The sequence below is a fragment of the Verrucomicrobium spinosum DSM 4136 = JCM 18804 genome (assembly GCF_000172155.1).
GTDB classification, from domain to species: Bacteria; Verrucomicrobiota; Verrucomicrobiia; order Verrucomicrobiales; family Verrucomicrobiaceae; genus Verrucomicrobium; species Verrucomicrobium spinosum.
On record NZ_ABIZ01000001.1, the window covers coordinates 7,892,136 to 7,949,806 of the forward strand.

49 protein-coding genes (2 of these 49 cut by a window edge) are annotated in these 57,671 nt (G+C 61.7%); 25 read left to right on the plus strand and 24 right to left on the minus strand.

The genetic code is table 11. The features are described from left to right. From sctV to VSP_RS31825, 12 genes are all read right to left on the minus strand, one after another. On the minus strand, nucleotides 1–7 hold the 5' portion of the coding sequence (gene sctV, locus VSP_RS31770; RefSeq protein ID WP_157211174.1) for a type III secretion system export apparatus subunit SctV. Its footprint begins 2,084 nt before the window's first position; the window shows 7 of its 2,091 coding nt (coding positions 1–7); the start codon lies at nucleotides 5–7; its stop codon lies beyond the left edge, outside the window. Nucleotides 8–33: 26 nt separating this feature from the next. Further along, on the minus strand, nucleotides 34–420 hold the full coding sequence (sctY, locus tag VSP_RS31775; protein WP_009965818.1) for a type III secretion apparatus assembly chaperone SctY: 387 nt from the start codon (nucleotides 418–420) through the stop codon (nucleotides 34–36). 117 nt (nucleotides 421–537) lie between these two features. Beyond that, complete coding sequence (sctX, locus tag VSP_RS31780) at nucleotides 538–936, minus strand: type III secretion apparatus assembly protein SctX (protein WP_009965820.1); 399 nt, start codon at nucleotides 934–936, stop codon at nucleotides 538–540. A 35-nt stretch (nucleotides 937–971) separates the two neighbouring features. Continuing rightward, nucleotides 972–1,367 (minus strand): CesT family type III secretion system chaperone, encoded by a 396-nt coding sequence (locus VSP_RS31785; RefSeq protein WP_009965821.1) that lies wholly within the window; start codon nucleotides 1,365–1,367, stop codon nucleotides 972–974. A gap of 6 nt (nucleotides 1,368–1,373) precedes the next feature. Next, nucleotides 1,374–1,646 (minus strand): TyeA family type III secretion system gatekeeper subunit, encoded by a 273-nt coding sequence (locus tag VSP_RS31790; RefSeq protein WP_009965822.1) that lies wholly within the window; start codon nucleotides 1,644–1,646, stop codon nucleotides 1,374–1,376. Further along, on the minus strand, nucleotides 1,636–2,526 hold the full coding sequence (gene sctW / locus VSP_RS31795; RefSeq protein WP_009965823.1) for a type III secretion system gatekeeper subunit SctW: 891 nt from the start codon (nucleotides 2,524–2,526) through the stop codon (nucleotides 1,636–1,638). Before sctW ends, VSP_RS31790 begins: the two co-directional genes overlap by 11 nt. 37 nt (nucleotides 2,527–2,563) lie before the next feature. Beyond that, nucleotides 2,564–3,547, minus strand: coding sequence for a hypothetical protein (locus VSP_RS40395; protein ID WP_009965824.1), 984 nt, complete (start codon nucleotides 3,545–3,547; stop codon nucleotides 2,564–2,566). A 32-nt stretch (nucleotides 3,548–3,579) separates the two neighbouring features. Continuing rightward, a complete protein-coding gene (gene sctE, locus VSP_RS31805) occupies nucleotides 3,580–4,941 on the minus strand; it encodes a type III secretion system translocon subunit SseC family protein (RefSeq protein ID WP_009965826.1) in 1,362 nt (453 codons plus the stop codon). Next, nucleotides 4,938–5,501, minus strand: coding sequence for a SycD/LcrH family type III secretion system chaperone (locus VSP_RS31810; protein WP_009965828.1), 564 nt, complete (start codon nucleotides 5,499–5,501; stop codon nucleotides 4,938–4,940). The genes sctE and VSP_RS31810 overlap by 4 nt, the downstream gene beginning before the upstream one ends. Before the next feature lie 69 nt (nucleotides 5,502–5,570). Continuing rightward, nucleotides 5,571–6,956 (minus strand): hypothetical protein, encoded by a 1,386-nt coding sequence (locus tag VSP_RS31815; protein ID WP_009965830.1) that lies wholly within the window; start codon nucleotides 6,954–6,956, stop codon nucleotides 5,571–5,573. 52 nt (nucleotides 6,957–7,008) lie between these two features. Continuing rightward, nucleotides 7,009–7,356: a hypothetical protein gene (locus tag VSP_RS31820; protein ID WP_009965832.1), complete on the minus strand. Its 348-nt coding sequence runs from the start codon at nucleotides 7,354–7,356 to the stop codon at nucleotides 7,009–7,011. 35 nt (nucleotides 7,357–7,391) lie between these two features. Then, entirely contained in the window at nucleotides 7,392–10,376 is a 2,985-nt protein-coding gene (locus VSP_RS31825; protein WP_009965833.1) for an EF-hand domain-containing protein, read from the minus strand. 76 nt (nucleotides 10,377–10,452) lie between these two features. On the opposite strand from VSP_RS31825, the gene VSP_RS31830 reads away from it, so the two are divergent. The 16 genes from VSP_RS31830 to pqiB all read left to right on the plus strand — a co-directional run bounded on the left by VSP_RS31830 (nucleotide 10,453) and on the right by pqiB (nucleotide 28,352). Continuing rightward, nucleotides 10,453–10,950 (plus strand): hypothetical protein, encoded by a 498-nt coding sequence (locus VSP_RS31830; RefSeq protein ID WP_157211175.1) that lies wholly within the window; start codon nucleotides 10,453–10,455, stop codon nucleotides 10,948–10,950. 224 nt (nucleotides 10,951–11,174) lie between these two features. Beyond that, entirely contained in the window at nucleotides 11,175–11,507 is a 333-nt protein-coding gene (locus VSP_RS31835; RefSeq protein ID WP_009965835.1) for a hypothetical protein, read from the plus strand. Nucleotides 11,508–11,618: 111 nt separating this feature from the next. Beyond that, nucleotides 11,619–12,362 (plus strand): RNA polymerase sigma factor, encoded by a 744-nt coding sequence (locus VSP_RS38435; RefSeq protein WP_009965836.1) that lies wholly within the window; start codon nucleotides 11,619–11,621, stop codon nucleotides 12,360–12,362. Nucleotides 12,363–12,414: 52 nt separating this feature from the next. After that, nucleotides 12,415–16,104 (plus strand): WD40 repeat domain-containing serine/threonine protein kinase, encoded by a 3,690-nt coding sequence (locus VSP_RS40400; RefSeq protein ID WP_009965837.1) that lies wholly within the window; start codon nucleotides 12,415–12,417, stop codon nucleotides 16,102–16,104. 103 nt (nucleotides 16,105–16,207) lie between these two features. Next, nucleotides 16,208–16,660 (plus strand): type III secretion system chaperone, encoded by a 453-nt coding sequence (locus tag VSP_RS42830; protein WP_009965838.1) that lies wholly within the window; start codon nucleotides 16,208–16,210, stop codon nucleotides 16,658–16,660. 42 nt (nucleotides 16,661–16,702) lie between these two features. Continuing rightward, nucleotides 16,703–19,015, plus strand: coding sequence for a protein kinase domain-containing protein (locus tag VSP_RS31855; protein ID WP_009965840.1), 2,313 nt, complete (start codon nucleotides 16,703–16,705; stop codon nucleotides 19,013–19,015). 95 nt (nucleotides 19,016–19,110) lie between these two features. Beyond that, entirely contained in the window at nucleotides 19,111–19,542 is a 432-nt protein-coding gene (locus VSP_RS31860; RefSeq protein ID WP_009965842.1) for a type III secretion system chaperone, read from the plus strand. Between the two features lie 19 nt (nucleotides 19,543–19,561). Then, nucleotides 19,562–20,023, plus strand: coding sequence for a type III secretion system chaperone (locus tag VSP_RS40405; protein ID WP_009965843.1), 462 nt, complete (start codon nucleotides 19,562–19,564; stop codon nucleotides 20,021–20,023). Between the two features lie 28 nt (nucleotides 20,024–20,051). Next, nucleotides 20,052–20,528 carry a type III secretion system chaperone gene (locus VSP_RS31870; RefSeq protein WP_009965845.1) on the plus strand — a complete coding sequence of 159 codons (477 nt, stop codon included), beginning with the start codon at nucleotides 20,052–20,054 and terminating at the stop codon, nucleotides 20,526–20,528. A gap of 68 nt (nucleotides 20,529–20,596) precedes the next feature. Then, nucleotides 20,597–22,396, plus strand: coding sequence for a hypothetical protein (locus VSP_RS31875; RefSeq protein WP_009965847.1), 1,800 nt, complete (start codon nucleotides 20,597–20,599; stop codon nucleotides 22,394–22,396). A gap of 41 nt (nucleotides 22,397–22,437) precedes the next feature. Next, complete coding sequence (locus tag VSP_RS31880) at nucleotides 22,438–23,049, plus strand: GNAT family N-acetyltransferase (RefSeq protein ID WP_009965849.1); 612 nt, start codon at nucleotides 22,438–22,440, stop codon at nucleotides 23,047–23,049. Nucleotides 23,050–23,091: 42 nt separating this feature from the next. After that, a complete protein-coding gene (locus tag VSP_RS31885; protein WP_009965850.1) occupies nucleotides 23,092–24,315 on the plus strand; it encodes an aspartate kinase in 1,224 nt (407 codons plus the stop codon). 100 nt (nucleotides 24,316–24,415) lie between these two features. Then, nucleotides 24,416–25,237 carry a tetratricopeptide repeat protein gene (locus tag VSP_RS31890; protein ID WP_009965851.1) on the plus strand — a complete coding sequence of 274 codons (822 nt, stop codon included), beginning with the start codon at nucleotides 24,416–24,418 and terminating at the stop codon, nucleotides 25,235–25,237. A gap of 151 nt (nucleotides 25,238–25,388) precedes the next feature. Beyond that, on the plus strand, nucleotides 25,389–26,057 hold the full coding sequence (locus tag VSP_RS31895) for a paraquat-inducible protein A (protein WP_009965852.1): 669 nt from the start codon (nucleotides 25,389–25,391) through the stop codon (nucleotides 26,055–26,057). After that, nucleotides 26,054–26,698 carry a paraquat-inducible protein A gene (locus VSP_RS31900; RefSeq protein WP_009965853.1) on the plus strand — a complete coding sequence of 215 codons (645 nt, stop codon included), beginning with the start codon at nucleotides 26,054–26,056 and terminating at the stop codon, nucleotides 26,696–26,698. Before VSP_RS31895 ends, VSP_RS31900 begins: the two co-directional genes overlap by 4 nt. Further along, nucleotides 26,691–28,352, plus strand: coding sequence for an intermembrane transport protein PqiB (gene pqiB, locus VSP_RS31905; RefSeq protein WP_009965855.1), 1,662 nt, complete (start codon nucleotides 26,691–26,693; stop codon nucleotides 28,350–28,352). Before VSP_RS31900 ends, pqiB begins: the two co-directional genes overlap by 8 nt. Before the next feature lie 1,416 nt (nucleotides 28,353–29,768). Here the strand turns inward: pqiB and VSP_RS40410 are convergent. The 8 genes from VSP_RS40410 to VSP_RS31945 are packed head-to-tail and all read right to left on the minus strand — an operon-like array spanning nucleotide 29,769 to nucleotide 46,455. Then, on the minus strand, nucleotides 29,769–33,362 hold the full coding sequence (locus VSP_RS40410; RefSeq protein ID WP_009965857.1) for a TlpA family protein disulfide reductase: 3,594 nt from the start codon (nucleotides 33,360–33,362) through the stop codon (nucleotides 29,769–29,771). Then, the gene (locus VSP_RS31915) at nucleotides 33,359–34,387 is read right to left on the minus strand and encodes a squalene--hopene cyclase (RefSeq protein ID WP_009965859.1); all 1,029 of its coding nucleotides are present in this window, start codon (nucleotides 34,385–34,387) and stop codon (nucleotides 33,359–33,361) included. Before VSP_RS31915 ends, VSP_RS40410 begins: the two co-directional genes overlap by 4 nt. An 8-nt stretch (nucleotides 34,388–34,395) precedes the next feature. Further along, a complete protein-coding gene (locus VSP_RS31920; protein WP_029190918.1) occupies nucleotides 34,396–36,810 on the minus strand; it encodes a hypothetical protein in 2,415 nt (804 codons plus the stop codon). After that, a complete protein-coding gene (locus VSP_RS31925; protein WP_009965861.1) occupies nucleotides 36,807–40,151 on the minus strand; it encodes a hypothetical protein in 3,345 nt (1,114 codons plus the stop codon). The genes VSP_RS31920 and VSP_RS31925 overlap by 4 nt, the downstream gene beginning before the upstream one ends. A 50-nt stretch (nucleotides 40,152–40,201) precedes the next feature. Beyond that, on the minus strand, nucleotides 40,202–42,406 hold the full coding sequence (locus tag VSP_RS31930; protein WP_009965862.1) for a vWA domain-containing protein: 2,205 nt from the start codon (nucleotides 42,404–42,406) through the stop codon (nucleotides 40,202–40,204). Continuing rightward, nucleotides 42,403–44,490 carry a BatA domain-containing protein gene (locus tag VSP_RS31935; protein WP_009965863.1) on the minus strand — a complete coding sequence of 696 codons (2,088 nt, stop codon included), beginning with the start codon at nucleotides 44,488–44,490 and terminating at the stop codon, nucleotides 42,403–42,405. Before VSP_RS31935 ends, VSP_RS31930 begins: the two co-directional genes overlap by 4 nt. Beyond that, nucleotides 44,487–45,389: a DUF58 domain-containing protein gene (locus VSP_RS31940; protein ID WP_009965864.1), complete on the minus strand. Its 903-nt coding sequence runs from the start codon at nucleotides 45,387–45,389 to the stop codon at nucleotides 44,487–44,489. The genes VSP_RS31935 and VSP_RS31940 overlap by 4 nt, the downstream gene beginning before the upstream one ends. Nucleotides 45,390–45,438: 49 nt before the next feature. After that, a complete protein-coding gene (locus VSP_RS31945) occupies nucleotides 45,439–46,455 on the minus strand; it encodes an AAA family ATPase (protein WP_009965865.1) in 1,017 nt (338 codons plus the stop codon). Nucleotides 46,456–46,806: 351 nt separating this feature from the next. On the opposite strand from VSP_RS31945, the gene VSP_RS38455 reads away from it, so the two are divergent. From VSP_RS38455 to mazG, 7 genes are read left to right on the plus strand one after another with little or no spacing between them, the layout of a single operon-like run. Next, entirely contained in the window at nucleotides 46,807–47,451 is a 645-nt protein-coding gene (locus tag VSP_RS38455) for a hypothetical protein (RefSeq protein WP_009965866.1), read from the plus strand. Beyond that, on the plus strand, nucleotides 47,448–48,287 hold the full coding sequence (locus VSP_RS31955; RefSeq protein ID WP_156345549.1) for a transporter permease: 840 nt from the start codon (nucleotides 47,448–47,450) through the stop codon (nucleotides 48,285–48,287). The genes VSP_RS38455 and VSP_RS31955 overlap by 4 nt, the downstream gene beginning before the upstream one ends. Continuing rightward, the gene (locus VSP_RS31960) at nucleotides 48,284–49,069 is read left to right on the plus strand and encodes a hypothetical protein (protein WP_009965869.1); all 786 of its coding nucleotides are present in this window, start codon (nucleotides 48,284–48,286) and stop codon (nucleotides 49,067–49,069) included. Before VSP_RS31955 ends, VSP_RS31960 begins: the two co-directional genes overlap by 4 nt. Beyond that, entirely contained in the window at nucleotides 49,066–49,836 is a 771-nt protein-coding gene (locus VSP_RS31965) for a hypothetical protein (RefSeq protein ID WP_009965870.1), read from the plus strand. Before VSP_RS31960 ends, VSP_RS31965 begins: the two co-directional genes overlap by 4 nt. A gap of 24 nt (nucleotides 49,837–49,860) precedes the next feature. After that, nucleotides 49,861–50,643, plus strand: a complete 783-nt coding sequence (locus VSP_RS31970; RefSeq protein ID WP_009965871.1) for a hypothetical protein — start codon at nucleotides 49,861–49,863, stop codon at nucleotides 50,641–50,643. A gap of 7 nt (nucleotides 50,644–50,650) precedes the next feature. Continuing rightward, on the plus strand, nucleotides 50,651–51,442 hold the full coding sequence (locus tag VSP_RS31975) for a hypothetical protein (RefSeq protein ID WP_009965872.1): 792 nt from the start codon (nucleotides 50,651–50,653) through the stop codon (nucleotides 51,440–51,442). A 53-nt stretch (nucleotides 51,443–51,495) separates the two neighbouring features. Then, complete coding sequence (gene mazG, locus VSP_RS31980; protein WP_009965873.1) at nucleotides 51,496–52,326, plus strand: nucleoside triphosphate pyrophosphohydrolase; 831 nt, start codon at nucleotides 51,496–51,498, stop codon at nucleotides 52,324–52,326. A gap of 2 nt (nucleotides 52,327–52,328) precedes the next feature. Here the strand turns inward: mazG and VSP_RS31985 are convergent, their stop codons facing one another. The 3 genes from VSP_RS31985 to VSP_RS31995 form a co-directional block, all read right to left on the minus strand. Further along, nucleotides 52,329–53,204 (minus strand): glycine-rich domain-containing protein, encoded by an 876-nt coding sequence (locus VSP_RS31985; RefSeq protein ID WP_009965874.1) that lies wholly within the window; start codon nucleotides 53,202–53,204, stop codon nucleotides 52,329–52,331. Nucleotides 53,205–53,728: 524 nt separating this feature from the next. Continuing rightward, nucleotides 53,729–55,393, minus strand: a complete 1,665-nt coding sequence (locus VSP_RS31990; RefSeq protein WP_009965876.1) for a TIGR03790 family protein — start codon at nucleotides 55,391–55,393, stop codon at nucleotides 53,729–53,731. A gap of 15 nt (nucleotides 55,394–55,408) precedes the next feature. Further along, nucleotides 55,409–56,194, minus strand: coding sequence for an MBL fold metallo-hydrolase (locus tag VSP_RS31995; RefSeq protein ID WP_009965877.1), 786 nt, complete (start codon nucleotides 56,192–56,194; stop codon nucleotides 55,409–55,411). A 63-nt stretch (nucleotides 56,195–56,257) separates the two neighbouring features. On the opposite strand from VSP_RS31995, the gene VSP_RS32000 reads away from it, so the two are divergent. Beyond that, on the plus strand, nucleotides 56,258–56,698 hold the full coding sequence (locus VSP_RS32000; protein WP_157211177.1) for a hypothetical protein: 441 nt from the start codon (nucleotides 56,258–56,260) through the stop codon (nucleotides 56,696–56,698). Nucleotides 56,699–56,756: 58 nt separating this feature from the next. Here the strand turns inward: VSP_RS32000 and VSP_RS32005 are convergent, their stop codons facing one another. Further along, nucleotides 56,757–57,239: a c-type cytochrome gene (locus VSP_RS32005; RefSeq protein WP_009965880.1), complete on the minus strand. Its 483-nt coding sequence runs from the start codon at nucleotides 57,237–57,239 to the stop codon at nucleotides 56,757–56,759. A gap of 254 nt (nucleotides 57,240–57,493) precedes the next feature. Between VSP_RS32005 and acs the strand changes: the two genes are divergently transcribed. Continuing rightward, nucleotides 57,494–57,671, plus strand: partial view of an acetate--CoA ligase gene (acs, locus tag VSP_RS32010; protein ID WP_009965881.1) — the start only. Its footprint extends 1,778 nt past the window's final position; the window shows 178 of its 1,956 coding nt (coding positions 1–178); the start codon lies at nucleotides 57,494–57,496; its stop codon lies beyond the right edge, outside the window.

The following is a 57,671-nucleotide window of genomic DNA, read 5'->3' on the forward strand; positions in this document are numbered from 1 at the left end:
GAAGCATTTTTCCGGCCATGCGATCGTGTCAGGTCAGTCTGTTGTCGTAGTGAGAAGGCTGGTGAGAAACTCGCGCGCGGCTTCGTGCTTGCCCTGCTCCCAGAGGGCTTTGGCGAACACCAGACCCACCGGCATGCGGAGGTCGTTGGAGCTTTTTTGCAGGGCGCGGGTGGCCACCCTGGCGGCATCCACCGGCCGGCCATCCATCAACTCTCCCAAGGCAAGACAGCGCTGGACTTCCACATCGTCCGGGAACAGACGAAACAGGAGCCGCAACATGGCGCAGGCCGCCGCCGGCTTGTGTTGCTCCAGATGCAGGTAAGCCTGCAACATCATCCAGTCACGCTGGGCAGGCGTCAGGGTCCAATGACCCACCCGCGCAGACTTCCCCCCCGGAGTGCCCGGAGGCTCTCCGCTCATTCGGTTGAGGGTCTGGATGGTGTTGGGAGTCAACGAAATTAAGGGTCGGGTTCCATCTGCCTGAAAGAACGGGTCTGTTACAGGAAAATCCCGCTAACTTTCCAAAGGGGGACAGATTCACCCTTTCAGCAAGGCATAGCGATACTGCTCCCCCAGCTCATGGTCTGCGCCGAGGCCATTCAAGAGGCCGATGACCCCTTGAATCTCCTCCTTTTGCTGGGGATCTGTGGTGTCTTGAAGAGCCGCTACCAGCACTTTCAATATCTCCTCCCTCATGAGGTGAAACACACCAGGGCGCAGCATGGACTGATCCTCCACCCGGGGGCGGATTGCATCAAGCATGACCCGCTCGAACGTGTTGGCCTGAAGGATGGCCTCCATCCTCGCCTCCACCGAGGCATCAATGGGTTGCAACCGGGAATCCTCCGGAAGCATGGGGGCCACCTCATGATCTCCGATCTCGATCGAGGCGAGACCGAGCTTGGACTGAAAAGACTCTGGAATGAGGCGGGGCATGATGGCGAAGGTCAGTCAGACCGTGATGGCGAAAATCAAGCGGGCCGCACCACCGTGGACAGAGCGTCTTGCAGGGCCTCCAGTTGTGCGATGGCCTCGTGCAACGCAGGAAGGTTGAATTCGTAAGTCTCCATTCTCGCGGAGAAGACCAGAACCCCACGTCCCCCGGCGAGTGCGGCACGCACCGGCCAGCTTCCCGGTTGTCTGGGATGGGTCATTTCCAAAGCCATCTGGCAGGCGGCGGCGTCAGGCGGCTCGATCCTGCGGGAGAGGCTGACCGCTACAATCTCCTGGCGATCACCCACCAGCTCGATCGACAAGGTGCCAATGCCGCTGATGTCCAGAATCACCGCCCCCTGCTCATTGGGCTGCAGGTGCGCCATGCCCATGCTCTGGCCGAACTCGGACACGGTTTGATCAATGGGAGTCATCTTCAGTTAAGACGCCTCCTCCTTGGCGATTTCGGCATCCAGAGCCTGTTGCATCGCATCGAGCATTTTCTCCCGAATATCCGGGGTTGGGAATAGTTTCAAGGGAATCTGTCTGACTTTCTCTCGCAACTGGGTGACGAAAAAGATCCGGGTTTCGGGTTTCTTAAGCCCCACCCGGGTGGCGATCAGGCTGATGCGAGCGGGATCCACCCATCTCTGGGTGGTCATCTCCAAGATCTCCCGCATCAAGTCATGCGCCGTATAGGTCTCATCGGGCATATCCAAATCGGAAAGGCATGGGGTTGCGGACTCGTTCCAGCAGGTCAGAGAGGGTCCGGTAGAGATTGCCGAGGTATTGCACGTGATTGACGTTGTTGACGGCCGTTTCGAGGTGTGCCCGCTCCATCGAAGGCCCCAGACCATGAGAATCCAAATCACTGGCGGCGGCCCGGATCAGGAACTCCAGCGCTTGATCAAACCGCTTCTCGCCATAGCGCTGCATGATGGACTGGTACATGGACGACGCGGTGTCGCGTCCCAGGACGGCGTACCGGTAGAGGTCGCGCAACCGCTCCACCTGCTCCAGCCCCTGCTTGGCGAAGGACATCACATCCGCAGCGATGTTGAGCCCGGCCCGGATGGCTGGACCCGCCTCCTTCATGAGCGCGGCTTTGACGTTGCCAATCTTGGCCCGCAGTTCTTCTTCCACGCCCTCGGCCTCAAGCGCCTCCTCGGCAAAGGAAAGCGCAGCATACTGTTCGCTGACATCGCCAAAGTGTTCCTTGGCCATCTGACGGATCTGCTCCTCCGTGGCCCGCCCACCCATCTTTTTCAGGGAGTCCAGAAACTCGTGGAGCTTGTGGGATGAGCCGGACTGGCTCATCATGTTGACGTACTTGTCTGCCAGGTCCGTCGTCGTGAGCTTCATCGCCTCTTTCGAGCCGGCTTTACGCTCAGACAATTTTTTCTCCACCTTTTCAGCGGCGGCGAAACTCATCTCCTCAGCCGCGTCGGCCAAGGCAGAAGTGGCATCTTGCTGCACCACCTCCTGCCCCCGGAACAAGCCTTCCTGCCGCATGCCTTCGGAGACGGACTCGGAAGCCCCCTGTTTGGAGGAGAAAGCTCCCACGAGCCCCCGGATGTCGGCATTGAAGTTCATGGTGCGAAGCCAGGATGTTGGTCAGATGATCCGCAACTCAGATGTTGGAATGCTGCAACACCTGCATTTGGGCACTCATGAAGTCCTGGTAGAGCTTCAATACCATGTCTTGAAGCGACTTGGCAATGTCTCTCAGTTCTTCGGCGATGGACTGCTGGTTCTGCAGCTTTTTGCACTCGCCATCGAGCGCCTTGTTCGCCGCTTCCAGAAGCTCGGCCTGCTTCTTCAGCAAGGCACCGTCCAGCTTGAGCTGCTCTGTGTGGATGTTGCCGGCCCCTTCCAGGATCTGGCTGAGGCTGCTGCCCGCCTGGCTGGCCGCGGGTCCACCCCAAATGCTGCCGAAGGCCCCGATGAAGCTGAGGCAGCCGCCAACGATGCTGAAGATCGCCTGCTGCTTCTCCGCTTCGATCTGTTTCAAAGCAGCGTCGTAGTTCTTCTGAGCGACATCACGCAAGTTGTTGGCCTGCGTCATCATCAGATCATACTCCCCGTTGAGGGCGTTCGTTTTTGCTTCGGAAGCAAATTGCCTCAACTCCATCGCCGTCTGAAGCATCAGCTTCAAGAAGTCGGTGAAGTCGGGATAATTGCCGCCTTCGATGATCGCATAGAGGCTCTTTGCTGCCGTGTCCGCCGCTTCCTCCACATGATTGAAGAGATTGTACACGCCCCCGATGTGGGCCTCCGCTCCTTCCACGCCCAACCGGGAGACGAGATCCCCCACTTGGCTCGCCATTTTTCCCGCCTGGAACAACCCACCAAGCGCGGCGTAGAGTTCCAGGGGTGTCATGCCCAGATCCTTGCAGGCCTGCTCCAGCTCGTTGATCGGGATTTCCCCGGTCAGAGGCAGTTCCAAGGTGATGCGGAAACCCTCTCCCAATGCCCCGTTTTGCTTGCCGACAGTGAAGCTTACGGTCAGCGACTCGTCACCCTTTTCGGTGGGCGACGGATCGTTGATATCAAGCTGCGGATTGAACGAGGTGCTGGAGACGTGGGAGGTGGTGCTGGAAATGCTGACACTCATAATCTGGGCAGGTTAGGGTCTTGGCGTCCGACTCAGGCCGCCTGGGTCTGGTGGAGTTGAGTCATCGTCTGAGCACTGTCATCGATGGCCTGGAAAAGGATGGACATGGTCTCCATTGCGGAGTTGAGCATCTCTTCCAGCTGGGCTTGCAGATCTTCGATCGTCTTCTTGAGCAGGGTGATCATGGCTTCCAACGCCTTGGCTGCCGCTTCGGCCAGCTCCGCTTCTTTCATGGCATCGGCCGCCTGCTTCATCAGGTCCTGAATCTCCAGCTTCACGACCCCTTCGGTGATCTTGCTGATGCCCTTGACCAGCCCCTGCGTCGCGGCCATCTGAATGCCCCAAATCGCGGTGGCCTTGAAAGCGGACACACAGGCCTTGTAAGTGGCCTTGAGAGCCTCCTTGACCACCACTTCCGTCAGGCTGTCGATGCCCTGTTTGGTGAGCTCCTTCATGGTGCTCTTCACCATCTCCTTCATGCTGTTTTCCAGCATCTGCTTGCCCAGGGCACCTCCCAGTTTGCTGATGAGCGGGTTGGCCAGATTTTGCATCGCCGTCATCATCGCCTGCTTGGCCATGATGGAGGCGGCTTTCAGGGTTTGCCCGATGCTCTGATGAACGCCGGCCTTGCCGATTTCTTTGAGCGCGGCTTTCATGCCTTCCTTCAGCCCCATGGTGATGCCCCCCAAGCCGCCAATGAGGCCGCCAATGCCTGCCACCACGGCGCATCCAATCATAACACCGTTGATGGCCTGTTTTTGGGCTTCACTCAGGACGCCATCTCCACCCATGGCCTTGTCCGTGGCATCAATGGCTAAGGCGATATTACACCCGGCAGAACAGAGCTGCGCCCCTGCGGCCGCAATCATCCCCACCGTGCCCGCCCAGTTGCCCGCGACAAAGTTGGCGGCGGCAGCGACGATGCTGAAAACGGCAGAGACAATGTCCACCGCTGCCATCACCCAGCTCGCGATGGCCTGGAAGACGTTGCCCTTCTTGTTGGCCTCCTGCTGCTTTTCCACCGCTTCCTTCATCTCCTTGAGCTGTGTCTCAAGGTTCTGGAGTTGTTCCTTGTGGGCCTGGTCCACCTCCTTCATCCGACCGTCGATGACCGTCTTTGAAACCTGCGTCTGAAGTTCGTCCAGAGCTTGCTGAAGCAGGGCAATCCGCAGCGTCAGGTCCGTGACCTTCTGCATGAGGGTCGCCTTGGGTGCCTCGAGCCCTGGTGCTCCATCCTTGGCACCGGCATTGGCCCCAGCAATGATGGTGCCGAGCATCTCCAGCGCCTTCAGAACCGACTCCTTGGCAGCCTTCTTGATGTCGTTGAGATCTGCTCCTCCCAGAAGTTCCTGGGGGTTGATGAACGGAATGTTGGGATTGTTGGAAATATTCATGACTCGGAAGTGGCGGTGGTGATTTCTTTCTGGCCCTGCTGGAGCAGTTCGAGCGTGTGCTCCGCCTGCTGTTTGAGCTCGGCGTGCTCCGCCTTGCCTTCCGCATTGGCGATGGTGGCGCGCAGCGCCGCCTCCGCCTCCTTGATCTTGCCGGTGGCGATGAATGACCGGGCACAGTGGAAGGAAGGAACTGGGTCGGAAACGTCAAGGAACCCCAGGTATCCAAAGGCCTTGATGGCGTCTTTGTGATTTCCTTCCATCGCCCGGCTGGAGCCCAGGCCCATCCAGTAGCGCTTGTCGAAGTGATCCAGAGACGCCAGCAACTGGAACACCTTGGAGGATTCCTCGTACTGCCCGGCGTTGTACTGATTGTAGGCCACCATGTAGAAGACCTCCATGCTCTCCGGAGTGAGATTCGTGAAATCCCTCATGGTCCGGCCGTTGGCACCGAAATTCGTGAGCATCTCCGCCCATTCATCCGCGGTCTCGTATGGCAGGCCCGTCGGCATGGGTGCGTCTGGAAGTTCGATGTCGTCAAATTCGGTGGTCGTGTCGCTCATTTGGCTTGCTCGGTTGAAAGGATTGGGTCTTCTAAAAAACAGTCTGGCCTTCGCGCCAAACGGGTTACATTACAAATTGCGAAGTTGTGACTTGAGCAGGCCGTCCAGTTTCTCCTGGAGCTTGCTGAGCACCTCCAGAGCGCTGTTGTAGCGGTTCAACACCTGCTGGTAGTCCAGCATCATGTCCTGGGACTGGGCGGACTTGCGGTCGATGTAGTTTTTGAGGTTGATTCGGTTTTCCTGCCACTCCCCCCAGTTGTGGAGGTAGTCGTTGCCCGAGCGGTCGAACAGAGAATCCCCGCGGTTGCTGGCCCGGGCATTGAACAGCATCATTTGGATGGACTCATAGCTGCTGTCGCCTGTGTAGTTTCCGTCCTTGTCCAGGTTGCGGATGTTCGCCACCTTCTCCAGTTCGGCCAGTGCGGCGTTGGCCTGGCGCAAATCTTCCTGCACCTCTTCCACCAAGGCCTGCTTGTAGGCGAGTTTGGCCTTGAGGACCTGGATGCGGGCCTCGTTCCAGTAATAAAGGTATTCCGTGGGAGACAGGGCTTTGAAGTTGTTGATCTGTTTGACGTCGCCTTCTTGATAATAGTAATACTTTGCGCCGTCAGTCCCGATGCCAGTGATGATCTGAACCTCTTGCAAGGTCGGGTTCGTCACCCCGCCAGATCCGTCAAAGATGACCCCTTCCTTGAAAATAAATTCGAAGTCGGTCACGATCCCTGCCTGGTTCTTGATCTCCTTTTTCTGTACCACCGAAAGATCAATCCCCTCGGGGACCAGATATGTTTTGTAGATGTTTTCCCCGTTGGAATTTTTGCCGACGATTTCAGTAGTGATCCGGTCATAAACCACGTTGTTCGTCGGGGAGGTGTACGGCGAAATCGTCACCACCGTCCAGACATTGTCCGGATTGGCCCTGGTCTTGAGAGCGTCCCCCTTTGCGAAGGTCTGGGTGATCAGATCGTAGTAGAACTTGAGGATGACCTGTTCCGGGTTGGAGGTGGATTGTCCCGTGAACCCCGTGTCATTGTCGGCAAAAATCCCCTGAAGGGCGAAGGTTGGGGTGTGGTTGACATCCGGATCCGGCACCGTGTTGGTGTACTTGTTGTTCTCGTGGTAGGGATCCGCGGTGGTCCCAGCCCCCCTCACGGCATTACGGCAGTAGAGAATAACGGAATAGACCTCTTCGAGAAACTCCCGAATCAGGGCATTGCGATCATAGGGCTTGTTCGGATCAGTGGTAGCGGGCTGGTCCTCTACAATTGTCTTCTCAAACTTGGCGATGCGGGCATCAATGGCTTCCAGCATGTCCTCCGGACTGGGCAAGCCTGCCGCCGTGAACTTCGCCACGGCATTAGACAGTTCCGTGCGCAGGGCCGTCACGTCGGAATTGGCATTGATGTAGAAATTGTGCAGCGTGAGATCCGTGAAGGCGGAGGTACTGTAGGCCATGATCTTGGGGGACTGGGGTGGAATGTTGGAAGTTGAGTGGCAACGCGTACGGTCAGATGCGGTAGCGGCTGCCCACGGCCCGGGGGCCAGCGGCTTGAGTCACCGGAGCGTTGACTCGTTTTTCGAAGTTGCGGACGGTGTCCTCGATGTTCTCGAACTCCGTCAAAAGCGTGCTGTAAATATACTGGTCGTCAGGAGGAATGCCGTTACCAAGCAGCACGCGCTTCCCAATGCCAGCCCGGACGCCGAGATCTTCGTAGAGCTCATCCGCAACAGCGTTGGCCATAGCTCCGGCCGCCAGAAGCACGTCCATCTGTTCCACCAGCGCGGCGGTCTGCTCTCTCAGCCTTGCCAGGTCGGCGAGATCTTCTGCGGTGGCAGGTGGGGCGTCGGGCGTCATAAGACTTGGAGGGAGGCCGGGTTGTTTCCTTAGGGTCAGATCATCATGCCGGACTGGGCCATGCGGGTTACCAGCTTGCCTTCCTCCGTTGGAGTGCTGGCATCGGAACCCCAATCCATGCCCCACTTCTGGTGCAGGTCACGCATTTTGTCGGCGAAACCTTCCTGCTGCTCGTCGGAAAGGCGGTCGTCCTGAACGATCTCCTTCAGCGAATCATCCTCAGCGACAATCTTCACAAACTCCTGAACATTCTCCTGCGCCTCAACAAAGAGGCCGCGGGCACGATTGAGGTGTTCGGTGTAGGTCTTGATCGACTTGCTGACATTCTCCTTGAGCGTCTCCAGCAGTTTGGGATCCGTCTCGAAGTTGCCCGCGATGGTCTTGAGCAGATCCAGATTCTGAAGAAAGGGATTGCCGCCGATAGAAGGCGAAGAGGAAGACGGCGTCGGCACCCCGTCAGGATCCTCACCTCGCAGCTTGAACATCAACTCTTCAAACAACTGGATGTCGGCACGGGAGAGAACCCGACCGCCAAACTCTCCGCCTCCCGCAGCCGGGCTGGATTCCGTCTGCAGTTCATTCGAAAGAAGCCGCTGAAGCGTCTCGATCCGGCGCAGATCATCGGGTGAAAGCCCGAGTTGACGGTTTTGCAGGCGGTCAAGAATTGCAGCGAGACGCCGCGCATCCGCCACGGTGAGCTTCCGCACATCCGTCGAGAGTCCGGTTCCGGCGGAACTGTTCTCGGCAATCTCCGGCCCGCTCCTCAGGCGGCCCAGCAGTTCCTCCAGCTCGAACGTATCTGCCAGCCCAATGTTCAGGCCCCGGAGCTGCGCGGTCAGATCGCTGAGGAACTGGGAATTCTCCTCGGTCAGTCCGATCAGGCCGACCTCTGCCAGACCGGCCTTCACCGACTCCAGCAACTGCAGGCCTTCCCCGTTGAGCGTGGCGAGACCGCCGGCCGCAAGCTCGGCCTTCAGTTTGCCCACGAGGGTGAGCAACGCCTCGGCATCCACCCCGCTGATGGGCAGGCCCAGCGACGCCAACGTGGCCAGCAGGTCAACGTCCTCCGCATTCAAGACGGGGAGGGAGGCCGGCGCAGAGGGAAAGAGGCTTTCATCAATCTTGAATCCGCCAATGAGCAGGCTCGCCCGGCGCATCGCCTGGGTGACGGGATCGACCGCAGGAGTTGTTTCCTCAGTTTGAGTGCTGGAGGACGGCGGCGTTGCCAGCTGGGGCAGGACGCTGGTGCCCGTTGTTTCATAGCTTTGCCCGAGAGCAGCCTTGCCCAGGTTCGTCAGGAGTTGCTGGGCATCGTTGAACCCCACCCCGCCGGACCCTCCACCCTGTAGGGCCTGCAGGTTCGTGAGGGCAGATTCCAGACGTTTCTGAATCGAGGCCAGCACATCTTTTTCCGCTGCTGAAGCCTCGGATTTGTCAGACTGCTCATCCGACCCTTGTTTCTGAATTTGCTCAAGGAACTGGTTCAGCTCCATGAGCGCTTCACTGGCCTTGGCCGTCTCCACCAGCACCTGCTGGAATGAGGTCTGCATCTCCGTGACAAGCGTGTTCAGAATGCTCGCCACCTGGAAGAATTCCTCCTCGTTCAACTTGCCGTCCCCGTCGGAATCGTAAAGGCTGACATCGAATCCGATCTCATCCAGAAAGGCTTTCAGATCGGCCGGGATCTCCACGTCTGAAGCATCCAGAACAAACTTGTTGTTGGAGGCCGTGGCCGCCACCTGCTCACGGCTGGCCGCGTCCCCCAGCGTGTTCGCCCCCAGCGTCCAGTTCGCTGTGGTGGCCCCCATGTTGATCCGATACCCGTCATTGGTCGTGGCATCGTACTTGCGCCCGTCCTGGGTGATGACGCCAGACGGCGTGGCCCCGGACTTGATGTTCGTGAGTTCGAGGTGATTGCGCCCTTTCGTCGCCGAAATGATCGCGCCCGCCGCATTGGGCGTGATGGTGATCTTGGTCTCGTTGGGCAGCACGAAGGTGCTGGTGTTGGAAAACTTCCAGCCGTTGCCTGCGCCATCCAGGGGATCCACCGACCCATCAGGCTGGATGAGGATGCCTTTGCCGTCGGAACCTGTGAGGGTCATGTAGCCAGTACTGCCCCATGACGTGAGGGTGTAGCCGTCTCCCAAGTCATAGGACTTCTGGGCGGTGGTCAGCTTGATCTGGCAGATCGGCTCTGCCTTGAAATCCACGACGCCTTGCGCCGCCGTCACCACTGCCGCAGCGGCGGTCACAACGGCAGTCGCCGCGGTGACGCGGGCGTTCGCCGCCGTCAGCGCGGTCTGGGCATTGGTCACCGCGGTCTGCGCCGCCGTCACGGCCGCTTGCGCCGCAGCGATCGTGGCGGGCACTTGGGGATTGGCCGCCTGCGCCGCTGTCAGCGCTGCTTGGGCGGAGGTCAGGTTGGTTTGGGCGGTTGTGAGATTGGTCTGGGCCGTGGTCTTGGCGGCATTGGCGTTGACCAGTGCGGCATCGGCTTTGGTCTTGGCCGCCTTGGCATCCGTCAGCGCCTGCTCCGCATCGGCAAACCCTCCCGTGGCATTGCCCGCCTGGATTTTGTCCACGGCGGCTCTCGCCTTGTCCGCAGCAGCTTTGGCTTCCTCTGCCGCGGTCCTCTCCGGCGTTCCAGCCGTCGTGCCATTCAGTGCAGTGGTGATGCTGGTCACCGCGTTGCTTGTGGTGGTGGAATACGGAGCCCCCTGCGTGTTCAGGCCACTGTTGACCGCCGTCACGGTCGAGGCGTTGGCGGTTGTGCCCGTGGTGGAAAAGGGATTCAGCAGGGCCTTCTGCCTTGCGGCCTCAATCGATTCCATGCTGGCCTGCAGGCTTTCCACGGTCTTCGAGTAGGCGGAAAGTTGATCCAGGGAATTGACCAAGCCCTTGAACCCGGATGAGACCGACTGGGAAACAAGGAGGCGGTGCTCTTCAAACACCACGGAAAAAGCCAGGGCTGAATCCAGTGCGGCGGCCTTGGTGGTATCGTTGACGGAGAGTGAAATCATGAATGGATGGTATTCAAAGTTTGCCTCAAAAAGGCCCCGTGCGGATACTGGAGCAGCCAAGCCCAAGTGTCACATCATGCCGCTCTTCCCCAAAGACGATTTTACCCTGTGGCTGGAGGCCCAAGGCACCCAGCCGGCCTTGTACCAGCCAGCGGCCCGGTACGGCGGCGCGCCCGTCGGTTGGAAGATCTTTATCGGCCAGTCCTCCTTTGTGTACCGCCTGCCGGAGGACAAGCCCGGAGTGTTGCTTATTGTCCTCTTCGAGCGACTGGGCGACCGCAAGGGGCTGCGCAGCCCGTTTGCCGATTTTGTCCGCTTCATCTCCTCCGTGAAACGCAGCGGGGTGCCCGTCCACACCATCGAGGGACATGTGGAGGCGCTCAAGGGACGCCCTGAGGACAGTCTGGCTGACGAACAGATCGTGACCTTTTACAAAAGGTACCTCGCCGCGAATCAACTCCGCGTGGAAAACGGCATCGAATGGGTCGCGGGTAACCTCCTCTCTTACGTCGCCCCGCTGTCGGACATCCGCAAGCAAGACCGCGCCACCCCCCCTGGTCCGGAAGTGTCGTAGAAAACTAGCGTGGTTTGGGTCAGCGAGCATGTCCACCGCAAACAAGGGAGGGAGAGGGGTTTCCATCATGCATCTGCCCGCTTTGCTGGTCCGGTTACGAAAATAGCCAGTTTTTCGGGAGAAGGTGCCTTCCCGCAAAACGTTGGAGCATTCCATCGCCTTTCTGTCACAACCGGTTCACCTGAGCACTTGCTTTTTCAGGGATTTCTCCTTTTGGTGGGATCGTGAAGACCGCCTCGATCGCCCAACTCCTGGGCGTCCTCCTGTGTGCCACAGCAGTCACCTTGGTGTTCGTGCTGGCTCCACCCAGCGCGGGATGGTGGCAAAAGGGCATCGGTATCATTTTTTCCGTGGGATTTGCCATGAGAGTGACAGCTCTTCTTAGCGGCGGCGGTCCGCTTGCGACCGGAAAACCTGCCTGGCTGGCATGGTCCAGCGCCCTGCCCTTCGCTTTCCTGGCTTTTGCCGGACTCTGGCTGCCTCAGTTGTGGGCATGGATCACGATGACGGTCAGCTGGATCTGGGTCTTCAACACCCGGAAAATGTGGCAACCTTGATACACATTCAGCGTGGCAATATTTTGGCGCAGTCCTTGCGCCCTTTAGTGCCAACTGGCATTATAGCCCACCCCCTAAAAACCTGGACTTGGACCTGCACCCAGCCGCCATATGACCGATTCTGCAAACGTCCATACGGGAGGTCAGGTCTTCCCCGCCACTCGGTGGTCCCTCGTAGCAAATGCCCGGGAGGATGGTGATCTGGATGCTTCAGCCGCTCTTGAAGAGCTTTGCCGGACTTATTGGCCCCCACTCTATGCCTACCTGAGGCGCACCGGCCATTCCACGCACGATGCTGAGGACTACACCCAGGGGTTCCTCCTTTCTCTCATTCAGGATGAAAGCCTCGTACGGGCCGACCCCCAGCGCGGCCGGCTGCGCTCCTTTCTCTTGGGCGGGTTAAAGCGCTATGTCGGCAGAGTTTTGCGGGACGGCAACCGACTGAAACGCGGTGGCGGCGTGGAGCGATTCTCCCTGGATGCTGCCGAGGCTGAGCAGCGGTACGAAGCCATGCTCGTGGATGAGCTGACACCGGAGCATCTCTATGACCGCATGTGGGTCTCCACGCTGGTCACCTCCGTAATCAAACGACTGCAGGACGAAATGCAGGCCAGTGGGAAAGAGAAGACGTTTCTTGCGCTCCAGCCCTACCTGTTGAGCGGTGCCACCGAAACGGGCGGCTACACCAAGGTGGCCGCAGAATTGGGCATCAGCGAAGGGGCGGTGAAAGTGGCTGTGCACCGACTCCGGGGCCGCTACCGGGAACTGCTGCTGAAGCATATCACCGACACGCTTTCCAACTCCGACTCACTCAACGATGAGGTAGAGTACCTCTTGGGTCTTGCTGGCCGATAGGCGGCAGGGTCTGGTGCCGTGGGACAGGGGTGATTTCCAGAAACCGGATTCAATGGTGGAGTCAACAACCCCAGCAGCAGCCTGTGCCAATTGTGGTCGCCCCCTTGGTCCGACCGCTGCCGGGGCGTTTTGCCTGAGTTGCCTCCTTTCCCCTGCCCAGCACTGGCTGGACCAGAGTGAGGAAAGTTCCCGCTCCCTGTCCTCCCTGGAGGAATGGGAGCCAGGGGACAAGATCGACCGCTACCAACTGGAGGAATTGCTGGGGGAAGGCGGGTTCGGCATCGTTTACCGGGCCATCCAGCGGGAGCCCATCCACCGGGAGGTCGCGCTCAAGGTATTGAAACCCCGGATGGCATCGCGCGATGTCGTCGCCCGCTTTGAAGGGGAACGGCAGGCGCTGGCGATGATGGACCACCCCAACATTGCCCGGGTTTACGATGCGGGGGCGACCTTTTCCGGTTGCCCCTACTTCGTCATGGAGCTGGTCAAGGGCAAGCCCATCACGGAATTCTGCCGCCATCTGCCGCTGGAGCAGAGAATTCGCCTTTTCATTCAAGCGTGCCGCGGTGTGCAGCACGCTCACCAGAAGGGGGTGATCCACCGGGACATCAAACCCTCCAACGTGCTGGTGATGGGGGAGGGCATTATCTCCGTGGCCAAGGTGATCGACTTTGGCATCGCCAAGGCACTGGAGCAGCCCCTGGCCGATAAAACGATCTACACAGCCCAAGGGCAGGTCATGGGTACCCTGCAGTACATGAGCCCCGAACAGGCGCTCTCTGCCGGGATGGATGTGGACACGCGGAGTGACGTGTACTCCCTGGGGGTGCTGCTCTACGAGATGTTGACCGGAGTCACCCCGCTCCCCGCTGAGCGGGCCAACGGCAATGACCTGGCGGAGATTCTCAAGGCGGTGCGCGACGACACTCCCGTGCGCCCGAGCCAGGAGCTCGACAAGGCTTGCAAAACCGCCCGATCACAGAACTCCACCCCACCTCTCAGTACAGAGTGGGAGGAAGAAGGTGTCACCCCGGCAACTCTGCGGGGTGATCTGGACTGGATTGTGATGAAGGCGCTGGAGAAGGAAAGGGCACGCCGTTATCCCTCCGTCTCCGCGCTGATGGAGGATCTGGAGCGTTTCCTCAAACAGGAACCCGTCCAGGCCAAGGCCCCGACCGCCCGGTATCGGGTGGCACGGTTTGCCCGGCGCAACACCATCCTGCTCCGGTTTGTGGGTGCCCTGGCTCTGGTTCTAGGTGTCTCCACGGCCATCCTGGTGTGGCTGACGCTGAGAGCCAAGCGGGCGGAGTCGGTCGCCCGGGAGGCACTGGCTGCCGAGGCCGCAGCCCGCCAGGAAACCGCCCGCCAGGAGGCAGAGACCCGCCGACAGCTCGTGCAACTGGATGTGGTGACCGGGGATGAAATGGTGGAGGATGGTGACGCCTTTGGGGCGCTGTTGTGGTATCTGGAAGCCCTCCGGCTGGACAGGGACGATGCCGCCAAAGAAACCCTGCACCGGCAGCGGCTCCGCTGTGCCATGCAGAGCGGGCCCCAGTTGCTGACCCTGTGGCCTGGAACGGTGGCGGGAGAATTCAGTCCAGATGGGAGCCGGGTGGCCATCATTACGAGCGATGGGACGGCGCAACTCTGGTCCTGCGAAACCCTCCAGCCCGCCAGCCCGCCCCTGACAGCGCCGGGCGGCATCCGCTGGATCCGGTTCACGGATGACCCGGGGGTGTTGCTGGGCCTCTCCCGAGAGGGGCTTTTCTGTGAATGGGACCTGCCATCGGGCGTCCTGACTTCCACTCCCATCATCCCTGGCCCGGCCCCCACGAGTTCGGCATGGGATCTCACTCCCGATGGGAAATGGCTGGCGGTGACCGTCGCTGGCGGTCCCCGAGTGTTCCGCACCGTGCCACGGGCGGCAGTTGGCCCTGTCTTGGAGGGGGCTCCTGCCCCGACCCTGCTCCGGCTGAGCAGTGATGGCTGCCGCCTGGCAGGGGCTGATGGCTCCAGTCTGAAGGTTTGGGATGCCCGATCCGGCAAACTGATCCTGAGTTCCCATGATCTGGAAGGCCCCGTATCCCATATCGAGATGAGTCCGGATGGCACACGCTTGGCCACTGTCTCGGGCAGGACGGGCGGCACCCTGGATGTTTGGGATGTGGACTTGGGCTCGAGGATGCGCCCCTCTTTCCGCCCCGGAGGCAAGCTGCTTGACTGTTCCTTCAGCCCCGAGGGCCGTCGTCTGGCCATTGCCAGCCACGATTCGTACGCACGAGTCTTTGACGTGGCTTCTGGACTGCCCTTGACGGAGTCCATGCGTCACTCTGGAGCGGTCATGGAAGTGCACTTCAGTGGTGATGGCCGAAGGGTCGCCACCTCTGCGGTGGGGGAGTTGAATGCCCGAATCTGGGACGGCTACACCGGGCTCCCGGCCTGGCCATGGATCTGCCACCCCTCCAGCAACCCCTGCGCTCGTATCAGTGCCAACGGCAGATTCGTCCTGACGGGGGGTGAAGACAGGGCTCTTCGGCTTTGGAGTACACCGGTGGAGGGCGCAGCGAAGGTGACGGCCAACCACGGTGCCAAGGTGGTCTCTGTTTCCCAGGGCACCGCCGGACGGCTGATCCTCTCAGCAGGTGCCGATGGCCTCGTCCGACTGTGGAACCGTACCACCGGAGACCTGACCGCCTTGATTCAGCCCTCCTCACCTCCGACGGCCGTGGAGCTGAGTCGGAATGAAAACTGGATCGTGACGGGTGGAGAGAACGGGATGGTTCAGGTCTGGAACAGCCGGACGGGAGAGCCTGTGCTCCCGGAGCTGCACCATGGCGGTCAACGGGTTATCCAGCTTCAATTTTCCGCCTCGGGTGAGGAATTCTTCAGCCTGGGAGGAGAAGGTTCGCTCAAACTTTGGAACCGGCGCACGGGCAAGCCTCTGGCCCGGCAGCTGGAGCAGACAGGGACGCTGATCCGTGCCACCTATGACGCAACGGGTGAGCGACTGCTCGCGGCGGATACGGAGCACAACGTGGGGTGCTGGGATGTCAGAAGCGGCAGGCCTTCTGGTAGGAAAATCCGGCTGCCCCGCCGTGTCGATCACCTGGCCTTTTCCGCAGACGGCAAACGCTGGCTCACCGCCTCTCTGGGGAATGGCAGCTTTGCCCAGGTTTGGGATGCCACCACCTTCCTCCCTGTAGGGCCCATGCTGGCTCCGGGTCGCACCTTCTGCGCGGCCCTCAGCCGGGACGGAGCGAGTGTGGTGACTTGCGGAGCCGACAACACCGCACGGATCTGGAATGCCTCCTCCGGCGGACGGATCGGGCGGAACATGACCCATAGCGGCCCCATCTTCCGTTCCATATTCAGTCCAGACGGCCGCATGGTGGCCACCTGCAGTGATGATGGCACCGCCCGCGTGTGGGATGCCCTGAGCGGGGCACCGATCTCCCCACCTTTGCCACAGGGCGCGGGATTTGTTTACTGGAACCACACTTCCACCGAGCTTCTCACCGCCTCAGCCTCCGGAGTGCTCTCACTCTGGGACGTCTCTCCCATCACGGATGCGCTGGATGACCTGCAAGGGCAGGCCGAGCTGCTCTCCGGTCGCAAATTGGATGCCCTGCTGGGCACGACTGTGCTCACCGGTGAAGAGGTGGCCGTGCGTTGGCAGCAGCGCATACGCCGCCTCCCCCAGCCTCCGGACCGGGCTGCCACACCCACCGTTTCACGTCGGTGAGACCGGGTTTCCTGAATTGCCCTGTAACCGTAATCCGCAGACCATCAGAGTACTGACCAATCCGCCCACCCTGATTGCGACTCCTTTCCCAATCGCGCCCTCCATGACCCTCGAAGAACTCGTCCTTTCTGCCGCCGCCGCTCTCGGAAATCCCGGCTTCCAGTACACCCGTGACAAAACCTGCGACATGGTGCTGGCGAATGGTCTGCACCTCGTGATCGAGCCCTCCCGCACTGAAGAGGCCGTCCACCTCTATGCAGTAGTGGGCACCCTGCCCTCTTTTGACCGGGGGCTCTTTGCCGAGACACTGCTCCGGGCCCAGTTGTTTCATCGTGAAGTGGGGGAGGGTTGTTGCTTTGGGCTGGATGATGACACCGACGAAATTCTGCTGAACCGCAAGCTGTCCATCCAAAATCAGGGTGAAGAAAGCTTCCTCTCGGCGCTCAATGAATTCGCCAACTGGGCCAGCTACTGGCGGGACAAACTTCTGACACCTCCCGCCGCCGCACCTCCCGGCTCAGCCTCCCTCAATGACTTCCAGATGCTACGCGCCTGAGGCTCCCTCTGCCCCACCTTCAACGTATTTGCCCGTCCCATCATGAATCTCACCGGCCTTTCCGCCTCCCAGACCACACAAGGCACCCAGGGTTTGGCACCCACACCCGCAAAGCAGGAGGAGCCCATCATCCACCTGCGCACCTCTGAAAAATCCCGTGCGGCACAGAAGGAGATCGCAAAATCCTTCAACGGCATCGACTCGGGCAGCGTGCTGAGTTCGGCGGGAATGAGAATGGTGCTGGGAGAACCCACCAAGTATGCCAATCTGAAAGACGGAGTGGTGCACCTGATGCACAAGATTTCCGACAAACTCGCACCAGACTCGGTGGGCAGCCACTACAAGGAGGCCCTCCGCCTGGCCGACGAGTACCAGGCCATCAAAAACGGCGGCGGCAGCCTGACGGAACAACTGGCGGCGGTGAAAAACCTGCAGGCCCAGCTTGAAGCACACTCACCTGGTGGTGCCAAAGGTGAGAGCGTGGCCCAGTTGGTGAAGTTCGCCGACCTTGAGATCGAGGCCCTGGAGGCCGGCATCAAACAGGAGGGACAAGACGCTCAGGCCAAACTGGATCACGACAGCCACCGGGTGGATGTGATCGTTGGCGAGCTGGTGGAAGACAGGGCCTTGTCAGGAGGCAGCCTCCGTGGCGAGATCCAGTCCTTTGACCGCAGTTCCTTGAAACACGTCACCCCGCCAAAGGACCAAGACGTGCCTGGGTGGGCCAAAATGGAGTTCCGCTACAACAGCGCCAAGAGCGACATCATTGATGCCTCCCCCCAGGGCACTGTGATGCAAGAGCCGCTTATGCTTCAGGAGCCCGGCATCTCCTCTCTCTCCCCGACATTCAAGACCTCCCCTGAGTTCATCGGCATGGGTGCCAAGGTGGAGGCGGCCCTGGTCTCTGGTGACAGCACGGCCATGAAGGCCCTGACGGATGACATGGCAGGCCAGCTCATGAAGGACATCTCCTCCCAGGGTCCGCTCAGCGAAAGAGCCTTCGCCATCAGCGACGGGGCCAAGTTCAAGGAAGAACTCTACAAGGCCCTGGTCAACTCCAATCCGGGTGGTGTGCAGCTTGCTGGAAGCCACCGGGACGCGTCTCCCGAGGCACTTGCGTTTCTGGACGGAGTTTACGACGCGATGCTCAACCAGCTCTCTGACCGGCAGACCGCCCCGGACAAAATCGTCGTCGGTGGCAAGGAATACACCAAGGGAGCCAAGCTGGGTGAGGGCGGCTTCGGCGATGTCCATGTGTACGAGCACCAGCAGGAGGTGACGGATCCCACGACCGGCGAAAAGTCCACCGTGGTGGATCGCATCGCCGTGAAATCCTTCAAGTCAGGCAATCTGGAAGAAGCGGCCCAAGAGGTGCGCGCCCACCAGTCGGCCATGGGCCCCCAAGGCCATGAGAACATCACCGCCATGAAGGGGGTCGTCCGCACCCCGGATGGCGGCGTCCTCATCGCCATGGAACTCGCGAAAACCGATGGGTACGCGATGATGGCGAATCTGGACAAAGCCGTGGCGGAAGGCCGTCTCACTCCAGTGGCCGCCAACGCCGTCCGTCTGACCATCCTCAAAGACATGCTACAGGGCCTGCAGCATTTCCAGGAAACCCGCGGGATGACGCACCTGGATGTGAAGGAGCCCAACTTCTTCGTGGGGCATAACGGCAGGATGTTGCTGGGTGACTTCGGCTTCGCCAGAACCGGAGATCGCCAAGTCCTGGAACAAACCATCGTGGACAACCCCACTTGGAAGGCTCCAGAGATCATCATCCAGGAAGAGGCTCGCAGCAGTGTGACCTCCGCCGCCAAGGCCCAGAAAAATGCTACCAGGGAGTTCATCCAGTCACAGCGGGACCAGGTGCCCGTCGAGGAACGCCAGGCATGGTACGATCAGGCGATCAAGGACATCGACATCAATACCCAGCTCCGCCTGGATATGATGGGTGGCACGGTGGTGACCAACAAGGCCGACACCTGGTCCATCGGCATCTCTGCCTACCGTCTCTTCCATGGCGAATCTCCGTTCCACCAGGACTTCTTGTCAGAAGAGCAGCGGTTGATCGTTGAGCATGGCAGTGATCCTGAAAACAACATCAGAGAACTGGGCACGGATCAGGCCGGCAACTCCACGGGCAAGGCGGTGACCGCCATGGACCGGCTGTTCAACCAGATGCTCAACCCCGACCCGACCAAACGACCCTCGATCACCGACCTGCTTCGCAACCCGGTCTTCCAGGAACCCTTCGTGGGTGGCGATGAGGCTTATGCCATCATTCAGGAGCTCTCCGAGGAAAACCCTGACCCCGCCAAGTTGAAGGCCCTGTCGGACAAGATCGGGGACTGAGTGCAGCAGCTAGGTCGATTCCCTTGAGACAGCCTTGGAGCGGGTTGACTTCGCGCCCGTCTTCGGCTTGGTCCCCTACATACCGTTATCAACTGATGAACATTCCCGACGCTATCGCAGAACTGGGCCATTTGCTGGGATTGGGCCTGGTGACGCTGAACGATGACGGCGCGGCCCGGATCATTTTTGATGACAGCCTGGAGGTGGACTTCCTGGCCGATGAAAACGAAGAGGGCTGGCTCCACCTCACCGGCCGGGTGTGTGAAGTGGGTCCGGATGTGGCTTCAGCCTTCCTGAAACAGTTGCTCCATGCCCATTTTCTAGGGCAGGGCACGGGGGGAGCGACATTTTCCCTGGCAGCAGACGACACTGAGATTCACATGGGCCGGAGACTTCACGTCACCCCCATGGAGTTCTCGGATTTCAGCAATCATGTGGAAACCTTTGTGAACTATCTGGAAGCCTGGCGGCGAATGGTACAGTCTGGAGAAATCGATCGTGCTGGCACGCTGCTGGGTACGAGGTAAATTGCGACGGAACGCCCCCATGAAGCTCGAAGAACTGCTCAAACAACTTGGTACCGCCATTGGCCTCCCCCAGCTGCGTCTGGAGGAGGGCAGCTGCCGGTTGGTCTTTGACGGGGCTCTTCCCGTCGATGTAGAGGAGGGCGAGGGCGATGACGAAGCCCACCTGCTCAGTCAACTGGGGCCACTGCCGCCCGAAGGAGAGCAGGAAGGCGCCTACTTCCGACGCATGCTCCAGGCCAACCACTTCGGCCGCGAAACGGGTGGCATGACTCTGGCGCTCGTTCCCAGCGAAGGTCAGTTTTTCCTCTGCGGAATCGTCCCTCTGGCAGGGGTAACCGTTGACAACTTCTCACGCCTCCTCGCCCGCTTCGCCAGGGAATCGCATCGCTGGATTGTGGAACTGGAGACCCTGGGCCAGAATGCACTGACCACTGCCAAGGGTGATGACCCCATGGACGCGTCCGGATTCATCCGGGTCTGACAACACCCCCCCTCTTTCCTTCCCCCTCATGGACCTGCATGCTCATGTGAACCAGATGCTCGCCACGGTTTCGACTGCGCTGGGCCTGACAGGCGGAGCAGCCTTTAATCTGGATGCAGGCAACGAGTGCATCATCGCTCTGGAGCAGAACCTGATGTTCATGTTCTATCTGGAGGAGTCCACGCAGAGCCTCATCATCAACCTGCCCATCGCTCCTCTGCCCTCGGGATCTGAGCGCGAAGAAGTGCTCACGGAGCTCATGGCGGGCAACTACTGCTGGAACCGAACGGAGGGCGGCACCTTTGGGTTGGATGAAAGCACAGGATTCCTGTGTCTGAACTACCTGGTGGCCCTGCCGCTCGATCCTCCGGACCAGATAAAGGGCATCGTGGAAAAACTGGCAGACGTGGTAACCCACTGGCGCCGGGAACTGCCCACGCTGGCAGAGCCCTGGGAGGAAACCTCGACTCCGGATTCCGCGAGCTTTCCCATGCTGCGGGTGTAACTCCGTCGCGATTTTGGGCGGATGTATGCGGTAGTCAGTCCGCCTGTTTTCGTTCTCTCCCCACCGCCATGGATCACACCTCCACTGTCAGGACGAGCCCGTCCATCGACATCTCCCGCGTCCCACCACAGGGGCCAGAGATCTCCATCACCACGCAGGACCGCCCGCCGGGCCTGGTGCGGCGGGATGATCCTGATCGTGGCACCTTGCCGACCGGCCCAGGCACCGCCAGAACCCAGGGCTCCCAGGAGATCAGCCGCCCCACCCAGCTGGAGACCCAGAAGAAGCCACACATCCTGCTGCGCATCCTGGCAGCCATCCCGGAGATCTGCGCCAACATCGTGCTCCTCGGGGCTCCCGCCCTGCAGAAGTACATGGAGTCCCGCGGCATGGCACGGGAGCCCTACACCTTCACCCTCCCCGGCACTCACGGGCGCAAGGTGGAGGTGGACGGCCACATCGGGCCCAAGAAGATCCCCAAAGGCATGACCCATGATGAGGTGCAGGCCCAGCTCCAAGAGAAGATCAATGCGGGACACAAGGTCTATGAGTCGGTCATGAATGGCAGCCGCACGGACGGCTGCACCGTGGACGACGTCACCAACCTGATGTTCTTCCTCCAGGTGCGGGGTGAGGACCAGCAGGGCAGCTGCTTCAAGGATGGGACCTTCAATCTGCCCGACCCCGATGGGAAGCTTCGTAAGTTCCTCGACTCCTGCCCGGAGGCGTATCAGCGCAGCTCCTCTTTTGCCCCGGACGAAGGGCACCGCGGCATCGATGCCTACGGCAGTGGCAAGGAGAAGGACAAGCTCCTGCCCCATCACATGAAGACGCTGCACTACTTCAGCGTTCCTCAGAGTGAGACCATGCCGGAAGGGCGGATCATCCTGAAAATGGAGCAGAACGGCAAGTTCTACTCCCGGCCCAAAGTATCTGATCCCGATGGCCCTCACCGGAAGGGCAGCCTCCACGACCTGGGTGCGACCATGAAGCATGTCTTCAAGGGCACCATCAAACCAGGGGAACAGTCCTTCACGGAACACCTGCCTCCGGCCGTGAAGCACGAGTACCGCGAAATCATGCGCTATCTGCCTCCTGAAGCCCGTGCGGAGATGGAACGCAACGGCCCCTTCACCCGGGAAGGCGGCATCCGTGTGATGCATGAAAACGCCAACCGCGTGCTGGCCGGTGCCTATGATGACGCACCAGAGCTCACGGAAGAGGTGATGGACAAACTCAAGGGCTTCATCAACAAACTGCATGAAAACTATCCTGATCCGCAAGTGCGGTTCGGCAACGAAGTGGTGTTCAACTCAGACGATCTGATCTCAGAGCCGGCCCCTGAAGTCGAACCGGAGCCGGAAATTGAAGTGCAGCGGGACGAGCCCCCCACGCTGAGCAGCGTGGGCCGTCAAAGCCTGCCGCCGGGACCGATGCTGACGAGCCTACCAGAGAGGGTCCCTCTCAGTCAGTTCGATCTGACGTACCACCCTCACGCGATTGAGGATGATGACCTCTCTGGCCGACTTGGCAAACTCGGAGAGGACCTCCAGACCTGGGGTGAAACCACCTTCACGGACGAACCCGCCCCCAGAGAGCACACCCGCCTGACCGCCGCGCTCGCCCGCTACAACGAACTGATGGAACAGTCTGTTGAGCCTCAGCTCGACCTCTTCGGCGATGACCCGGACCCGGAGGCCGTTCTAGAAAGCCACGAACAGCGCAAGGAGGACCTGGAAGCCAGCGCCAAAGAACTGAGGGAAGCCCTGAATGGATTCATGGGGAGAATCCGCAGCGATGACGAACCTGGGTTGGATGTGATCATGGCGGAGGTGGAAAAACTTCACCAGGAAATCTCCACCCTGTAAGCTTGCCCCATCCCTCCCGTTTTTGATCGCGGCTGCCACCCATGGAATATTTCCCCTATCCTCACCCTCTGGAGACGGAGCGTCTGATCCTGCGGCCCATGACGGAGCAGGACGCTCCCAGGTTTCACGAGATCTTCGATGGCGAGCCCAAGGTGTGGGAATTTGATCCCGGACTGCCCTGCAAGCCGGAAGAGCGGCGGATGTGGACGCTGCGCCACGCCATGGAGCCGGACATGGCCTCCGGCCGGTCTGGCCTGTTTGGCCGCTCGGTCGTGCGCAAGGAAGACGGGCTGGTCATAGGAGCTGCGGGCATCTGCCCGCTCACCGTGCCAGGAGGCTGGGAACAGGGCAAGCCCCAGGCCGGAGCGACACTGGAGCCGACCCTGTTTTACCAGATGGGCCTGGAGTATTGGGGGAAGGGTTACATGACGGAGGCCTGCCGAAGGCTGCTCGAGTTCGCGCTTATTGAACTGCGGCTGCCCCGGGTGTTGTGCGGCACACAGCGCAAGAATGTCCACGCGGTGCGGTTGATGGAACGGCTGGGATTCCACCCCACCTGGTTTCCCGCCCCCTCCAACTTCTGGGGCCGGGAGCCGGTCTGTGGCGTCATCACTGCGGAGGTTTGGAAAAATCAAAGCACATCTGTCACGTGATGGTGCTTTACCGCGCGCCTGAGCCGGGCGTATCTTTTCCCCATGGCGATCGTCGTGCAGAAATATGGCGGCAGCAGTGTGGCGGATCCTGAAAAGATCCGGAAGGTGGCGGAGCGGATCATGGCCACCCAGCGGGAGGGCCATCAGGTCGCGGTGGTTGTTTCCGCGATGGGGGACACCACCGACCATCTCCTGGAGCTGGCCCGGAAGGTGTCGCACAATCCCGAGCGCCGGGAACTGGACATGCTGCTCTCCGTCGGGGAGCGCATCTCCATGTCCCTGCTCTGCATGGCGATCAGGGAGCTGGGGGGCGATGCCATCAGCTTCACCGGCAGCCAGGCCGGCATCATTACCAACGACCGCCACATTGACGCGCGCATCATCGAGGTGCGCCCCTTCCGCGTGCAGGACGAGCTTGCACGCGGACGCATCGTCATCATCGCGGGATACCAGGGGGTCTCCTACCGAAAAGAAGTGACCACCCTGGGACGTGGTGGGAGCGACACCACGGCGGTGGCCCTGGCCGCAGCGCTGGAAGCCGAGTGGTGCGAGATCTGCTCTGACGTGAAAGGTGTGTACTCGACCGACCCGCGGGTGGTCCCGCAGGCACGCCTCATTCCAGAGGTGTCGTACGAGGAGATGCAGGAGATGGCCGAAGCCGGGGCCAAGGTGCTCAACGCCCAGGCTGTGGAATTCGCCAAGGAAAAGGGCATTGCCATCTACGCCCGCGCCACTGCGCAATCTCCGCCTGGCCACGACGTTCCCACCGACAGCACGGTGGTGCGCAAGTTCGGACCACAGGTACCCGGTCGAGTCGTGGGAGTGGCCAGTGAAAAGGACCTCCTCATTCTACAGGCCTCCGGCAATGTGGATGCCGTGCTGGAGTTCCTGGACTCCTGGTCGGTTCAAGGAAAGCAACTGCATGTCGCTTCACGGAACCGCGCCGGGGCGGACAGCCTGAGCCTGGTCATCTCCCGGGAAAACTTCCACGACGAAACGCGGGTGCGGGCACTCCTGGAGCAGCGCTTCGGTGGTGCCGCCACACTCACCGACGGCGTGGGGGCCGTGAGTGTGATTGGCACTGGCATCAATGAGACCTACAAGAACCTGCGGGCCGGCTCCGCCGCGCTGGAGGGGCATGCCATCCTCGGCATGGCCACCTCCCGGTTTCGCATCACCTGGCTGGTGCCGGTGGCCGTGGTGGATGAAGCCGTGCGCCGCCTCCACCGGACCTTCATGGAATCCGAGCCGGAGCCCGTGCCGTGAAACCCTGCGCGGACTTCACCGCCGCGTACACCACGCCAGACCAGCGAGCAGGATTGCATTCCCCACCCGGTTCCGGTAGGGTGGTCCAGCCATCCCTTCCATGACGCTCCCCCGCCCCATAGCCCTCCTGTGTGCGTTTCTGCTTTCCGTGCTCCCGTCCCCCGGTGAGCTCATGGCGGCTGAGGAAAAGCAGCTCTCTGATCTGGACAAGCAGCTAAATTCGCTCCGGGAGAAGGTGGAGAAGAACCCCGAATCCCGCCTGGCACATGTGGAACTGGGAAAGGTGCTCTACGAAAATGGTCGCAATGTCGAGGCCATGACCGTGCTCAAGGGGGCTCTGGACCTGAAGACCGACAAACCGGATGCGCCGCTCTCGCTGGTGATGATCAACCTGGGCCAGGTCCTGGAAACCGAGCGCCAGCTTCGGCTCGCCATCAACGTGTATGAGACCGCACTCAAGGAGGAGCAGAAAGAACGCGGCACGCCCGGCTCCTTTGGCCCCGGCTACCGGGAGGCGATCGAAGAGTACCTCCACCGGGCAAAAGCCAGCAAGGACAAGGCGATCAAGCACTTTGAGACCGCCCACAAGTTGAAGGACAAGGGCGACCGTCTGGGCGCGGCGGCCGAGCTCCAGGAGTGCCTGAACATCGCCGTGGACTTCGGCGACGTGTGGCGCATGCAGGGCGAATTGCTCGCGGAAGCTGGTCGGCACGAGCCAGCCGTGATGTCCTTCCAAAAGACGCTCGACATGTTTCCCCGGGACGGTGATACCCTGACCCTGATGGGACGCAGCCTGTTGCGTCTGAACCGGCTGAACGAGGCCGCCGATGCCCTCAAAAAGGCAATCGCCATCGATCCGACCAACGTCCTTGCGATCGAGGGCCTTGAGAAGATCAAAGCGACTCAGAGTGCGCAGAACTGAAGAAATTTAACGGGCGGCAATTAATGCCCCGGCTGGGGCCACGGCGTCCGTACCAGAACGGACGTGCACGGGGTGATTCCCGAGCACTAGGACCTTGAATCCTCGGCGGGATCAGGGACCTTTGTCCACCTTCCCTCAAATTTGCCCCTTCATGAAGCGTCACCATCCCTGGTTGTCCTGGCCGCAGCTCCGGGAAGGCCCAATGCAACTGGCGTGCCACTTGTGCGATACGCTCCAGGCCGCTCCACGCTTGCGCGAGGGCGACGGTGCCTACTGCTGTGTGTGTGGGGAGAAGCTCTACCGCAACCGGCCCCACTCCCTGGCGCACGCCACGGGATTCTCCTCGGCAGCCCTCATCTTCATGGTGCTGGCGCACCTGTTTCCCTTCCTGACGATGACCTCCGGAAGCATGACCACCCGTCTGACGCTGATGGAGGCCGCCCACGTCCTGATCCGTGACGGCGATCCCCTGGTGGCAGCAGGCATCGTCTTCTTCACCATGGTGGCCCCGTTCGTCCTGGTGGCCGGGATGCTGTATGTGGCAGCGCCCCTGCGTCACGGGGTGGCGTTGCCCGGGGCCATGCGAGTGACGCGCTGGCTGCAATGGATGGAGCCCTGGAGCATGCTGGAGGTGTTTTTACTTGGGCTCATCGTAAGCCTCCTGAAACTGGGCAAGATGGCTGAGCTGGACTTTGGCCTGGGTCTGTGGGCACTGGGCGGACTGGTTTTGTGCACCGCGGCTGCCCTGGGTGGCATTGACAAGCTGGAACTCTGGGACCGGCTGGAAGTCACTCAGAAAGGAGAGGCCAACCCGGCATGAATCTCCCCCCACCTGCCGCCGCTCAAGAGCTCGCCAGTTGCCACGTCTGCCAGAAGGTGAGCCCCATCCACATGGAGTACTGCCCCCGCTGCGGAGCCCATCTGCACCTGCGCAAACCTCATAGTCTGGAGCGCACCTGGGCGTTGCTGCTCTCCGCCTGTGCCCTCTATGTCCCTGCCAACCTCATGCCGATCATGACCGTGAGCGGGCTGGGCGGGGGGGAGGCCAACACCATCCTGACCGGTGTGGTGGCCTTCTGGCAGATGAAGGCCTATCCGGTGGCCATCGTCATCTTTACGGCCAGCGTGCTCATTCCCATCCTGAAAGTGGCAGCGCTCGTGTGGCTCTGCCTTGCGGCCTCCGGGCGGGTCTGGGCATCTCCGCAGGCCCTCTCGCGCGTTTACTACATCACCGAGTTGCTCGGACGCTGGTCGATGGTGGACGTGTTTGTGGTGGCCATCCTGGTGTGCCTCGTTCGCTTCGGTGCCCTGATGACCATCACCCCAGGCCCCGCGGCCCTGTGTTTTTCCGGCGTCGTCATTCTTACCATGTTCGCCGCCATGAGCTTTGATCCCAGACTCATCTGGGACCGGCATCGTGCTGACCTCGCGGACGCGCCCCATCCTGCCCCCCATGAGTGAAACCGCCCCCAACGAAGAAAAAGGAAACTCCACCCCTCCGCCAGAGCCAAAGGCCGTGGTGCGCCGCAACCGGCGCTGGAGCACCGTCTGGGTGGTGCCGCTCGTAGCGCTGGTGCTGGCTGGCTGGCTGGTGTGGCAGCATTATTCGGAAAAGGGCGTGCTCGTGCACGTCCGCTTCGAGACGGCGGAGAGCATTGTGAGCGGCAAGACGGAGATCCGCTGCCGCTCGGTGCGCATCGGCGTGGTGGAATCTGTGGATCTCTCACCCGACCTCCAGTCCGTAGTGGTGGACATCCGGGTAAATCCGGAAAATGAGCAACTGCTTCGAGATGGAGCACGCTTCTGGGTGGTGCGGCCCCGTGTCTCCCCCTCGGATGTGTCCGGACTGGGCACCTTGATCACTGGTTCTTACATCGAACTGGACCCGGGGGATGGCACCCGCATGGTGCACCATTTCACCGGTCTGGAGCAGCCCCCGGTCACCAAGAGCAGCGTGCCCGGGTTGCGCCTCACCCTCGTGGCGGACAATCCCGGATCCCTGGTGGCAGGCTCCCCCATCTATTTCCGCGGCTTCGAAGTGGGGCGCATCGAGCGGCGGAGTTTTGACATCAATGTGCGCCGGACCATTCTGGATGTCTTCATCCGTGAGCAGTACGCCAGCCTGGTCCATGAGAACACCGCCTTTTGGAACACCAGCGGCATCGATGTGAGCGCTGGTGCCGAGGGGTTCCGTGTCCGCACCCCTTCCCTCCAGGCCATGATGGCGGGCGGAGCCAGTTTTGCCGTGCCTGAGGGCAAGTCCCCCGGCAAGCAGGCTACCAACGGCACGAGCTACCGGCTCTACCCGGACGAGGAGTCCACACGACAGCAGGACTTCAACCCCGACCGCAAATGCCTGGTCTTCTTTGACCAGTCCATCCGCGGTCTCAAGAAGGGCGCACCGGTCGAGTTTCGCGGCATCCCATTTGGCCGGGTGGTCGAGATCTCCCTCAGACACGGCACCGCCGATGACAAGCGCATTCCCGTGGTGATCGAAGTGGATCCCGGCATCCTCCTCCAGAACGAATCGGATGCGCGGGCTGACCGCGATGCCCTGTTCGCCAAGGCGGTGCGAGAGGGCCTGCGCGCCCGCCTTGGCACCGGCTCCCTGCTCACTGGCGCCCTGTTTGTGGATGTGGACTTCATCCCTGATGCGCCTCCGGCAGAACTCACGCGCATGGGTGAATATCAGGTGCTGCCCAGCCATTCCTCCGGGCTCGTGCAGCTCGAAGAAAAGGTCAATGCCATCCTCGCCAAGATCAACGCCCTGCCCATCGAGGACACGCTGCAGAAGTTCGGCACCACAGCGGATGAAGTCACCAAGACCGTGGCCGAAACCCGGGCCGTGGTGGATGAGGCCAAAAAACTGCTCGCAGCCCACGCAACCCAGAACATGACCGCCGAGGTGAATGCCACGCTGAAGGAACTGCGGTCCTCCGTGGAAAGCCTCGGCCCCGCCGGCAATGTCCAGGGTGACCTCCGCCGCACGCTGGACGAATTGCGAGCCGCGTTGAGAGCCTTCAAGACCCTTTCCGACACGGTCGAGGAAAAACCGAATTCGTTGATCTTTGGCCGGGAGAAGGGTGCGGATCCGGTGCCGCGGGCGAGGAAGTGAGGGGGAAAGGGAAGTTAGAAGTTATGAGTTGGACGTTAAGGGTTATGGGGAGTTGAGCGTGGCAATCTGCTGGCGGTGAAGTTGGTGATTGCACGCAGAGTCCTTTTTGTTGTGCCCATGAACCCACGTCAAACGGCATGAGTTGCAGGGCGACCGCCTCGGTTGCCTCAGCCAGGGGCAGCACGAGGCAAGCGGAGCGCTTGCCCTACAGGGCGTCAGGGGAGGCGCGGAAAAAGGACGATTTCCGTTGTATCCATGAACCCATAACCAACCACCCTGGGTTGTAGGGCGACCGCCTCGGTTGCCTCAGTCAGGGGCAGCACGAGGCAAGCGGAGCGCTTGCCCTACAGGGCGTCAGGGGAGGTGCGGAAAAAGGACGGTTTCCGTTGTATCCATGAACCCACAACCAACCACCCTGGGTTGTAGGGCGACCGCCTCGGTTGCCTCACCAGGGGACGCTCGCGGCAAGCGGAGCGCTTGCCCTACAGGGCATCAGGGGGTGGGATCACGGGAGAGGGACGATTCCCGTTGTATCCGTGAACCCACAACCAACCACCCTGGGTTGTAGGGCGACCGCCTCGGTTGCCACACCAGGGGACGCTCGCGGCAAGCGGAGCGTTTGCCCTGCAATGCCCTCGAACCTTCCGGGTTCATGAAAATCTGTTCTTCATCCTCGGAGTGCCCGTCATTCCGATGGAGCTCCTTCTGTGTACATTCATCAGCGACACCACGAGTTATCCTGGCCGCATGATGTCGCCAAAATGAGACAACGATCGACTTTGCGATCACAGCGTCCATCGTCGTGATCGTCCTCCCGGCATCGAACCCGGAGGGGTCACCGCGAATAGCCAGGGGTCGACCGAGTATAGCGAGGGCTACCCCTGGATAAGCGTCGCTCACCTGCTACTGCGGAGCGGTAGGCCCATCGCATGGCGCTCCCCAGACGACGATACCGTACTCCACACCATACGTCATTTGGCCCCCATTGGCCTGCCGCTCCGCGGTAGAATCCTTCTCATCACCTTCCATGGGTAGTCCTCGCTCCGCTCGGCCGACCCTCCGGGTTCATGACATAACTCGCAAAATGACGCACCGACGCACCGACGCACCGACGCACCGACGCACCGACGCACCGACGCACCGACGCACCGACGCACCGACGCACCGACGCACCGACGCACCGACGCACCGACGCACCGACGCACCGACGCACCGACGCACCGACGCACCGACGCACCGACGCACCGACGCACCGACGCACCGACGCACCGACGCACCGACGCACCGACGCACCGACGCACCGACGCACCGACGCACCGACGCACCGACGCACCGACGCACCGACGCACCGACGCACCGACGCACCGACGCACCGACGCACCGACGCACCGACGCACCGACGCACCGACGCACCGACTACCGCATCAGCTTCTTCACCGCCTCGACAATTTCCTTTTCATTCTCCGGGCTGAAGCCGGTTTTTACGAGGGCGATTTTCCCATTGGGACCGACGACGACGGTATGGGGGATGCCGCTGACACCGTAGAGCCGCCCGACGGACTGGGAGGTGTCAAGAGCCACCTTGAGGTTCCAGTTCCTTGTTTCAATGAACCGTTTCACCTGCTCGGCTGGTTCCCCCTGGTTCACGCCGAGAAGCAGCACCTTGTCAGAAGGCAATGACCCAAGGGCTTCCATAAGGCCCGGCAGGGACTTGATGCAGGGGCCGCACCACGTGGCCCAGAAGTCCAGCACCACCACTTTGCCCGTGTGCTTGGAGAGCTCAAACTCCTCGCCCCCGCCCAGCATGGGCAGCTTGAATGCCTTGGCCTCCTGGCCCGTGGAGGGGTCTGAAGCCCCTTCCGTTCCGGGAATGACTGGTTCTGGAGCCGACACGAGCTTCCAGTCTCCCAGCGCTTTCATAGCCGGGCTCTCGTCTGGCGGCTGGGTGCGCAGCAGATAGACCTGGGCCCGGGGCACCCGGCAGATCCCATAGACAGGATGGGTTCCCACGATGAATTCCGGCTCAAACTTTTCCACAGACAGCGCGAGACGCCCGCCATCAGACAACAGCAGCCAATGGGTGGGAAATCCCAGCACGCCACCCCACTTCTCCCGGGCCACTTCCTTGAGCCGGTCATGGTTGGCAGCGTTGTTGGTCATGGTGAGCAAGCCGGCGGCCGGGTTCCATGAAACAGACGAACCCGGCGGAAACTCCAGCTTCAGTGCAGTGAGCAGCTTTTGCGTGGAATCCGCCTTTCCCAGGGCATGAGGCCGGAGCCAGTAGGCACGAAGCACCATGTCAGGCTGCGCAGGAGGCGGAGACTCGATCACCACCACGTTTCCAGGTTCGATCCTGTAGCGATACCCCACCAGTGCACACACCTGGTCCAGCGCTTCACGGATGGACTGGCCTCCGAACTGGAACTTGAAGGACCTGACGTCCAGTTTTTCCGGCAGCTTGAACTTCACGTCGGTGACTTCCGACTTGAGGACATTGATCAGCGTCGAAAACGAGGCGCTGGAGTAGTTGACCCGCCGCGAGATCCTGCGGTCCAGGGCGGGGAGCTCGGCACTTCGATCCTCTTTGAAGCTTTCGTCAGTCCCTCCAGGTGGCAGCAGCCACACGGCGGCCTTCACCCGGTCACGAGGCACCCGCAGGGTTTCCAAGCCTGAGCGGAAACCAAGATGGGTGGCGGTGGCGGCCTCAATCTCGCCCCGCAGCACATCGCCGTTGGCGGCGATGAGAACATGCCTGGGCGGATGTTCCTTCCGAAAGCGGGGCACACTCAAGGCCTGGGCGCGGGCTTCCGCAGACACGGCCGGCAACCCAGGTGAACCCGGTGCCGCCCGGCTGCTGAAATCCGCCAGCTTCACCGGGGTGACTTCATTGCCCCACACGCTGCAGGGTTCGATGATCAACCCTGTTCCGGGACGCCGCCCGGCATCCAGAAGGAAACGGTGTTGCCTGCTCCCGTTGATAAAGATCTCCACAAACTTCTCCTGAATCACCAACCGCAGGGGCACGGGCTTCCCTCCGGTGCCAGGCGATTGGTTTCTGTCTCCGAGTTGCCCCTCGTCAGCCTCGGTGCCGGTATAGATCTGGCTGCCAAAGTTGGCGATGATGAAGCGCATGCAGTTCTTGTCCTCCCCGCCGGAGGCGAAGAGCGTGAGGCGGAAGGTGGAGTAGTTGCTGCTCGTGATGTTGAACTTCACCTCACTGCTTTGCATGGCGCTCCAGTGCGCCACGGCGGCCCCGACAGGGAGATCCAGATTCTTCTCCGTGCGTTTCATCGTCTTGTCCGACCCCTTGAGAATCTGCCAGCCAGGATCGAGGAAACTCGTCACATCCGTGGAGGCGGCGGCCTGAAACTGCACCGCAGCCAGGCTGCTGCCGGGCAGGCGGCGGGCGGTGGTGATGGGAGACTCCAGCTCCACGCCGGTGGCATCCAGCGAAACGAGCCGGCCCGGAATGACATCCCCGGCCCGGGTATAGAAGAGGGAGGGTGGCTCTTTGATAGCCGTCGGCAGCGCTGCGGGTACCACCTGGGTAATTTCGACGGGAGCCCCCGGTGTCGGCGTGGAGGCTTTCTCCGCCCCAATCAACCGCCAGCGTACGGCAGCATCCCCGGCTGGCACGAACCGGCCGTGGAGACTGGTGCCCTGGACCACCAGCTTGTCCATCTGGGCGAAAGGGGGTTCGGCAGACACACCTTCAGGACGCTTCACATCCAGCAGCACCTGTCGCAAAGCATCCGTACGAGTGGGGAAAGGCGCGTTGCTGAAGGTGGTCTTCAACCAGGCCTGCCCGTCTTTGACTGTCTCGATCCTTCCGCGCAACTGGGTGCCGTCAGCGTAGGTCAGCAGCATTTCTGTTGCAGGGCTGGCGGGGCGGTCGGGCGAAAGCAGGATCTCGTTCACGCTGGCCAGATCCACCGCCAGCGGCGGCCCCTCCTCGCCTGGTTCGATGTAAACTTGCCCTTCTGTCGCAGAGCGGGCGGTGCCGGTGATCACCCGGCCATCCCCCAGTTCCAGATGCGGCTGCAAGGGATCATGCCGGGCGGGTGCGGCATCCCTCAAGTTCTGAAACGTGAGCTGCTCGAGAGTGAGGTCGCGGCCCCTCCCTTTGAGATAGACTTTGTCGTCCCGGCTGCTTTTGTCCGGCTTAAACGTCCAATCGGCGATGGGCTCCCCGTTGCCGGCATAGGCCTGGCCTTTCCCGGTTGTTTCATCCCACCGGATGCGGAGGTCCATCACGCGTTCAACATCGTCCACCATGCGCAGGGACTTGTACTGGTCCCCGCTGGCGACCACCAGCTCACTGCCCCAGGTCTCCACCCGGAAGTTGCGGAACTTGAGCTGAAACTCCGGGCGCTGGCTGGACCGAACCCTGAACGCCACCTCCACTTTTTCGGGCAGCTTCTGAGTAAGGCAGACCATGCGGTTCCAATAAGGGAGCGAGAGAGACCCGCCTGGACCGGGCAGCAGTTGCAGAACAATGGCGGGAGGCTGGTTCCCGCTGTTTCCGGCCGCAGATTGCTGCTTCTCCAGCTTCCAGCCCGAGTCACCCACGGGGCCCGACCACACCAGGTCGTTCCCCTTGAGCCGGCGCAGATGCAGCACCTCACTGCGTTTCAGCGCCACCTCGCCATGGCGGCTGCTCACCAGGGTGATGACATCACTGCCGATGCCCACCAGGTTCCCATGGATCTGGCTGCCATCCCGCAATGACACCGTGAAGGGATCCGTGACCGGCACCGCAGAAACCGTGCGATCCATCCGCCGGAGGAACCACCAGGCAAGGTCCACAGGTTCTTGAAACAACGGGCTCTTCCAACTTACCGTCGTCTCCGTGGCCCCCACCATCTCACCGGGCAGGGTTTCGCTGTTCTGCCACCGCAATCGCGCGGGCGGCGGCCCGGCCTCAGTGCTCTGGGCATGGAGAGACACTGCCGGAGCGGCGAGCAGGCCGCCCGCGGCGATCAAGAGGAGACTGGAAAGGTGGCGGCTCATCGCTCGTAGATCGGCAGGAAGCGGTAGTTCAGGGCCAGCCCCAGCAGGGACATGCCGGTGCTGTAGGCGGAGCTCCCGATCGCGCCGTCATCACGTTGCAGTTCGTGTACCTCTCGCACCTTCACGGCGTTCCACTTCTGCCAGGCTTCGTAGTCCCCTTGAAAGAGGGCTTGGGCCATGTAGTACCGGAAGTACTCCGGGTAGGTGGTCTCGCGATGCTCCAGGTTTTCCTTGATGCGCTTGAGACTCGCCTGGTACTGCTCCGACTCCTTGGCGTGGGAAATGGCGCCCACCAGTGCAGCGATGGCCGAGAGATTCATCGAACCTCCCATGCCGCCGAACCCGCCGGAGTAGGCAACCGATCCGTCCTGGCCCGTGCTGCGCCGCATGTAGTCCATGGCCCCGTTGATGGTCTCGTCAGAGACCTCCAGCCCGGCATTCCTACAGGCAAACAGGCCCATGAGCACGGCACCCGTAACCGAGGTGTCGGCATCACTGGCGTCTGGAGAATAGCGCCAAGCACCCCAGCGGTTCTTGGCTTGGGAAGTGGAGGCACAGCGGATGGCCAGGTCCAGGGTCTGACAGATCGTCCGCACCGGTTTCTCGCCCTCCCACAGCAGGGACTCATCCACAGCTCCGTAGGCCTCCGCCAGCGCCAGCATGGCAAAGCCATGATGGTACATGCTGTTGGGCAGGTAGCCGGTGCTGGCATCCTGGCTTTTGATCATCGCTCGGATGGCACGGCGGATGACCTGGGCGTACTGCCCATAGTTGGGGTCCTCGCCACTTGCGAGAAAGGACATCAGGCAAATGCCATCCACTCCGCTGCCGGAGTTGCCCCCTTTCCAGGTGCCCTCGGGCGATTGTGCGGTGGCCAGCCAGGCCAGTCCACGTTCATAGACAGTGCCCACCTCTGCGGGGATCTGCCCTCCAAAGCGGAGGGACGGGTCCTGGGCTTGCAGGGAGGCAGTTCCGCAAAGAACGACACCGGCCACCAGCAGGGCATGGAATTTGGACTGTTTCATTGTACCCTTCATTGCTTGTCGCGCACCCGGCTGGCGTGATTCTGTTCGATCCCGCTCCAGTAGGACATGCAGTTGCTGAACTCGTTGCTCTTGCTCCATGCGTCCCACTGGCCGGGAGTGATGATGGTCTTCAAGTCCTTTTCCGTCACCCCCACGATCGGGATGAGCATGCTGTAGTATTGCAGGTACCATGGGACGCCATCCGAGCCGGAGAAATAGTTGGCAAGGTCCGGCTGATAGTCCCGGATCACCACTGCCAGCTTGAGCTTCAGGGCCTCACTCTGTTCACCGTTGAGGAGCACCTTGCGGTCAAACTCCGCCAGCACAAAGGCCGCCACCGCCTCGTTCTGGAAGTCCTGGCGGGCCTTCTGTTCGCCCTCCCATTTATTGAACTGCTCGGGACTGAGCTCCGTCTTGATCGCCTTCTGCCACACGGGATAGTCCTCCGTCTTGCGGGAGCGGTACATGTTGAAGTAGTAGCTGTCGATGCTCGTCATGCGCTGCCCCACATCCTGAACTGTGGCCCCCTGAAGGCGGGCACGCACCACGGAGTCCACAGTGGGGCGCCACTCATCCATGGCCGCCTCCACCGCGCCGCGGGCCGCTGTGCGCAACCGGGCTACGCGATCCGGGGCCAGCCCGGTGACCCGTGCCGCATCCTCGGCCGCCGTGACCATGGCATTCATCAGGTTGGTCTGCCGGGCCAGGGATTTCTCATAGAGGAACGAGGAAACCATCTGCTCCAGATCCTCGGGCTCGGGTTTGCGGGTGCCGAAGTCGGGCTTGGCCATCGGTTTGGGAGACTTCTCCTGCATCTCTGCGGCCTGGGCTTTCTCCAGCTCTTTCCACCCCTTGAGCTGGGACTCGTCCAGGATGGGCTTCAGATCAGCCTCCTGTACCTTGGCCGCAATGGCGGCAAAGTTCTGGCTCTGAAAATCATAGCCGTATTCCGTAGGTTCAGAAGGAAACAACCGGCTGTCCCCGAGCGCGGCCTTCGACACCAGCGGAAGCAGCGTCGTACGTTGTGCTGAGGTGAAGGCGAGTCTGCGATCCAGTTCGGACAACACCAGCCGGCCCACCTGATCCTCACGCCGGGTCTTGCGCTCGGCGCTGGAGATCTCCGCCTGCTTGCGCTCCTCCGGGGTGATCAATCCTTCGAGTGCCTTCTTCCACTCCGTGTCGTTCTGGGGCTGGTCGTCATTCTGCAGGGTGATATAGTACCCTCGACCCCGCTTGATGATCTCATCGCGAGCGGGCGCCTCCATCTTTTGAAGCTGTTCTGTCGCCTGGGCGGTCCAGCGTTTTTCCGCACGCTCCAGCACCGTGCGCTTCACCCCTTCCAGCGTCTTGAGCCGCTCCTTGGGCAGCCGGAGCGCCAGCACGGTCTGGTCTGCATCTCGTTCCAGGCTCTTCTCCCAGTTGGCCCGCACCCGGTCCAGGGACAGTTTCAGGATCCCGGGGATCTCTTTTTCCGCCTTCGCCCTCTGTTCTGCGAGATGTTTCTCCCAGAGGGTCATTTCCTCCGGGCTCACCACGGAAGCGACCAGCTCTCTCCACACCGGCCGTGAACCAGGGTCCACGTCCAGCGCATAGGCGCGAAAGACAGGATTTGTTTCAACGAACTGCTGACGTCGCGCCGGGACAATGAACCCCATCGGTTCCGTGGCTCGCATTTCCTCCTCCCCACAAAGCTGGTCCACCGCTCTGACAGCAGCCTCGCGGAGACGGGTCGCCCTGTCCGCATCCAGCTTCATGATGGGCAGCATGGAGTCAATGCGCGTGGTCACCTGGGCGATGGCCTGCATGCGGCCGGCATTCAACCAGGGCGTGATGCAGGCTTTGACCTGCTTGTCCCAGGCCTCGCGAGACTCCGTGCGGCGCTTTTCCCACGCCGCCAACTGGGTGGGATCCAGCGCCGCCTTCACGGCATCCTTCCACACGGGAAGCTCATCCGGCAGGGTGCATCCCAGGACAAGGCGGCTCCATGCCAGGACTTCAGGCTCCCAGCGCGAGATCGCGGCGACTGCTGCGGCCGCCTCGCCAGCAGGCAGCCGGTTGCGATGGGTCTCGGTCAGCATCTGCGGGTAAGGCTTGATCGACTCCTCCACCGCCTGGTCAGCCGCGGCCTTGAGCGCCTTCCCCTTGACCTCGTCATTGAGTTGAAAGGTCTGGATGAGCCAGTCCTGCTCGGCCTGCATGAACTCTGTCAGGTCCTTTTTACGCAGCGGCGTGACCTTGGCCGCCAGCCCGGCCAGCGCAGTTTCGATCTCAGGAGCGAGGGGCTGTTTGACCCGCTGCCACCACGGAAGCACGGCGGCCGGCGCGGGCGGGGGCTGCTGGGCGACACCCGAAGCGGGGACGGCCCAGAGTCCGGCAGCCACCGCACCAAGGAGCAGAGTTCGTTGAAATACAATCGGGGTCATTTGTTGTTGTCCTGCGAGCCTTCGAGAAGGTTGAAGTAAGCATCCAGCCCGGCCTTGAACTCCTCGGGGAACTCTTTCCCGGCCCGTCCGGTCGCCTGTCCCACCGGACGGCCCGACACATTGCTGTCCGCATCAGCGCCATCACCCAGCTCCGCCAGGGCGGCGGATGATGCGGTGGCTGCGGTGCCGCCGCCACCAGGGTTCGAGCCCCCACCGCCACCACCGTTGGGTTTCATGCGCTTGGCCTGGAGCAGGAGCTCGATGGCCTCCGTCTCCGCGGCGATGGCATCCGCACCGGTGTTGCCGCCACCCAGCAGGCCGTGAGCCTCATCCATGATGTTGACCACCGCCCCGAGGAGTTGCAGTTCCTTGCCAAACTTGGCCTCCCCTTCCGGCAGGGCCCGGATGTCTGTCACGGCGCTCTGGGTATGATTCCCAATGGAGGCCTGCTTCTGTGCCAGGGCGCGGGCGGCTTCCACGTACTTGTTCTCCTCGATCGCAGCACGGGCATTGTCCAGCTCGCGGGTCTCATCTCGCAACTTCATCTCATCCCGCAGCGCCTGCATGACCTTGAGCACGATCTCCGGGGGCAGGCTGTCCCCGCTGCAGCTCGAACAGGACTTGCAATTGCTCGCCGCCACCAACTCCTCCGCCCAGCGGTCAAAGACATCCGCCCAGTACTCGGAGCCTGAGATGGTCTGGCCGGTGAGGTTCATGGAAACTTTTTCACCACCCCGGGCCAGGGCGCGCACCACTTCCAGCTTTTTCATCTGGTCCAGGATCGTCTTGAAGCGGCTGTCCTGCTTCCGCTGGAAGTAGGCCTCCAGGTCGGTCTGGATGGTGTGCACCGTGTCGCTCTGGGTTTTGGCGCTCTGGGCGATGGGTTCCGCCTCCTTGGGTGGGGTGCGTTCAATGCCAAAGGAGTCCAGCGTCTTCTCATTGACCGTGCTGGCAATGAGCATCTGGTGGCGGGAGGCGGCCTTGAACCGCTTCACAAAGGTGCTGGCCTCCAGGCTGGCGAGGATGGCACTCAGCTCGTCGGAGACCTTGGCGAACTCCTTGAGCAGGTCCCGCTGTTCCGCGATGGCGTTGTCCATCTTCTGCTGGGCGGGCGATTCCGGCGGTTTGGGGGCCTCGTCCCCCGGTTTGGTGGGGGCGGCTCCCAGCGTGGTGGAAGGCAGGCCAAGTTTGCCCGCCCCTGGCGGCTTGGGGGCAGCGTTGGGATCCGCAGGCTTGGCCTCTGGTGGTTTCCCGAAACCCGCCTCGCGGTCGGCAATGCTCGGAGCCGGGGGCTTGGCCGGACCGGGGGCAATGGGTGTCCCCTGCTGTGGAGTGGTGGGCAGGTTGGGTCCCTGGCTGACATTCGGCGCGGACTTGGAGTCACCCGCCTGAGCAGGAGGCTTGGCCTCAGCCGTCTGCGGGGATGAAGGCGGATTGCCCGGCGAAGGCTGCCCGCTTGAGGGTTTGCTGGCCGCACCCGCTGTTTGTTTCAGGAGGTCCGTCACACTGGGCATGCGGTTGGCGGCAATGTCCTTGAGGGATTTGAGCAGCGTGGCCCAGGACTCGAGACGGTTCGCATCGAACTCATCGTTCTTCGTCGCCTGCTCCACCAGACTGCGCCCGGCGGTGGTCAGGCTGTCCAGACGGGCGGCGTTGGCATTCTCCGCTGCCGCTTGCTGGGAGACCCGGCGGCGGTTTTCCGGACGATCCAGCTCGGCAGCGGTCAGCGCCCGCAGGTCCTTGTTGGTCTGGTGCAGCTGCTGCTCCATTTCGTAACTTTCACGGGCCGCTTCGATCCACTTTCCGAACTGCTCGGTGAGCCAGAGGGCGTGGTCGGTCTTGTTCAACACATGGAGCGTGAATGCAGCGGAACGTGCCCGAGCCCGACCCGGCAGATAATCATCCGTCCAGGCCCGCACCTCGACTGTCTGGGGTGGAACCCCATCGCGCACCGCGCAGAAGGTGGCTCGTGCGGCCAGCTCCCGTTTCTCATGCGCTCCGGCGGCAGCCACTTTCTCCCCTTTGAGCCGGGGCTGGTCTTTGTTGCCATCCAGGGGCGGAGCACCGAGCCACTCCAGCCCGGCACGCTGCACGCCGAAGTCATCGGTGACATTGATGTCAAAGCTCACGACCTCTGTGTCGAGCACCACCTGCTCCATGGTTTCCCGCCGGGCCATGATCTTCGGCGACTCGTCTTCAACCGCCTGCACCCGCAGCAACAGCGGCTCGCGCGGGGTGAGGCCGTCCACATCCCGCCACATGAACTTGCGCTCCACATCGGTGTTCACCGGTGCATAACCGGTGCGGATGACGGCCCCGCTCACCGTCTGAGTGGCCCCATCCAGCTCGGCAGCGGCGAGATCCCGGCTGGCCCGTGCCTCAAACGAGGCCTGCGCCCCCTTTACAATGCTGACCGTTCCTCCTCGAACCGGCTGCCCCTGCTCAGACTTGTATCCCAGGTACGAAGGCAACCGCAGCTTCACCGAGACATCCTCCAGTTCCGGACGCGGACGGGGCGCGAGGGTGATGGTCTTGCGCACATCCCCCAGGCTGAGCCGCAGGGAGGTATCCACCTTCTGCGGTGGGAAGGCCAGCGGATACACTCCGGAGGCGTTCGAGGTCTCCACCCACGGCTGGTTCCCAATCCGGGCCGAGGCAGCGCCGGGCGACCACCGGGTGTCGGCCGAGAGTTTCACGGGCAGTTCAAAGGGCTCCGCAAGTGGCACCACAAGACGGGACGGCAGTTGCTCCACTTTGGCAAAGGTGTAACGCTCGACGTTCTGCCAGGGGAGGCCCCAGCGTGAGAGAGCATTGCGAGCCGCCTCACTCGCCGCCACAAAGGCGGCCAGCATAAGCACGCCCACAGCGATGGCCGCGTACGCCCACTGACGATGCCGGGCATCCGGGACAGCGTGGGTGAAGTCCTTGTCCTTCACCGCTTCCGCCGCCTGGGCCATGGCCGCCTGCACAAGGCGCTCGCTCCGGCCCGCCTCACCCTGCTCCATTCGGGCCAGCTCCACGATGCCCAGCAACTGGTCCCCCAGCCGGGGAAAGGTGCGACGCAGGAGACGGGCCGCATCTTCCAGTCGGCGCTGACGCCACACCCAGCGGTGCCATTTCCAAGGCAGTCCCACGCCCAGCGTCGCAGCCCCGCCCAGGAGCAGGGTGAGACGCACCCAGGAGGGTGTTTCCATGAACCGGTCCAGGACAAAGACCAGGAGGTACGACAGCACCAGGCCGAACGCCGCGGCCAGCAACCCCTCGGTGAGCTTCACCGTCCAGACGCGGCGTCGGAAGTCCGCGAGTTTGCTTTCAAGCACGGGTGGCAGGGTGGTCTTCATGACTCGGCTTGGTATGTTTGAAGGGTTGGCAGAAGGAACAGTGGAGGAGGCTAGAAGGCGCCAGCGGCCTTGCGGCCGACCCAGAAGACGCCCATGAGGGTCACAAGAAGCAGGGACCAGATGGGATGCGCCCAGATCTGCACCCGGCGCTCCTGCTCCTCGGGTCGGGGCATGGCCGCGACGGCAGCCACGACCTCGGCAGGATCGGTGGAGGAAATGAGCTTGCCCCGGGTGAGCTGGGCGATCTCCCGCAGCACATCGGGTTTCGCGGGCTGACCGAGCTTCTCCCGCGGGGTGCCCTGCACGGAGATGAGTGTGTCCAGCGCGGCACCGACATCAGCCGAGGTGAGACGTACGCGGTGCTCGCCGGGCTCCGTCGGCGTGGTGACGCCGCTGAAGAGCCCCCAGGCCTCCTCCCCGGCGGAGACGAGCCTCACGCTGGAGGTCTTCCCGGAGGGGGCGGTGATTTGGGCAATGACGGTGCCATCGCGCAGAGGTTCCCCTGTCTGGCTGGTGACGTTGGCGTTGAGCGTGAGCACCGCCCCGGCCCGCGGCCGGTCAGGGGAGTAGAACAAGCGCATCTTGTCCCCCTGGGACATGTTGCGCTGGTACGCCATCCACCGCACCACCTGACCCCAGAAGCGGTAGTGGTACTTGTCCTCCACCCCTTTTCGCCAGCGCCAGGCTCCGTCTGTGCCCATGAAGAGGATCTTGCCAGCTCCGTGGGTCTTTGTCACGATCAGAGGGATTCTTCCGAAGCGATTGGTCTCCGTGCCATGCATGGCGAGCACCTCGCTGCCCGCCTTGGCCCGGATCGCGGGGGCGTACCACTGGAAGCCCGGCAGATTCTGCCACACCCGGGCGCTGGCCTCATCGGTGTCCTCCAGTTTCGTCAGCAGGCTGCGGGTGCCGGACTCTGTGAGGGAGAACTTGCCCGGGGAGGAGGTGCCCCAGCCGCGTGGTTGGGCGGTGTCCCACACCACCGGCAGCAGATCGGCGAGGGTCGTGTTTTGCAGGGTGCTCTGGTAGCCGTTGAGCCCCGGCATGAAGACCAGACCGGCGGCCTGATCCCGCACCAGCTTCTGCAACGCATCACACTGCTCCAGAGTGAGCTGCCCTTTGTCTATCCCCACATCGCCCAGAAAGACCACATCATACTTGGCCAGGGCATCGGCCTTGGGCATGGCACTGAGATAGCCGCGCCCGGACCCGGACTTGCCCAGGGCTGGATGAAACAACAGGCAGTTCACCTCCACCCCGGGATCGCGCTCCAGAGCGTTGCGCAGGTAGCGATACTCCCAGCGCGGGAAGCTTTCGATGATGAGCACGTGCAACTGTTCCTTCCGGATGGAGAGCGGGGCCTCGATGGAGTTGTTGTTCAGGAACCGCTCACCGCCGGTCTTGGGCACGGCGAGGGTCAGCTTCAGTTCACCGGGTTTTTCCGGACGCCAGACCATGACATCTTGCAGCCGGCTCATGGCGGGGATGACGACAGACTTCGTGATGACCTCACCCGTGGAGGATCTTAGTTCAACCACAGCGGCCTCATCCCGCGGCAGGGAGCTCTCGATGGTGAAGGGCACGCGCAACGGCTTGCCCGCGATGGCAAAGGTGGGGACCTCGAAGCTGGCGAGGTCCACGTCTGGCAGGCGGCTCTCTGAACCCAGCGGCACGGCAAAGACCGGCACATCCCGCATGCGAAGCCGCGTCGCGGCCTGGGCCGGGGCCTCCCCGCTGTTCCAGTCGCCGTCTGAGATCAACACCACGGCCTGGAGGCGCGGGTGCTTCTCCGCCACCTGGTTGAGCGCTCCGTTGAGATCCGTCCCCTCCTCCGGCGGCTGTTGAGCCGAGGAGAAATCCTGCAGCACCACCTCCATGCGCTCGGTGAGAGAAGCCCAAGTGGCCGCCTCTGCCAGCGGGGTGGCCAGCGCCTTCCTCGCCAGGGGCTCCGAGGACGGGCTGGCGGCGTTGATGATGTCCTGCGTCTCCATCGAGCGGGAGACATCCCGCAGCACCACCAGGGTGGGCTTGCTCTCCGGTTTAAAAAGCTCCCGCCACTCCGGCTGGTTCAAGGTAATAGCGATGGCTGCAGCGATGAGCACGCGCAGCCCCTCCAGCAGGCCCGTGACCCGCCGATAACCACTGCGCCGCCACGCCATCCAGGCCAGCCCGGCGATGAGCAGGACGAACACCACCCCCACCGTCACGGAGAGGGGGCTGGGGCTGAAGACCAGGGTCTGGCTGGCGGGTTTCATGCCGTGGGTTGCGCGGGTTCGCGGAAATTCGTCGATCCGTTCTGGGCGGGATCGGCATTCGCCCGGGCAAAGAAGGGGTTGGCGGCAGCCCGGCCCGGCTCCGGACGGCCGGGCATGCACAGGATGGCCTCGCCCAGAAGGGCCAGGGCCATGACCATGAGGAAGGTGCGCCAGATCTCACTGGTGAGGCTGCGGCCGTCGTCCAGCGTGTCCGTGAGGAACCGGTAGTCGAGGCCCGCAAACAGTTCGTCCAGATTCGCCGAGGTGAGATGCAGGGGCTCATCCTCTGTCGCCGGCCGGTTCAGGGCGGTGAGCAGCTCACCAGAAGACCTCACCCCGGCCAGGAGCGGGAGATTGATGGAAGGAACACTTTCCTCGCGTGCCTCGACAGGCTTCCACGCGGAAGGATCCGTCCCCAGCGAGCCTAAGGCGGCGGAACGCTGCCGGGCCTTGCCCAGGGTGCGAGCCCCTTCATTGAGCGACCGGTGCAGCATGGCAAACATGACCACCCCGTCCCGCGCCAAGCTGGACGCGCCGGGTCCGGTCAGAGTGCCAAGGAAATAAGCTCCCCCGCCCTGCTCACCACCCGCACGGACGAGGAGGGGTTCACGATTGGGCAGCCGGGCCAGAGGCACGCCCTCACCCAGGACCGTCACGTGCCGGGTCACCTCCACACTGCCCACCGGCAGCGCGGTGCCATCGCGCAGATTGGCCAGGATGTCGGCATCATTGCGCCACCACTCCACCGCCAGGGCCCGGGTGCCGGTGCCGCCCTGCCAGGATCCCCAGCCCAGTCCGAGAAATCGAACGTCATCCGGTGACTCGGGCGGGAGAAACAACACGGACCTGCCCGATGCCACATGATTCTCAAGCTGTCGCGCCAGGACGTCATCCGCCTTGGGCAGCGGGGCCTGCCACACGATCAGGGCCGTCTCATCCCAGGGGATCTCTGCGGCCCGTTGGCTACGAAGCCGGGTCACGGCGTATTTGCGCGAGGGATCCGCCTGAGCCCCAAGCGCGGCGACGAGGCCGGAGGTCTCCAGCTCATCATCGGACACGATCACGGAGCGCATGGGAGGAGGTTCATCAAAGACGAAGTGCCACGCGTTGTTGGGCAGGCAGGCATCTCCCGGCAACTCCACCCGGCCCCAGCCCCGCTTGAGCGACTTGTCGATGGGGAAGGTCTGCCCTTGAAGCACCAGCTGGCTTTCCTTGAGCGTGACCTTCACCGTCGTGGCAGCTCCATTGATAACCACTCGCAGCGGTACTTCGATCGGCACGAGCGCCTGCCCGGCCTGGCGCGTGATGCGCAGATCCATGAGCAGTTCCGCCTTGGCAGAGGTCTCCCGCCGGGTCACCCGCTCCACCCGCACCGCCAGATCATCCTCCGCTATCTGAGGGTAAGCGAGCAAGTGGAACCGCACCCCCTGGAGAGCAGCGTAGGCGCTGCGCAAGGTTTCCCAGCGACCTCCTGCGGCATCCCAGTCGCCCTGTTGCAGGTCGCTCAGGACCCACACGTCCGTGCGGCCGGACTTGTTGGTGGTGATGTAGTCCAGGGCCTTTTGCAGCATGCCGGGAATGTCTGCCTTCGTGTCCGTGGGCCCCGTTTGCGGCATGTCCAGCAGACGCTCCGCCTTGTCGAGCGACTGTGGATCCCCCACGGCACTGTCCACCAGCACGAGCCGGGAACGGGTGCCCACCGCATCATGAATGGCCCGGGCGATGTTGCGCAGCCCCGCCAGGCGTTTGCTCACCCCGGTGGTGGTGTTCTGCTGCTCCATGCTCGCGGAGCGGTCCAGCAGGATCATGACCGTGTCTGGCGCGCCTCCGGTCAGGCCCAGCCAGCCACCGGCCAGGGGGCGGGTGACCACAAAGATGATGGCGGCCACGGCCAGCACGCGGAAGGCCAGAATGAGCACCTGCCGCAGCCGGGACAGCCCCTTGTTCATCCGCTGCGCCATGAGCAGGAACATCATGGCCGCCCACTTCACCTGACGCCGCCGATAGAGGTGGATAAGGTGAATGATCACCGGCAGCGCGGCGAGCGGCAGGGCGAACAACAACGCTGGTTCGAGGAAGGTCATCGGGAGCCGCGTTTGGGGGTGCGTCCGAGAAGGAACCGCGCCAGCACGTCCTCGTACCGGTCGTGCAGCTTCACCCGGTGGTAGTCCATGCCGGTGGTGCGCACCAGTTCGTCCATTTCCATGAGGTACTGGCGCACCGCCTCGCGGTAGTTCCGCGCGATCAGGGAGGGGTCGGCCAGGACCATCTCCCCGCCTTCCATGTCCACAAACCTTGCAGGCCGGTCGAAGTCGAAGTCCAGCTCCTGCTGGTCCAGCAGATGAAAGGCGGCCACATCATGCCGGCGAAAGCGGAGATGCTGGATGGCGGACTTCAACTCGATCGGAGGCACGAAGAAATCCGACAGGATGACGATGAGCGCCCGCTGGCGGATCTTTTCGGCCGCATTGTGCAGGGCAGCCAGGAGGGTGGTGCCGCCGAGGGGCTGGATGGTCCCCATCTGATCGAGCACCAGGCCGAGGTGCGAGGCTCCGCGTTTGGGAGGGATCTCAATCGCCGGCTCAGCCATGCTCCAGAGGCCTGCCGCATCCCCCTGCTGGGCGGCGAGGTAGGCCAGCGTTCCCGCCAGCTTGCGGGCATAGTCCAGCCGGGTGGCCCCTGCCGGGCCGAAGCCCATGGAGCCGCTGGTATCCAGCAAGAGGCAGAGCCGGAGGTTTGTGTCTGCCTCGAACTCCTTGATGTAAAAGCGGTCACTCCGGCCCCAGGTGCGCCAGTCCAGACGGCGGGTGTCATCTCCTGGCACATACTTGCGATACTGGGCAAACTCGAGCGAGGAGCCCTTCACGGGGCTGCGGTGCTTCCCCGAGACGCTGCCCAGCATGGTCTGCCGGGCATGGAGGGGAAGCGCCATCAGCCTGGCCAGCACGGCAGGCTCCAGAAAGGATCGCTTCTCTTCCGCCATGTTGGGGTGTGGAGGCTGAAAACTTGAATTCTAGGCTATGGCAGCCGGTTCACGCCGCCGTGCTGAGCTCATCCACGAGCCGCTTGGTGAGATCCCGGCTGGTCACCCCTTCGGACTCGGCCGTGAAGGTGGTCATCACCCGGTGACGCAGCACAGGGTCGGCCACCTCAGTCACATCTTCCAGGCGCACCATGTAGCTGCCCTGGAGCGCGGCGCGAGCCTTGGCCCCCAGAATGAGGTACTGCACGGCGCGCGGTCCCGCCCCCCAGCTTACGAGGGGCTTCAGCCAGCTGGGAGCCTCGCCGCCATTCGGCCGGGTGCGGCGCACCAGATCCACGGCGAACTCATAGACGTGATCCGGCACAGGCACGCGACGCACCAGGTCCTGGAATGCCAATACCTTGGGACCGTCCAGCACGTGCTCCAGCCTCGGCAGGGTCAGGCCTGTGGTGCTGCGTGCGATGGCCACCTCCTCCTCCCGGGAGGGGTAGTCCACTCCGATCATGAACATGAAGCGGTCCAGCTGCGCCTCGGGCAGCGGATAGGTGCCTTCCTGCTCAATGGGGTTCTGCGTCGCCAACACGAAAAAGGGAGAGTCCAGCGTGTAGGTGCGCCCCGCCACCGTCACGCGGTGCTCCTGCATGGCCTCCAGCATGGCCGCCTGGGTCTTGGAAGGGGCGCGGTTGATCTCGTCCGCCAGCACGATGTTCGCGAACACCGGACCCTTGGCGAACTCGAAGCTGCGCTTTCCTCCCGGCAGCTCCTGGAGGATGTCCGTGCCCGTGATGTCCATGGGCATCAGGTCCGGCGTGAACTGGATGCGGCTGAAGGAAAGAGACATCGTCTCCGCCAGCCGGCTGATAAGCAGCGTCTTGGCCAGACCTGGCACCCCCATGAGCAAAGCGTGACCTCGGGCAAACAGGCAGATGGCCAACTGCTCGACCACCTTCTGCTGACCGACGATGATTTTTTTCAACTCGTTGCAGAGGCGGACATACACCTCGCGAAGTTCATCAATGGCGGCGACATCGTCCTTGGGCAGCGGAGAGGAGGCTGGATCTGGCATGGTCGTGACAGGGGAGGCAGAAAGGAAAACTCATTAACACCTGATCCCCACCGCGCTGGCAATGAGAATCACCGGTCGATGGGGATAAAATTTGTCCAGATGGGTGTAGCACACCCTCACGGTTAGGACGGGAACTGACCCCTCTTTATTGGAACTGTTCGACGTTTTTTAGAAAAATCCGGCCTTCCTTGATTTCAGAGTTGTTCGATGAAGGCTTGTCATCCTCCAGGGAGGTCTGGTAGCCTGACCTTTGTGAACCCCCAAAACCTTCGAACCCGGCGGACCGCCGGGGTTCCGCTCGTCTGTGCCCTCGTGTCCGGGCTGCTATGTCCTGCCTCCACCTGGGCAGGCATGCCTTCCTTTCAACTCACGGATCTGGCCGCCGCGCGGCTGGACGTGATTTCCTTCTTCCTGATGACCTATCTGGTCCTCACGCTGCTCTTCAAGATCATCTGGAACAGCCTGGCCAAGGACTTCAAGTGGATGCCGCCCCTCACGTACAAGCGGGCTCTCGGCCTGATGGTGGTCTGCGGCATGTTCCTCTACGTGGTGCTCACCATGATCTCCGGCGCCCGGGAACTCATGACGCCAGGAGCCTGGCAGAAGGAGGGGCTCACGTACCGCATCACCGAGCCGGAAAAACAGCCCAAGCCCTGGATCGACTCCGCCCGCCGCCAGTCCATGGAGCGTCTGCGCACGGCCCTCTTCGAATACGCAAAATCCCACAACGGAGAATTCCCTCCCCATGTGGAGGCCGAGGACTTCCCCCGGGAACTGTGGCGCGGCATTGACCCCGCCCGCACCCCCTACGGCTATTACCCGGGTCGCAAGGCAGAGCAGGGCGACCTGATCGTCGCCTTTGAGCCCTATGTGTACGGATACCGCCGGTACGTCCTGCTCTCCAGCGGGGAGATCATCAACCTCCCCCTGACCGAACTGGCCGACCGGGCGAGGAAAGAACTGGAGAACTTCGCACAACAGGTGGCACGGCCGTGAAAACGATCCGTTTTCCAAGGGTGGTCGGTTGGCTGCTGATTGCAGTGGCCATTCTTCTGGCCATCGCAGTCCTGATGGCAGCGGTCCCGCAGATCGAATCAGTGATTGCCGCCATCATCCGACTTGCATTCGGGTGGATCTTTTTTCTATGGCAAAATGTTCCGAAAATCACGTTCAACCAACTCCTCTTCTTTAATGGCATGGGGGCCCTGGTGGTGGGAGGGGCGGTCCTCCATATTACCCTGAGCGCCGTCTTTCGGCAGTTTTCGCCCGCCGGCAGGGCTTGGCGAGTCAAGTGGACCGTCGCTGCCATCTCGGTCATCATTCTGGTTTTTGGTATTTGCGTTAGTGCCGTGGGCCTCGGATCGCATTCGGTTGTGTTGTTTCAGCAACCCATCTTGCAATCTTCAAGCCGCTATTCTGAGCACCACGACTATGCCCATGCACAGATCCTTCGTTTCCGCATAGCAAGCTCGCATCCCGACCTTGTTGAAAAAGGGGACACCGAGATCTGGTCGGACCTTTTCAGGTCTAATCCAGAAGATGCCAAAGATTGGACTCGCCGAGCGGTCATTTGGACTGCCGAAACTTTGGATGTTCCGGAAGTCTGGACCTGTCTGGGGGGAATCGACGAATTCTCCGCCGGTGACATCCCGGTGGTCTGTGCTCCCCGTGCCTATTCCAAAAAAGGACGCTTGGTCGCATTCGCCGATGGCAAACGGAAGTACTGCAATCAGCAGGAGTACGACGAGGCCATCGCGCGCTGGCATGCAGCAAAGGCAAAGCTGAGCGGGCATTCTAAACAGGATCCAAATAAAGGAGGAGGCGCGCCATGAATCACAAAAGCTGCCTGATCCCGGTGCTGCTGTTCTTCGGGGCGCTATTCATCCTGGATGCCCTGTTCGCCACCGACCTCCTGAAGGGGCTCTTCACCATCGGTTTTCACCTGCTCCTGGGCAGCATCATGCATGCCGTGGCGTCGTTTCCTTATGCCTTTGGCTCTGTCAGCCATGCCCTGTGGACCTTGGGTATCTTGTTGGGAGCATTCCTTGGGCTGCATGGGCTGATGATTCTATTGAGCTGGAAGAGCGTCCGCTGGAAACTTCCACAGAGTGCAAGTGTCTTCGCTTTGGTCCTGCTTCTTCTGGGCGGAGGTTCGGCCGCCATGCAAGCGGCCCGCACTGCGGTTCTTCTGACCGTGCAGGATGAAATTCTAGTCTCCGGACGAGACTATGTATCCAAGTCCATCAGCAACGGGCGGCAGCTTGTAACGGCCATGCGAATCTACGCATCGGAACACGACGGTAGATATCCCGATCAGCTTGAGGAACTCATCGCCGCTGACATCTTGGAGTCCGGAAGTCTAACCACACTGAACCGGGTCTACATGTCGGGTGAAGTCCCGGCGCCATGGATCTTTCTGAGAGGGCTCCGGGATGACGCACCCGACAACCTTCCGATGTTCGTGTCTCCTCTCCCCGTCACGGGAAACAAATACCTTATCGCCTACAACGACTCCAGCGTCTCTCTGCAAAAGGCGGCAGAACGCGAGGCGGCGGCGCAACGCTGGCGGGAATACAGGGCACAGCGCGCCAACTTGGAAGGAGCCAAGCCGTGAATCTAAAACTCTGGTTCAAGGCGTTTTTCCTCTTGCTGCTGGGTGCCTTCATCACCATCGACCTTGCTTTCAGCACAGGGCTAACGGCGGGATGCTTTGCCATCGCGATGCACACTCTCCTGGGAGGCATCAGTTTTGCAATGCAAGCACTTCCCCATGCTTTCATGTCGTGGACGAATCTCGCACTTGCTTCAGGGGTTGCAGTGGGACTCCTGGCGTGGATCGCCGCCATCGCGTTCCATTCGCAACGCAACCACACTGACAGGCCCCGAAGATTTCAACGGGCTTTTATGATTCTAGGCGGGCTGGCATCGCTTATCATAGGGAGCTTCGCCGCAGTGAATATAGCATCGGCTTCCATCTTGCTTGTCCGCGATGGCGTCGGTGCCCCTGATCGAGGATGGATGGGTGAGTCCATTGGCAAGGCCCGGCAACTCAACACTGCTCTGCGCATCTATGCGTCAGAACACAACGGAGCCTATCCGCTACATCTTAGCGATGTCGTGGCGTCTGGAATTCTGAGTCAGCAGCAGTTCGACAGACTGAGCCTCGCTGCGCTTTCCGACGGCATTCCCGTGCCCTGGATTTACTTTGGCGGATTACACGAATCCCTGCCTGGCACGACACCGTTGTTGATGCATCCGCTTCCGTCCCACGGCGGCAAACGCATCGTCGCCTTGAACGACAGCAGCGTCAGCCTGCTCATCTCACAGGACTACGACGATGTAGTCAAACGTTGGAGAGAGCTCGCCAGCCAGTCCAAGTGATCATTGCCAGTCCATTGTAAAATCATGAAATCCCACACGATCATCAAATGGTTCCTCTGGATTCTGGCGGGTGCCACTATCGTGTCGTTCATACTTCCAGCATTTCCTGGCTCTTCCTCGCTTGTCCTTCAGGTCCCCACACGTCTCCTTCTTGGCTGGTATCGCCACCTGGGCACCGTTCCAGAGAACCTGGGTCCCACCTGGCAAGGCATGGCCGCTGGCGCGACTCTGGCTGTTGCCACCACTTTGGCGCTCCACTTGATGCTCACGAGCATCAACCGACTGATTTTGAACGCTAGCCAACCGTGGAAATGGCGGTGGAGCTTCTCGATCATGGTCTTGTCCCTGGTCCTCTTTGCCACCACCTGCGCTTCAGTGGGCATCGTGCATCATAGTGTTTGGGTGATGAAGAATCCACTGTCCTATGATGCAAGCAAAGGCATCCTCACCCGGGCGATTAGCAATGCCCGGCAGCTTGCCACGGCAGTGTCCCTTTATCAGGAAGATCATGCCGGCAAGGCTCCCGACCGCCTCGAAGCTCTGGAGAACAATGACATCCTTGAGAAGGGCAGTTTATTCCGCCTCAACACGATCGAGACCCTTTACCAACCGCCCACGGTCTGGGTCTATCTCAAGCCACCGGACGGCTCCCAGAACCCTGCATTGCCAATTTTCGCCAGTCCATTTCCCATCGACCATGGCAAATACGTGGTGGCGTTTTTAGACAGAAGCTACCAGACTATGGATGCTGCCCAGTATGAAGCTGCCTTGCAACGCTGGCGGGAGGCCTCAGGTTCAACCCAATAGCCTCTCCATGCCCATTCTTGACCGCAAGTTCCTGGTTTGGGCCGGTGCCACAACCCTGGCCATCCTGGATTGCTTCCTCTTTGCCTATCTCGCCCGGGGCCGGGCGCTTGAGATTCTGACACGGCTGGCGACTGGTTGGATCCGCCACCTCCATGAGACCGCGCCCTTGACCACATGGGACTGGACCAGCATCGGTGTCGCGTTCCTCGTGTTGATCGTGCTGCTGGCCGCCTGCCAGTGGATGGCGCACTCTCGCTTGAGAACGAAATGGGGCTGGCGCTGGACCTCTCAGTTCATCGCGGCCCTCTTTTTGATCATGGGTGCCGGGGGTGCGGCGAGCCTTGTCATTCACCATATCTCTTACTTCTTCCGGGAACCCATCTTTTACTTCGACGACGTCTGGGACAGCACTCGCAACATCAGCAACGCCAGACAGCTCATCACCGCCCTGCGCATCTACGCCAGTGATCACAGCGGAGAATATCCCGAAAAACTGGAAACCCTGCTCAAAGAGGAAATTTTGGATCCCGGAGAACCTTTTGAGAATCTCACCCACGGCATCATGCAGAAGGAGATGAAGATCCCCTGGATGGTGCTGGGTGGACTGAATGACAGCGCTCCAGGAGGGCTTCCGATTCTGGCATCCCCGATCCCGCTGCACGGCAGCCGCTACGTGATGGGCTACAATGACTCGTCAGTCATGCTGGTTTCCCCTGAGAAGTATCATGCCGCCATAGCCGCTTGGGAGGCCTGGCTGAAGGAGAACCACAAACCCCGCACCACCATTCCCCTACGATGATGGCACGAGCCGGAGGTTGACGGGGGACGCATCACTCCCATGATGCTGGCACCATGAGCACCGTGCCGACCCCTGCCCCTGCCCCCACAGATGACGCCCTGGCTGACCTGCGTGCCGTCGTGCACCGACTGCGCGCCCCGGGAGGCTGCCCGTGGGATCAGGAACAGACGCACGAGTCCCTCATCCCCCACCTCATCGAGGAGGCCTACGAGGTCGCAGAAGCCATTCGCAACGGCGACATGGCCCACCTGCGCGAGGAACTGGGTGATCTGCTGCTCCAGCCGGTGCTGCATGCGGAGATCGCCTCAGAAACGGGCGTGTTTGATCTGGACTCGATTGCCCGGGAACTCACCGAGAAGCTCATCCGCCGCCACCCTCATGTCTTTGGGGACACCACCGTGGATGGCTCCGCCGGGGTGCTCAAACAATGGGACGAGATCAAGAAACAGGAAAAGGGCGGCAGCTCCTCCGATCGCAAACCGCACCTGCATGGTGTCTCCCACGGGCTGCCTGCGCTGATGCGTGCGCAGAAGATCCAGAAGAAGGCAGCGAAGGTGGGCTTTGACTGGCCGGACCTCGATCAGGTCGTAGCCAAGGTGCACGAGGAGATTCAGGAAATAGCCGAAGCCGTGGCCCAGCAGGACCAGAAGGCCATTTCCGACGAAGTGGGCGACCTGCTCTACAGCGTGGTGAACGTGGCCAGGCGGCTGGGAGTGGATGCCGAGACGGCACTGGCCGCGGCGACGGCCAAATTTGAACGCCGGTTCGGCCGGGTTGAGGAAACAATCCTTGCCCAGGGCAAGACGCTGGAAGACAGCACCCTGGAGGAGATGGATGCCGTGTGGGAGGCCACGAAGCATCTACCGGCCTCCGCCCAGAGCTGAGGTCAGTCCCCTCCGCCGCCGCAACCGCCGCCGCCGCAACCACTGCTGCTGCAACCACTGGATCCGCTGCCGCAGCCACTGCTGTCATGACCGGAGCCGGAGTGGCCGTCATGATGGCTGTGGCCGTGACTGCTACCACAGCCACCTCCGGCTCCGCTGGAACAGCCAGATCCGATCGAGGAACATCCGTTTCCCCCTCTGCCTCCACCGCGGCGGTTTTTGGCGATGTTGCTGATTACAATGACGACCATCCCAACGATGAAGACCAGCCAGAAGATCTCTGCGCTCTTCACGGGGGCCACGTCGGCGGCATGGGGGGCCTCTTGCGCCAGTGTCAGAACCAGCCCCGTCGCCGCCACCGCGGCAGCGGCTTTCCACAATCGGCGCCGCCACAGGTTCTTTGAAATCACCCAATGGTCGCTCGTGTCCACCCTGCAGAATCTCGCATGGGTATCAAAACGTGCCTCAGGTGGTGGCCACACCGCCCCAGGAGGCGGGTTGCCAAATCCCACCTCATAAGAAGCCAGGGTGCGGGCATACCAGTCGTGGTATTTCGCGTCCTCATTCGCTCCTCCCTTGGTCGGGCCATGATGCAGGGGTCGCCCCAGCACCTTGCCGCACAAATCCTCCCAGTAGGACTCCGTGTACACCAGATGCAGGTGCCAGGCCTGGTCCACCTCGTCTGACGGCGTTACGGGATGCCCCGCACGCATGGCCAGCCAGAGGAATTTCTTGTACTCCACCACCACCTGCTCTGCGTAGGCGTGGTGCCATCCATTTTCCCGGGCGAGTCTCTTCGTGAAACTCAGCTCGGCATTCGCTCCATCAAGCTCGAAAGCCTGGAGCGCCTGCCACAACGGGTCGTTGTATGCTATCATGCTCGCGACAAGCTTCCCTCATCCCCCTCCCCTCCGTCAAGTATGTTTTTTGACACATGGGGCGTGGAACATTTCGTGACCATCTGGTTTGGAGAGTGGCAATTTCACGCCAACGGCGTGAGACACAGTAGCCCAAGGGTAAGACCGCAAAGCGGTCGCCACCCTGGGTTTCGACATGAAGAGATGGAACTCCAACGGAGTTCAACAAACCGTCCAGATGGCGCAAAGACAGCAGACCTGCATGTGGCAGTCATTCTCAGGGGTCTTGTCACGGTCTGTGGAACTCACTTCGGAGTTCCCATCTACCTTCCAGATCACCCAGGGTGGCGGCTCGTGCCTCGCCTTACCCTTCGCTACTTTGTCTGACGCCCTTGGCATCACTCTCCTTCAAACCAACTGCGTGGACATATCCGCAAAGCGAGGCAATCGGCCAATCACCCCGCCTCCATCATTCATCATTCATCATTCATCATTCATCATTCATCATTCCTAATTTATAATTTATAATTTATAATTTATAATTGTTACCCCCCTCCCATCTCCTTCTTGAGCACCGTCGCCGCCCCCAGGGCGGGCACGCCGGCGTAGCGCTGGTCTTTGAGCATGCGCTTGATCATTTCCAGGCTCGCATCCGACTCCCCCTTGCGGCGGATGGCCTCACTTTCATACAAGGCACAGCGGAGCTGGTCCTCCACAGAGTCCTGCCAGGCCCCGGCATGCTGGAAGAAATCGGCCGACTCCCGGTTGTTTCCTTCGACTGCGGAGAGCAGGCCCATGAGTTCGAGGAGATTCGCACTGCGATTCTCCTCGGCAGTCTTCAGCAGCTCACGGCGGAATTTTTTGGGGTCGCGCGGCAGATAGCGCCCCACCAGACTGGCATAGAGCGCATAGTCGCGGTTGGGCGAAGCCGCGTCTGGCATGACCCGTCGCCGGGGAAACGGCCGATAGAGAGGGTCTCCCACCACCACGTTCATCCAGGAGATGCCTGGCATGGACGACCATGCGGCTTCCCCCAGGGTGGCCCCGGAGAGCAGACGCTCATTGAGATGGTCGAAGTGAACGGTGAGCGTGAGGTAGGGTTCCCACACGTTGCCCAGCGCAGCGGCCGCCCCCTTTTCCAGCAGCGGGCCGACCCAGGCCTCTGACTTGGTGCGCAGCACGCTGGCACTGAAGGAATGCAGGTGACAGGCAATGGCTCCGGGCTTGAAGCGGAAGCTGGGAGAGGCAATGGCCCCGGTGATCTGGCTCGTGTACCACCCGAAGTACAAGATGGTGTCCGGGAGCGGCCAGGCATCCCGGAAGACCTCGCGATACCGGTCCACCGCCACCGGCACGCCGACCCGCTGGTACATCTGCACACACTTGGCGAGCCATTGCTCCCCTTCTTCATAGCCACCGTCCATGAGGGAGAAATCCACCACGGCCCTGCCCCAGAGGCCAGTGCGCTCGGCGTTCAGGGAGTCATCGATCATGCGACGCACCGTGGCATCATCGGCGGCGTCCAGACGCCCCACCAAAAGCTGGCCCCGGGCTTCCGGGCAATCCGCAAAGCGCTGCCCCTTCTGGTAGTAGCGGTTTTCCAGGGGGCCCTTGATGGGTCGTTGCAACAAGCCCAGCGCAGCGATCTCGCTGTCCACACTGGCTTCATCCACCTCCCCGATGGCCGGCTCCCGGTTGTGAGGCACGCGATCCACGCGAATCGGCACCCCGCGCATGAGCACCACCACGCGGATGTCCTGCCGTACGACCTGGGGCACCTGGCCATAGCGCTTGCCGGAGGGGTCCACCAGGTCACGCTTCTCCAGCACCCACCACTTGTTCTCGATCAACCGCCGCAGCAGGGGCTCCCGCACCGTGGACTCAAACTTCTCCCTCGAGATCGTTTCCTCGACCGGACACTTCAGGCCGATCACGCGGTCCGAGGAAATTTTTCGCTTCGAGGCATAGTACCGGGCCAGGTCCTCGGAGCCCTCGAAGTCCTTGTTGTACACCACGAGGGTCTCTGCGGCGGGGTCCCAGCCATCCGGCTCCAGCAGCGAGTGGGGCGGTGAGTTCTGGGCTGGCGACTTCTGAACAAGCCCCAAGACACCCAGCAACACCACCGCAGCCGCGCTCCAGCCTCGCAGACGCACTGACAGCCAGCACTGCCGCTGCGGCTGGACGGAGGGTCTGCGATGACTCGGGTACATGGAAACGACTGCCCTCTAGGGCCAGCTCAACTTCAGGCCATCGTAGGCGATGCGAACGTCCTCCGGCAACTTCTGTTCCTCCTGTGCATGCCGAATCTCACACTGGATGTGGGTAAACCATGTCTGGCGCGGCCCCACCGCCGTGCGGAACGCGAGAGCCTCCTCGAAGTTCATGTGTGTAGGGTGGGGCGTGTGGCGCAGGGCGTCCACGATGAGCGTGTCCACCCCCTTCATGAGCTCCACCGTGCCCTCCAGAGGCTCTTTCATATCGCTCAGATAGGCACAGAGTTTGCGTCCTCCACGGGAGAAGAGATAGCCCACCGTCTCCACCTTGCCATGCTTGACTGGCAAAGGGGTGATGAGGGTCCCCCCAAGGGAAAATGGACCGGTGACGGGGTGCTCCTCCGGCTTGAGGTAGCCGCGATAGCGGTTCTCGCCATTGAAGGCGTGCTCATACATCCGGCGGATCACTTGCAGGCACGCCGGGGTGCCGTAGATCGGCATCACCGCATCCTCCGGCACACAAAAGCGCCGCAGATCATCGAACCCGGTAAGGTGGTCCATGTGCGGGTGCGTGTAGAGCGCTGCATCCAGCTCCTTCAGCTTCTCCCGCAGGCACTGGGTGCGGAAATCGGGTCCGGTATCCACCACGTAGGTACCCTCCGGCGTACGCACCAGAATGGAGGACCGCGAACGCTGATCGCGAGGGTCACTGCTTGTACAAGTCGCACAGTCACAGCCGATCATGGGGATCCCGACAGAGGTTCCGGTGCCAAGAAAGGTGATCTGAAGGGAGTCCATGAACAGGGGGGAGTGAGCAGGAAATGCAGCAGGAGTGTCAAAAGAAAGGCTGGAGGAACATCAATGAAAGCATTGAAGCTCGCACTTGCCATATCTTTGGCGCTAAACGTGGCCCTCGCATGGTCACTCTGGCGAACGCCCCCGTCGGCCACCGCCCCGCCCCCTGCATCGCTCTCGCTGGTGGAACCCGACACCTCACCCCCACCGCAACTGCCTGAAGCCGTGGATCTTCTCGCCCCGCCCCCCAACCTGCCATGGCTGAACCCAGGGGCGGGGCGATCCTGGAGCTTCGGCACAGACCTCTCCGCTGCCCCGGCGGCATCGGCGCTGCGTCCCGTGCAGTTCACGCCGGAGCCCGCAGGGAACCTGCCCTACGCGGCTCCTCTGCCGCCCAATCCCCATGCCGTACCCCTGTGGGAACACCGGGTGCCCTATCGTGAAGGGCAGCTGGAACGGGGATTGTACCCCAATCTGAAAGTGGAAGACCCGCCGGCCCGGGATTGAAGTCCCCTGACAGGCGGATCTGATGGTTGGCAACGACGAAGTGCCCGCCGGCCCTGCTCTACGCAGCGGGTTTCAGGCTCCGCAGGTAGGCCACCACGGCCTCCGCCTCATCGCGCTTGAGGCGGATCTGCGGCATCGGGGGCATCACCGGTGCTCCTGAGGGCCGCTTGCCCGTCATCATGAATTCCACGGCCGCCTCGTCTGTCGGCAGGGTGGGCAGCCCGGCCAAGGGCGGGGCCACGGAAACAAACGGCATGGGCACGGTCGGCCTGAACGGCAGCTCGCTGCCCATGAGATAGCGGCTCTTGTCAAACTCACCGCTGGGCAGGCGGGGGGCATGGCAGTCGGTGCACATGCCCACGGATTCCACCAGATGCCGTCCCCGTTCCACCAAGGCGGCGCGGTCAGAGGCTGCGGGTGCAGAGCGCCCCCCCGCAGGTGTCTCCGCCCCAGGGCTCTGTTTGCTACAGTGGGTCAGCGTCACCATGACTCCAGAGGCCAGGGCGGCGATGACCAGCGTGTTTTTTATGTCGTTATGCATTTCAGGTGTTGTTTGAAGGGGAGAATTTTCACCCCTTGCCAATCAAGATGTGACAGGAGCTCATTTTGTGACATTTAGCGATGCAATTGTCGCGCCACCCTGCCCGCTGAAAGGTTGCGCACCCAATGGGCGATTTAACCTTTCCCCTCCAACCGTTTGGTTGACGTTTGCGCTTCTTTATTGACGCCAGCGCCCGCCCTTCCCATCATCAGCGCTTCCCTTTAGCCCTTGCCAGTCATTCATATTTCAGATCCATGAGCACCGACTTTAAATCTGTCCTTGTCGAAAACCGTGTCTTTGAACCCTCTGAAGAATTCAAGAGCAAAGCGCGGATCAGCAGCATGGAGGAGTACCAGAAGCTGTGGAAGGAGTCTGTGGACCAACCCGATGTTTTTTGGGCGCGTGAAGCCTCCGACCTGCAGTGGCAGCAGC

What these genes read in the sequence shown, in the direction of transcription:
- sctY (WP_009965818.1), bottom strand. Translation starts at nt 420, where the DNA reads ATGAGCGGAGAGCCTCCGGGCACTCCGGGGGGGAAGTCTGCGCGGGTG.
- sctX (WP_009965820.1), bottom strand. Translation starts at nt 936, where the DNA reads ATGCCCCGCCTCATTCCAGAGTCTTTTCAGTCCAAGCTCGGTCTCGCC.
- VSP_RS31785 (WP_009965821.1), bottom strand. Translation starts at nt 1,367, where the DNA reads ATGACTCCCATTGATCAAACCGTGTCCGAGTTCGGCCAGAGCATGGGC.
- VSP_RS31790 (WP_009965822.1), bottom strand. Translation starts at nt 1,646, where the DNA reads ATGCCCGATGAGACCTATACGGCGCATGACTTGATGCGGGAGATCTTG.
- sctW (WP_009965823.1), bottom strand. Translation starts at nt 2,526, where the DNA reads ATGAACTTCAATGCCGACATCCGGGGGCTCGTGGGAGCTTTCTCCTCC.
- VSP_RS40395 (WP_009965824.1), bottom strand. Translation starts at nt 3,547, where the DNA reads ATGAGTGTCAGCATTTCCAGCACCACCTCCCACGTCTCCAGCACCTCG.
- sctE (WP_009965826.1), bottom strand. Translation starts at nt 4,941, where the DNA reads ATGAATATTTCCAACAATCCCAACATTCCGTTCATCAACCCCCAGGAA.
- VSP_RS31810 (WP_009965828.1), bottom strand. Translation starts at nt 5,501, where the DNA reads ATGAGCGACACGACCACCGAATTTGACGACATCGAACTTCCAGACGCA.
- VSP_RS31815 (WP_009965830.1), bottom strand. Translation starts at nt 6,956, where the DNA reads ATGGCCTACAGTACCTCCGCCTTCACGGATCTCACGCTGCACAATTTC.
- VSP_RS31820 (WP_009965832.1), bottom strand. Translation starts at nt 7,356, where the DNA reads ATGACGCCCGACGCCCCACCTGCCACCGCAGAAGATCTCGCCGACCTG.
- VSP_RS31825 (WP_009965833.1), bottom strand. Translation starts at nt 10,376, where the DNA reads ATGATTTCACTCTCCGTCAACGATACCACCAAGGCCGCCGCACTGGAT.
- VSP_RS31830 (WP_157211175.1), top strand. Translation starts at nt 10,453, where the DNA reads ATGCCGCTCTTCCCCAAAGACGATTTTACCCTGTGGCTGGAGGCCCAA.
- VSP_RS38435 (WP_009965836.1), top strand. Translation starts at nt 11,619, where the DNA reads ATGACCGATTCTGCAAACGTCCATACGGGAGGTCAGGTCTTCCCCGCC.
- VSP_RS40400 (WP_009965837.1), top strand. Translation starts at nt 12,415, where the DNA reads ATGGTGGAGTCAACAACCCCAGCAGCAGCCTGTGCCAATTGTGGTCGC.
- VSP_RS42830 (WP_009965838.1), top strand. Translation starts at nt 16,208, where the DNA reads ATGACCCTCGAAGAACTCGTCCTTTCTGCCGCCGCCGCTCTCGGAAAT.
- VSP_RS31855 (WP_009965840.1), top strand. Translation starts at nt 16,703, where the DNA reads ATGAATCTCACCGGCCTTTCCGCCTCCCAGACCACACAAGGCACCCAG.
- VSP_RS31860 (WP_009965842.1), top strand. Translation starts at nt 19,111, where the DNA reads ATGAACATTCCCGACGCTATCGCAGAACTGGGCCATTTGCTGGGATTG.
- VSP_RS40405 (WP_009965843.1), top strand. Translation starts at nt 19,562, where the DNA reads ATGAAGCTCGAAGAACTGCTCAAACAACTTGGTACCGCCATTGGCCTC.
- VSP_RS31870 (WP_009965845.1), top strand. Translation starts at nt 20,052, where the DNA reads ATGGACCTGCATGCTCATGTGAACCAGATGCTCGCCACGGTTTCGACT.
- VSP_RS31875 (WP_009965847.1), top strand. Translation starts at nt 20,597, where the DNA reads ATGGATCACACCTCCACTGTCAGGACGAGCCCGTCCATCGACATCTCC.
- VSP_RS31880 (WP_009965849.1), top strand. Translation starts at nt 22,438, where the DNA reads ATGGAATATTTCCCCTATCCTCACCCTCTGGAGACGGAGCGTCTGATC.
- VSP_RS31885 (WP_009965850.1), top strand. Translation starts at nt 23,092, where the DNA reads ATGGCGATCGTCGTGCAGAAATATGGCGGCAGCAGTGTGGCGGATCCT.
- VSP_RS31890 (WP_009965851.1), top strand. Translation starts at nt 24,416, where the DNA reads ATGACGCTCCCCCGCCCCATAGCCCTCCTGTGTGCGTTTCTGCTTTCC.
- VSP_RS31895 (WP_009965852.1), top strand. Translation starts at nt 25,389, where the DNA reads ATGAAGCGTCACCATCCCTGGTTGTCCTGGCCGCAGCTCCGGGAAGGC.
- VSP_RS31900 (WP_009965853.1), top strand. Translation starts at nt 26,054, where the DNA reads ATGAATCTCCCCCCACCTGCCGCCGCTCAAGAGCTCGCCAGTTGCCAC.
- pqiB (WP_009965855.1), top strand. Translation starts at nt 26,691, where the DNA reads ATGAGTGAAACCGCCCCCAACGAAGAAAAAGGAAACTCCACCCCTCCG.
- VSP_RS40410 (WP_009965857.1), bottom strand. Translation starts at nt 33,362, where the DNA reads ATGAGCCGCCACCTTTCCAGTCTCCTCTTGATCGCCGCGGGCGGCCTG.
- VSP_RS31915 (WP_009965859.1), bottom strand. Translation starts at nt 34,387, where the DNA reads ATGAAACAGTCCAAATTCCATGCCCTGCTGGTGGCCGGTGTCGTTCTT.
- VSP_RS31920 (WP_029190918.1), bottom strand. Translation starts at nt 36,810, where the DNA reads ATGACCCCGATTGTATTTCAACGAACTCTGCTCCTTGGTGCGGTGGCT.
- VSP_RS31925 (WP_009965861.1), bottom strand. Translation starts at nt 40,151, where the DNA reads ATGAAGACCACCCTGCCACCCGTGCTTGAAAGCAAACTCGCGGACTTC.
- VSP_RS31930 (WP_009965862.1), bottom strand. Translation starts at nt 42,406, where the DNA reads ATGAAACCCGCCAGCCAGACCCTGGTCTTCAGCCCCAGCCCCCTCTCC.
- VSP_RS31935 (WP_009965863.1), bottom strand. Translation starts at nt 44,490, where the DNA reads ATGACCTTCCTCGAACCAGCGTTGTTGTTCGCCCTGCCGCTCGCCGCG.
- VSP_RS31940 (WP_009965864.1), bottom strand. Translation starts at nt 45,389, where the DNA reads ATGGCGGAAGAGAAGCGATCCTTTCTGGAGCCTGCCGTGCTGGCCAGG.
- VSP_RS31945 (WP_009965865.1), bottom strand. Translation starts at nt 46,455, where the DNA reads ATGCCAGATCCAGCCTCCTCTCCGCTGCCCAAGGACGATGTCGCCGCC.
- VSP_RS38455 (WP_009965866.1), top strand. Translation starts at nt 46,807, where the DNA reads ATGCCTTCCTTTCAACTCACGGATCTGGCCGCCGCGCGGCTGGACGTG.
- VSP_RS31960 (WP_009965869.1), top strand. Translation starts at nt 48,284, where the DNA reads ATGAATCACAAAAGCTGCCTGATCCCGGTGCTGCTGTTCTTCGGGGCG.
- VSP_RS31970 (WP_009965871.1), top strand. Translation starts at nt 49,861, where the DNA reads ATGAAATCCCACACGATCATCAAATGGTTCCTCTGGATTCTGGCGGGT.
- VSP_RS31975 (WP_009965872.1), top strand. Translation starts at nt 50,651, where the DNA reads ATGCCCATTCTTGACCGCAAGTTCCTGGTTTGGGCCGGTGCCACAACC.
- mazG (WP_009965873.1), top strand. Translation starts at nt 51,496, where the DNA reads ATGAGCACCGTGCCGACCCCTGCCCCTGCCCCCACAGATGACGCCCTG.
- VSP_RS31985 (WP_009965874.1), bottom strand. Translation starts at nt 53,204, where the DNA reads ATGATAGCATACAACGACCCGTTGTGGCAGGCGCTCCAGGCTTTCGAG.
- VSP_RS31990 (WP_009965876.1), bottom strand. Translation starts at nt 55,393, where the DNA reads ATGTACCCGAGTCATCGCAGACCCTCCGTCCAGCCGCAGCGGCAGTGC.
- VSP_RS31995 (WP_009965877.1), bottom strand. Translation starts at nt 56,194, where the DNA reads ATGGACTCCCTTCAGATCACCTTTCTTGGCACCGGAACCTCTGTCGGG.
- VSP_RS32000 (WP_157211177.1), top strand. Translation starts at nt 56,258, where the DNA reads ATGAAAGCATTGAAGCTCGCACTTGCCATATCTTTGGCGCTAAACGTG.
- VSP_RS32005 (WP_009965880.1), bottom strand. Translation starts at nt 57,239, where the DNA reads ATGCATAACGACATAAAAAACACGCTGGTCATCGCCGCCCTGGCCTCT.